Genomic DNA, 57,671 nt, shown 5'->3' on the forward strand with positions numbered 1-57,671 from the left:
CTCGATGAAATCCGAATACGAATGGACTCGCCGTAACCTGATCGGTATCGAGAATCTCACCCCGGAAGAGGTGACCTTCATCCTCGACACAGCGGTCTCATTCAAGAAAACGATGGGCCGGAGTGTGAAGAAGCTCCCATCCCTTCGCGGCAAAGTCGTGGCAAACCTGTTTTTGGAACCGAGCACCCGCACACGTGTCGCTTTCGAGGTTGCCGCGAACCGATTGAGTGCCGACGTCCTGACGGTTTCCGGATCCTCCAGTAGTATCACTAAAGGCGAAACTCTTCGTGATACTGCTCAAAACATCGAAGCCCTCAAGGCAGACATGATCGTGATTCGGCATTCAGCTCCCGGATCACCTCTCTATCTGAGCCAGTTGGTGGACATCCCTGTGGTCAACGCTGGAGATGGCGCTCATGAGCACCCTACCCAAGCGTTACTCGATTGTTTTACGCTTAGAGAAAAAATTGGATCACTGGAAGGGAAGAAGGTAGCGATCCTCGGCGACATTCTCTTTAGCCGTGTCGCACGATCTAACATCTGGGCGCTCCGCAAACTTGGAGCTCACGTGACATTGGTTGGTCCCTCTACCCTTGTTCCCGGCACCTTCGAATCGATGGGCGCAGAGGTGAGCCATGATCTTCGATCAGCCCTGACTGATGCTGATGCTGTCATGCTTTTACGGATACAGCACGAACGCCAATCGCAGATGCACTTCCCTTCTCTTGGAGAATATACCAGTCTCTTCGGCTTGAATCGCGAGCGCACTTCATGGCTAAAGCCCGAGGCTGTTATCATGCATCCGGGGCCCCTGAATCGAGGGGTAGAAATCGATTCCGATCTGGCGGATTCGTCCCGCTCGGTAATCCTGGATCAGGTAACCAACGGAATCGCCGTGAGAATGGCAGTCCTCTATCTGTGCGCAAGTGCCGACGAATGGCAGAAACGGGAGGCAGTTTTATGAGCGTGGAACCGCTCATTATCGAAGGGGGGAGAATCGTGGATCCCTCATCAAATCGTGACGAGGTCGGAGACCTTTTTTTGCGCGACGGAGTGGTTTCAACCCCGTTTGCCCGCGACAAGGCCCGCGTCATCGATGCGAAGGGCAAAGTAGTGTCCCCAGGACTCGTGGACATACATGTTCACTTTCGGGAACCTGGACAGACTCACAAGGAAGATGTGGGTTCGGGCACAAGAGCCGCTGCGGCAGGTGGATTTACTACTGTCGTGTGTATGCCCAATACCTCACCACCCTGCGACAATCCGGCGACGATTCGATACATCAATAACGCCATCGCCGAGAATGCTGTAGTTAAAGTCCACACTACCGGATGCCTGACCAAGGGAATGGAAGGAGATTCTCTCGCGCCAATCGGTTCACTGAAAAAGGCAGGGGTAGTCGCGGTCACTGATGACGGAAGATGCGTTCAGAACAATGCGTTGATGCGGCAAGTGGCGACCTACTCAGAAATGTTTGACCTACCGGTAATGGACCATTGCCAAGACACCTCACTCACCGAAGGGTCCGTGATGCACGAGGGTGACTGGTCCCTCCGACTCGGACTCAAAGGATGGCCAGCTGCTGCAGAGGATATTATTGTCTCCCGAAATATCATACTTTCTGAGCTTACTCGTGCTCACATTCACATGCAGCATGTTTCGTCTGCAGGTTCGGTTTCTCTTTTGCGCCGGGCGAAACAGAGAGGCGTTGCAGTAAGCGGCGAGGCGAGCCCCCATCATATCTCCCTGACCGACAAGTATCTCGGAGGCTACGATCCGGTCTTTAAAATGAATCCTCCTCTGCGATCAGAAGATCACCGGCTTGCTCTCATCGAGGGCCTTCGGGACGGGACTTTGGACTGTATTGCGACCGATCATGCACCCCACCGAAATTACGAGAAGGATGTCGAGTTGGACAGTGCGCCCTTTGGGATCACGGGTCTGGAAACTTCCCTTCCCGTCTGCCTCGAAACACTCCATCGCTCTTCCGGTTTTTCTCTTTCAGAAGTGATTGACCTGATGACCCGCAAACCAGCGGGCTTACTTGATCTACAGGCAGGCACACTATCCGAAGGGGCCGACGCTGATGTCACGATTTTTGATAGCGAGAAAGAATGGACGCCTACCATTGACGGTTTCCAAAGCCGGAGCGATAACTCGCCCTGGCTCGGGCAAACTCTCAGAGGCCAAGTAGAGACCACGATAGTTCAAGGACGCATCGTTTACGAAGACGGAAAGATCCTCTGAGGGCAGGAAATGATTTCCGAATCGTTTTCGACTATGTCTATCCTCTGTACTCGCAAACCGATTGTGAAAGGTAACACCGGATTCAGGAAGGTTTATGGAAGGTGAAGCTACGATCAGCCCAATAAACGCAATTCTCTTTCTCCTGATCTTTTTGGGTGCGATCATTGCCTATTTGCGCCCGGTCAAGAATCACTACCAAAACCAAAATGGCTGGGACAGGTGGGCCTTTTCGCTAGCCGACATCCTTCTCATCCTCTTCCTGGCAGTCGTTCTTCTAATTCTTGCTCCATTTGCAGGGATGACCTTGGTGGACCTGATCAAGGAAGAGGGGACCAATTATGATCAGTATGTTTCGATCGGCGCTACCTTTTTGATGCAAGTTGGCTTAGTGGCCATTATTCTTGGCTTTGTCCACAAACGTGGGTGGTCGATCATTGGTTTTTTTCGACAGGATGGATTGCCGTTCTGGCCCGCTTTTTGCCAGTCTATGCACCTGTTTCTGCGCTACTTGCCCCTTGTTTGGTTAACTGCAGTTTTTTGGGGGATGCTTCTTTGGGGAATCCAGCAGTTGGGAATCGGAATTCAACCGGCGCCACAGGTTGCAGCCGAGTGGATCGCAAATGCTGAATCTGTTGGATATATGTTCACTCTTGGACTCATGGTAGTCATTGGTGCACCGATTTCAGAGGAACTCGTCTTTCGCGGATTCCTTTACAGATTCCTCCGTGAAATTGGTCCTGCAAGATTGTCACTGATCGTCTCTTCAATCCTCTTTTCCCTGATTCACGCAAATTTGCAGAATTTCCTTCCGCTTTGTATGATCGGGCTGCTTCTAGCCAAAGTTTACGAAGACACTAAGGATATTCGGACCCCGATACTGTTCCACGCGTTTTTCAATCTCTTCTCGTTTCTGAACCTTATCGCCCTTCCGCAGGACCTATGAATCCTTTTGCTCAGACCCAGCTTGATCGTGTGGATAGATTCGGAGAGGAGCAACTTGTCCATTTCATCAAGGAGTGGTTGGCCGATGCTAGTCCGGAATCTCCTCAAGGTATTGGAGACGACACAGCAGTCCTTCAGGTGCCTTGTGGCCGAAGCCTTCTGCTGACCACTGACAGCCTAACCTACACAGTCCACTTCGACGATACCGCATCGCCTGCACAGGCGGGGGCTAAATTGCTCAAACGCAATTTAAGCGATATTGCCGCGATGGGTGGATCCCCATTGCATTCGGTGGTAGCGATCACTTGCGGGGCAGACCTTTCCGTTCAGTGGCTTGAAGGATTCTTTCACGGATTGAGAGATGCTGCGATTTTGACAAAGTGTGAAATAAACGGGGGCGACCTTTCCCAGGGTGCTGAAGGGACTTTCACCGCCACTTTGAGTCTAGTCGGTCAGGCTGAAAAGCCAATCTACCGCAAAGGAGGTTCCGCTGAATCTTGGGTTTGGGTGACTGGATCTCTCGGTGGAAGCATCCTTGGCCACCACCTCAGTTTTCAGCCCCGGCTTAAAGAAGGCCAGTGGCTCGGCAAAAACGAAGCCGTCACTGCGATGATGGACGTAACAGACGGCCTCGCCAGTGATCTTCCGAAAATGCTTCCAGAAGGACTGCGGGCAAAACTGGACCTCTCATGCATTCCAACCTCTGACGAAGCGCGGGCAGCCGCCCAGGATACAGGCAAACCAGCAGTTTGGCATGCGTTCACGGACGGTGAAGATTATGAACTTCTCTTCTTTACGAAACCGGGAATCGATCACGTGGCGTTTGAGGAGGCTTGGAAGGAAGATTTCAAGATACCCTTAGCTGCAATAGGAACACTTGAAGAGGCGACGAGCCAGAAAGGCTCTTCCTCAAACCTCATCGTTGACCTTGATGGAAGACCGGTGTTCTCGGAGGGTGGGTTTACCCACTTCGAGTAAAACCGTATGGCCCGGGCAGTATTTATCACCCTTTCCCTGTTCAAGATCGCTTCATCGGTAGTACGCAATTTTCATTCACCGCAAAGAACTTTGAAGTAAGGAAGACCAGTGAACCAGATTCAAAAACGTTTCTTTCTCCCCGCATTGCTCACCGTAGGAACGCACCTTTCCTCCTTTGGTCTTGAGATTGCCACCCTTCATCCCCTCTTGGCAGACATGGCCTCGCAAATTGGCGGAGAGAAAGTCCAAGTGATCGAGTTGATCGGAAGGTCGGATGATCCGCATGATTTCACGCCAAGCCCCAGCACTCTGGCGAAGGCAAGCTCTGCCAGATTAGTGGTCGCATCCGGTAAGGGAATGGAGTCCCATTACCTCGAGGAATTGAAGGACAACCTCTCACCCCAACAGATTGTCTTTGAAGCGGGAGGAAGAGTCTACTCCATCAGGACAGACCCGGTGGAGTTTGGGACCGACCATCACCACCATGATCACGAAGGAACCATCGATCCACACTGGTGGCACGACCCAGACAATATGAGGCAAGCTTCCCGTGAGCTCGCGAACGTGATGAGTTACATCGATCCTCAAAATCGCGACCTCTACATGGGAAATTTGCAAAGCTACCGAAATGAACTCTCTCTTCTCGATGACTGGATCGAAGAGCAGGTTGCCTTCATCCCCAAGGAGAGGAGAATTCTCGTCACCCCCCATTTAGCCTTCGGCTACTTCTGCCGAAAATATGATTTCACCCCGGTTGCCGCAAAAGGTTTTCAAAATGAACAAATGGTCTCCCAAAGAGAGCTGGGCGAAATCCTGAGATACCTGAAAGAAAATGATGTTGCCGCTATTTTTACGGAACGAGGGATGAATCCGAAGTTCATTCACTCGTTGGCAAAGGAAGCGGGACTCCCAGTAGGCGGAGCTCTCTATGCGGATGGCATCGGGCTTCCAGAGAGTTCAGGCTACGTCGATATGATGAGATCTAATGTTGAAACCATCGTCACTGCGTTGCGGAAAGGAATGTGAGGACCTCTAGCCACTTGCCCGGTCTCAGAGTAATTTGAAATCAGGCTAGCAGATCTTCGAGTGCTTCTTCCAAATCCGAGTCCTGAAATTCGAAACCGTCTGAAAGCAGGGCTGCAGGAGCTGCATCCACTCCTTCGATAACCGTCAAACGCCCCATCTCTCCAAAAGCAAGGCGGATTGCCATTTTGGGAACAGCAAGAGACGCAGGTTTTCCAAGCACCTTCGCCAGTGCTTTCGTGAAGCTCTCGTTGGTTGCAGCTTTGGGAGCAACCACATTAATCGGCCCAGTCAGTTCCGAGTCAAACAACAGGTAGCTGCATACCCTCTTGTAGTCCCCAATCGAGATCCAGGGGAAAGGCTGCTTACCCGTTCCGATTCGTCCGCCTAGCCCTTTCGAGAATACAGGCAACAGTTTGGCCAACGCACCGCCCAAAGGAGAAAGAACAACGGCCGTTCTCAAAAGGCACACGCGGCTGACCAGTGGATTTGCCTTTGAAGCTTCCGCTTCCCAATGCAGGCAAACCCGCGAGAGAAAATCATCGCCTACGTCTGCCTGTTCGTCGAGACGCGCACCCATCTCTGTCGAGGGGTAGTAATTGATTCCGGAAGCAGATAAGAAGACTCTTGGTGGTGTCTTGAGTTTCGCAAATGAACGCACTAGCAAACGCGTAGACTTCACCCGACTCGAGTAAATCCGCTCACGCACCTCGCCAGTCCATCGCTGGGCGATAGGCTCACCCGCTAGATGAACAACAGCGTCCAGCCCCTCCAAGGTAGCAATGTCGATCTTCTCGTTCTCCGGGTCCCAGAAAATTCCGTTTCCATCATCCTTTCGACTCACGGTCAGAACCTCGTGCCCTGCTTCCTCCCATTCCTTGCGCAACTCGCGTCCGATGAGACCTGTTCCTCCCGTTATCGCGATCCGCCAAGGCTTCTGGTCGACTTCTTTCATCTCGATCAATTCTCTAAAAAAATCCTTCGTCGCAAGTCGGAAGCGCCAGTCACGTGTCTTACACCTTCCACGAATCGATAGAACCAAACGCCCGCAGGCACAGACCCAAGGCCCTGACTCTGTTCTCAAGTTTCTGGCTACTCGGGGTCTCGATTGTGTAGCTCATAGCCGTGTGATGATTCATTAGATAAACTTGTTCCGGCCAGTATTCACGGAGTTGGGGATCGCTCGAAGGGTGAATGACTCCCGGGCAATAAGTCTCCCAACCGTCGATCGTATCGCCAGATTCAATTCCGACCGAACTGCTTAAGCCCTCCAGTAGATGGTTGCGAGGATTCGGGCGATTTTCTGTATTGTGCTCGTAAATGTAACCTGCAGAAGCCTCCCAGTCTTCATGCAATCCCAGTGCTGCCCAGAAGTGCCAACCAGAAGCACTGAGAAAGTGCCGGTGAGCCCGCGCTTCCTCGGACTCCAAGAGGAGGTAGTCACGGTTTAAATCAATACCGTCGTCCGTCTCCCGGGTTGCTTGGCTTAGGCCAGTCGGATTGATGACCGGAAAGATCACCCAACCGACTTCGCGGTTGAATCCGTCGTCGGACAACACTTCCTCGATCGCCAGTGGCCCTGCCGGCTCATCCCCGTGAACACCTGAGGAAACGTACAGTATCTTTTCTCTGGAAAGATCACGCGAAAGCACGGGAAGCCGAAAGCCCTTGATTTCGGCAAAAATAGAACTCTCAAATCCACACTTCTGCGCCAGCCGTTCGATCTGATGAAGATAGTCGGCTACGTCGATCCTTTCCTCCTCCGGCACATCCTTCCGGCCTGTGTTCCGACTCTCTGTCATTGACGCGCTGCGTCGAGGGCTTGAGCCAGGTCCGTCAGCAGATCTCCAATCGCCTCGATTCCAGGCGACAGGCGAACCAACTCAGGAACCAGTCCGGCAGACTTCTTCTCTTCCTCTTCAAGGGATTTGTGGCTCATCGAATAGGGAAGTTCGATCAAAGACTCGACACCGCCGAGACTGACTGCCAGCTGGAACACTCGAACCGCCTGAACAAAACGAACAGGGTCTACCAAGTTAGGATTTAGCGTGACCGAGAGCATTCCACCCGGTCCGGTTTGCTGCCTCTTTACGAGATTCTTCCAAGGAAAACCGGGCAAGCCGGGATAGAACACTTGATCCACTTCCTCTCTCTCCGAGAGAAAACGAGCAATCTCGCTGGCATTTTCCTGATGGGCCCTCATTCGAGCTCCCAGGGTCTTGATTCCCCTTAGCACAAGCCATGCGTCGAATGGCCCCTGCCCCAAGCCTGCCGAGGAAACGATAAACTCTAGCTCCTCAGCATAAGTTTCATCCCGACAAATGATCGCTCCCCCGACAACATCGCTGTGCCCGTTGAGATACTTGGTCGTCGAATGCACAATTATGTCTGCGCCTAACTCGAAAGGACGCTGGAAAACCGGCGTAAGAAACGTGTTGTCCACCACGGAAATCAACCCGTTCTCCTTTGCCAGAGCTGTCGTCGCAGCGATGTCGACCATCCTCATCATCGGATTGGTAGGAGTCTCAATCCAAATCATCCGCGTTTCCGGACGGACCGCAGCTCGGATTTCCTCATCGTCTTCCATCGGCACGAGAGAGAAATGGATCCCAAAGCGGTTCAGTAACCGCAAGAAAAGCCGCAAAGTTCCCGCGTAAGCATCACGCCCGCAAATCACATGATCTCCTGACCTCAGAAGATAAAGAACGGCCTGTATCGCCGCCATGCCACTTACGCAGGCCCAAGCTCGATGGCCACCCTCAAGGCTGGCAAGATTTTCCTGCAACGCGTCCCGTGTGGGGTGATTGCATCGCCCGTAATCAAAGTGCGGCGTTTCACCAGGAGTGGGAAAGGCAAATGTGGAAGAGGGATAGATGGGCGTGGTAACCGAACCGTGGGTCCCATCCTTATAGACCCCGGCATGAACCGCACGGGTGTCCAAACTGCCTTTATCCTTACTCATACCCCTTTCTAGGAGTAGCACCTGTCTCTGACCAGCCGAATCCTAACGATGGATCTGATAGGAAAATCGACCGAATCTAACAGATTCTACCGACCAGAGGCGGACACCGGAAGTTTTACGCCTCCCTGGTGACTGCAATAAGTTTTCGTCCCTTTTATATTCAAAGTAAACTGGTAAACAGTTGTCCCGCGCGATAACGACTGCACCTGCGGCAAGGAGACTCTGCACGAGGAGAAACTCCTATCTTAAGAGATCTTTCAAGGGTTGCCCAGACGTTGAATTCAAACCATAGTCAGGATCCCATGAAAAAGGTACTCCTCTGCGCCCTCCTCCTCTCGCCCAGTTTTTCCAATCCTGCAATAGGCACAACCGTTGAACTCGTCGGTTTTCATCTGGGAAGCGAATACTTCATCCTGACCGAAGAGATCAACTCGGACGATTTTCGTGCACGGCAGATTATTTTTGTCCTCAAATGCTCCTTCAACGAAGGCCAGATCAGCGGTATTGATGAAGATTCTGTCCGCCTTCGTGTGATTCCCAAAGGCTCCACTACCGGTATCTCCTATTCCGCAGGTGACCTTTCCGTTCTCGTTACCGAAGTTCTCGATGACCGAACTGCCCTCATCCAGATTGCTTGTCCTTACGATGTAAATGTTCTTGGGACCGAAGCGGAATTCAGCGGTCAGATCAGAGTCATTCTCGAAGAAGAGGAGAAACAATCCCGTCCGATTCCGCTGCGTCTCGAACCGGGATTTGAAGTGCAGCTAGACAGCTTTCCGATACTTCTTTCCGGAGTAGAAATTCCAAAGAACTCGCCTTACCCGCTCGCCATGACTTTCCGGATGTCTCAGGGGAACACCGACCGGAACTACTCCGTCCAGTTTTTCGATGAAAAAATGCGTCCAATTGTGTCCGACCGCAGCGACTATGTTGTCGACGATATCCACGAAGCCACCTACAACCTCCAGAAGAAACCAGCGGACGTCTTCGCGGTATTTACCTACGTCGGTGTATCCAAGAGTTCTATGGTCGAATTCAACATCGAATGCGACCTCGGGCTGGTCAACCTGACCATGGAGTAGGCTTTTTAGGGTCCAGTCCCCTGGGTTCTTTCGCGCACAGTGTAATCCCAAGCGGATCCCAGCATTAAATCGCTTGCAACAGTCTCAATTTTCCGTTGTCTACCCCTTTTTGGCAACGGGGTGTAGCGCAGTCTGGTAGCGCATCTGCTTTGGGAGCAGAGGGTCGCTGGTTCGAATCCAGTCTCCCCGACCAATCCTCATTCGCACTGATTGCGCCACGGTTTTCTTCGCATTTCGTTGGCACTTCGGCTGATCATTATCGCCGAGCTTCGTCTGCCAAAGCCTGAGCCTCTAGCGAAAGTCTCGCTGCCTGAAATGCGTGGTGCTGGGTCATCGCCTTTTCCGTTCGATTGAGGCAATCCAGGATCATCTCTCCAAAAAAGGGAAAACCGACTTTTCCTCCGACGTCGAGCACTTGCTCTCCCGATCCATCGACCAAAAAAATGAGGTCGCCCTGATCGCCTCGACCAAGGTCGAAATACTTTCGTATCTCCATCACGCCTTTTGTTCCTGTGATGAAGGTTCGCCCATCACCCCACCCTCTCATTCCATCGGGGGTATACCAGTTCACCCGTGAGAAGCACTGTACACCATTCGCCAAAATCAGCGAAGCCTGGCCAACGTCCTCGAATTCAGGTCGATCCGGATGGCTGCGATTGTCCACCACGGCATGGACAACCTCCCCTTCGTCGCAACGCGCATAATGAAGAAACTGGTCGAACTGGTGAGAGGCGATATCCGTCAAAATTCCTCCGTAGCGGGTCTTTTCAAAGAACCACACCGGCCGATTGTCCTTGCTCAGTCGGTGGGGACCAAAAATTTCCATGTGAACGATATCCCCAATCGCTCCTCCCTGAATCAACTCATCGGCGTACCAAGCGGATTCCACGTGAAGGCGCTCTGAATAGTAGACGAGGTACTTTTGACCTGTCTGCTCGACAGTTGCGCGTGCCGACTCCAACTGGTCAATAGAGGCAAACGGGCACTTATCGACAAAATAGTCTTTTCCAGCCTTCATCACCTCGATTCCAATCCGAGCCCGCTCCGACGGGATTGCAGCAGAGGCCACCATACTCACATCGCTTTGAAGAACCTCCTCAAAAGTCCTCGCTATCCGTACCTCTGGAAACTTTTCCTTGAGTGAACGCAGCCGTGTCTCGTCAGTATCATAAATCAGAGAGAGCTTGGCGCCGGCTTCCAGCAATCCATTGATTTGCCCGTAAAGGTGGCCGTGGTCAAAGAATGCCGCAGCAAACGGAAACTCTTCGCCATCGACCACTTTCTTCGTCTTGCGCGCTTCCGGCGCGTAAACCATACCGTCCTTTTTCTGCATGAGATGCTATACTCTGTAGGCTGCTACGCTTTTCTAAATCAATTGTTATGAGGCTTGGGCAACATCGCTGCGCACCTTTCAAACCTTGGATTAAGATTCTTCCGTTGCAAGGGGTATTCGAACCCCGATCAAAGTTGCACAACTCCAACCGTCGAGCACCCTCTGCTCTATGAACAAGCCCGTTCTCGTTGTAGGTGCCGGAATGGCAGGACTCTCCTGTGCTGTGCATTTGCAACGTGCTGGCATTCCCTCGCGGGTTTTCGAGGCGAGTGACGACGTTGGCGGGCGGGTTCGGACCGACTGCGTAAACGGCTTTCTTCTTGATCGCGGGTTTCAGGTCTACCTCGATGCCTATCCGGAAACCGGCAAGCTGCTCGATCTTGAGTCTCTTGATCTGCGTGGCTTCGCGCCGGGTGCCTTGGTTTACAAAGAAGGCAATCTCTATCGCCTGATGGACGTCTTCCGCCGCCCTAATTCAGCTATTGCTAGTCTTCGAGCTCCCATTGGGTCGTTCGCCGACAAACTTCGCGTAGGCCGAATGCGGTCCCGTCTCCTAAGAAGCTCACTGGCGGAAATCGCCTCACGACCCGACCAATCCACTGAAGATTACCTAGCCTCCAAGGGTTTCTCCGGACAAATGATCGATAGTTTTTTTCGGTCGTTCTACGGAGGAATTTTTCTCGAGCGTGAGCTTCGCACATCGAGTCGAATGTTCGAGTTTACCTTCAAAATGTTTGGACAAGGAAGCGCGACTATTCCTGCCCGCGGGATGGGGCAGATCCCCAAGCAACTTGCATCACAACTTCCAGGAGGAACCGTTTCGCTGAACACCTCTGTTGCGGAAGTAAGCGAACGTCGGGTCACTCTGGAAACAGGAGAACAAATAGATGCTTCAGTTGTGGTGCTTGCGACCGATTCCAGTCAGATCGGGAAACTTCTCCCGATCAGTATCCATCCCGAACCTCGATGGCGTTCAGTGACAAACGTGTATTTTTCGGCGAAGCAATCTCCAACCAGAGAGGCGATCATCTGCCTGAACGGCAGTGGCGAAGGCCGGGTGAATAACGTATGTACACTCACTGACGCAGCCCAGGACTACAGTCCGGATGGTCGGGCCCTACTATCCGTATCTGTTCTAGGGCTACCGAAAGAAGAGAACCTTCCTGAAAGGATTCAAGAAGAGCTCGTCGGGTGGTTTGGAACAGCGGTGAATGATTGGACTCATCTCCGCACGGATGTTATTCCAAGAGCCCTACCGGAGCAGCTACCCGGAGTTGAGCGAAACGGATTTCAGGTGGAACGGGGAGTCTACGTCTGCGGCGACCACACATTGAGCGCTTCGATCGAAGGTGCTGTCATCTCCGGTAAACTCGTCGCTGAGGAGATCGCAAAAAATGACCATGGCAAATAAACTCCCCTACGCAATTGGTTGTCCGGCATGGAGCATCCCGGAATGGAGAGGGAAATTCCTACCCCAATCGACTCCCCAGAGTAAGCTTCTTCGTGAGTACTCAAGAGTTTTCAACACGGTAGAAGGAAACTCGTTTTTTTATGCATTACCTCAAGAGGAAATTGTCCAACGCTGGGCGGATGAGAGTGCCGAGGGCTTTGAGTTTTGCATGAAAGTTCCTCGTGACCTGTCTCACACGAATCGACTCTCAGCATCCGGCCCTATTTTTGAGTCCCTCATCAGGAGACTCGATATTCTACGGGAAGCCATCCGACTCGGAACCACCTTCCTACAGCTCCATGCGAGCTTTGGTCCATCACGCTTGGAGGAGTTGGGAGAATTCCTCGATGGATGGCCTGACCGACTACCCATCGCCGTCGAAGTGAGGAACGAAGCGTTCTTTCAACCCGGTAGAAGCCGCAGTGACCTGTATGCACTTTTGCGGGGGCGCGAATGTGATCGGGTGACTTTCGATAGCCGCGCTCTTTTCAGCGCACCACCTAGCGATCCTGTGGAGGAGAAATCTCAAGAGCGCAAACCACGGTTGCCCGTTGAATGGACCGTCACCGGAAAACGGCCCTTGGTCCGGTTTGTGGGAAGGAACAACATAAACCTTGTGGACCCATGGCAAAGCGAAGTTGCCAGAGTGGTGGCGCATTGGATCCGCGAGGGAAGAAGGCCCTACGTGTTTATGCACACTCCAGACGACACCTTCGCACCCCAACTCTGTAGACGATTTCACTGCCTCCTTCAGGAGTGGATTCCCGATTTGCCCGACCTCCAGTTTCCCCAAGTGGAGTCGCAGCTCGGGCTCTTTGATCTTTTATAACGAAAAAGTACGAGGAGATATGAATCTACAATGGGCAAGAATGTAGCGTCGGTCGTGAGACCGATGACTCAGAGTCAAAACGGGTTCAAGGTGTAAGACTGTCATCCGCCTTACGGCGAGATGCTACAAATATCCCCTTGTACATGTTGGAGCGATTCGCCAGTCAGAAAGATCCTGTTTCTACTTCACCGCTCAGTCCAATCAGACCTGTCCCGACCCCAATCTCAGAAACAGCCACAAGATTTCAGGGTTGGTTTATCCCTATCTTCAGTGGTAAGTCTCTTTGATGCTACGAGTCGGTATAGTGGGAGCATCCGGATACTCCGGAGAAGTTCTGGTGGAGCTGTTGGCCAGCCATCCTGGGGTGGAGTTGGCTGCAGTCACCTCCCGAAGCCTTGGCGGCACTCAAGTTTCTACGGTTTTTCCCAAACTGGCCCACCGGTTGGGCGACCTTGCTTTTTCAGAATCCAACGCAGATGAGCTTGCCAAACGCGAGGATCTGGAGGTGGTCTTTTTAGCGCTTCCTCACGGGGTCGCTGCCGGCTATGCCCGACCGCTTTTCGAAGCTGGAAAGGCAATTTTTGATCTCAGTGCAGATTTCCGACTTGGATCCACCGCCCTTTACGAGGAGTTCTACGGCGCACCCCATCCGGACCCCGACCTGTTGAAGGCTGCAGCATACGTCATTCCTGAGTTTCCCCTTTTTGACTGGAAGAAGAGCAATCTCGTGGCGTGTCCCGGTTGCTATCCGACATCGGTTCTTGTCCCCCTTCTGCCGCTTCTCTCGGCCGGGCTAGTTGAGACCGAAGGGATCGTTGCTTGTAGCATGAGCGGCGTTAGCGGAGCGGGAAAGAAAGCTAACGAAGATTTTAGTTACTGTGAGAGAAACGAGAGTGCACGCCCTTACGGACAGCCCAAACATCGGCACCTTTCCGAGATTGAGGAACAGCTGGGAATAGCTGCCAACGACGAGGTGATTCTTCAATTTCTCCCCCATCTGATTCCGATGCGAAGGGGTATCATCACTACCATTTCTTTACCTTACGATGGTATAAGCACCGACGCTGTTGTCGCGGAGTGGAATCGGGTTTATGGCGACAAACCGTTTGTTCGCGTTTTAGACGGTGATTCGCTGCCTGAATCAAAGTATGTGGTCGGCACCAACCGGATTGATATAGCGGCGCGAATGGACGTGCGCACCCAACGTCTGCTGCTTACCTCATCTGAGGATAATTTGCTAAAAGGAGCGAGTGGGCAGGCCGTTCAATTGATGAACCTGAAATTCGGTCTGGATGAAACCGCTGGACTTCCCTAACCACACCCGATGAACCTTTCCGTCAAAGAACAGAGCCCGGGGATCACGGACGTTCCGGGATTTTCAGCATCGGGCGTTGCCTGCGATATCCGCGGAACGGGTGACGACCGGCTTGATCTTGGCCTTATCCTAAGTGAGAAACCATGCACAGGTGCTGGAGTCTTCACACTCAACGATGTTGTCGCAGCGCCGGTGGACTTCTGCAAGTCCCTGCTCTCTCCAACCCACGTCTTTCATGGAATTGTTGCCAACAGTGGAAATGCGAATGCCTGCACGGGGGAACAGGGTGAAAAAGACTGTGCGGAAATGGCCACCATCGCCCGCCAGGCACTCAGCCTTCCGCCGAATAGTGTTTTCGTAGCCTCGACCGGGAGAATTGGCCGAGAGCTCCCCATGGAAAAAGTCCGGGGTGGAATTCGCGAATCCGCACTCCGAGTGACCCGCGACTCTGCTGGCGGCCATGACTTTGCCAACTCAATTCTGACATCAGACACCCGGTCCAAAACGGTAACCGTCCGCATCGAGGAGGGTTCGAAGCGGTATACGGTTTCCGGAGTGGGAAAAGGAGCCGGCATGATTGAGCCAAATATGGCGACCATGCTCGCGTTTCTCGCAACAGATTTCGTCGTACCCCAGGCAACCCTTCAAGCAACGCTGACCCGAGCCGTGCACGGTTCTTTCAACCGCATTTCAGTGGACGGAGATATGAGCACCAACGATACGGTTCTCCTCCTCGCGAACGGTGCGTCCGGCACGCGTGTTGACGACAATGCCGATCTACTCGATGCGTTCCATCGTGCAGTGGGGGAAGTTTGTAACCGGCTTGCGCGGATGATCGTGGGTGATGGAGAGAGAATCAATCACGTGGTTACACTTTCCGTGACCGGAGCTCCCTCTGATGAAGAGGCCGAGAAAGTCGCTCGGTGTGTCGGCAATTCTCTCCTGGTGAAAACTTCATGGTTTGGAAATGACCCGAACTGGGGACGCATCGTCGACGCCGCAGGTTACGCACGTGTCGGTATTGACTACAACAAAGTAGATATGGACTACGGTCCGGTGCCCGTTATGAGAAGAGGCGCTCCGCAAACGGAGAACCTACCTCTCTGGAAAAAGGAGGTCGAACAAAGAGAGTTTACGGTCAATCTGAACCTGAATCTCGGCAAGGGGTCCTTCCAACTGCTCACAACGGACCTTTCAGAAGGGTACGTAGACTTCAACAAGAGTGAGTAATGGATCTTAGTCACATCGACGTCACATCGAAGGCGGCGGTGCTCATCGAAGCACTTCCGTACATTCAGCGTTTCAACGGTTCGGTCTTTGTCGTAAAATACGGCGGCGGCTTCATGGACGACCCCGACCCCAAGGTCCGTGCAAAAGTAGCTACCGACCTTTGCTTTCTTGCAGCCGTCGGAATCCACGTCGTAGTTGTTCACGGTGGGGGCAAAGCAATTACCCGCGCGATGGATGCCTCTGGGCTGGAAGCAAGATTTGAAAAAGGGCTTCGGGTTACCGATTCGGAGACCGTCGAGATTGTCCGCAAGACTCTTGACGAAGAAGTGAACCTCGAAATTTGCGAGATCATCCAGAGAAAGCTGGGTCGTCCGCTATCGATTCCTGGGAAGAAAGTGCTTCGAACCGAGAGGCTTGCCTTCTCTCCCTCTGGTGAGCCAATCGATATTGGATATGTAGGAGAGGTTCAGGAGGTGAAAACCCGTCCCATTCGGAAGGCGATCGCAGATGGTTACATGCCGATCATTTCCCCGGTTGGCGCTGATAAGACTGGACAGGCTTACAACACCAACGCAGATGTAGCCGCTTCAAGGGTTGCCTCTGCTCTTAGAGCGCGTCGCCTAGTCTATCTCTGCGATGTGCCAGGACTAATGAAGGACCCACAAGACCCGGAAACCCTGATATCAAGCCTAACTGCGACGAGCGCGAACGATCTGAAGGAGAAAGGCGTCATTGCGCATGGAATGATACCGAAAGTGGACAGTGCCGTTCATGCGCTGAAGAACGGCGTTCATCGCGTTCACTTTGTTGATGGAAGAATGCCACATTCACTTTTGCTCGAGGTCTTTACTGACGAAGGGATTGGAACCGAGATTGTTCACTGATGGATCCGCGAACCGAAGAACAGTACCAGCAGTTCCTGATTCGAAACTATGGAGCTCCACCTATCTCTCTGGTCAGCGGATCGGGTAGCCGGGTGACTGATGACGAGGGACGAACTTACCTGGACTTTACTACCGGTATAGCCGTCAATGCTCTTGGGCACTCACACCCCGACTGGGTGAAGGCTGTTCAGGAGCAGGCCACCCGTCTCACACACTGCAGCAACCTTTTCGCGAACCCACTTCAAGCGGAGCTTGCTGAACGTTTGAATCAAAACACACCCGCAGGAAAGGTTCTTTTCTGCAACAGTGGTGCCGAAGCCAATGAAGCACTGATTAAGCTCGCCCGGCTTCATGGTCGGAAAATTTCGGGTCGAGAGGGAAAGCGTTTTACTGTGTTAACGGCGGAAAATGCCTTTCACGGAAGGACCTTCGGGGGTATGGCAGCAACGCCTCAAGAGAAAATCCAAAGTGGATTCCGCCCAATGCTGAAAGGGTTTCGCCACGCCAAACTCAATGATATTGACTCTTTTAAAAAGGCAGTGGACCGCTCCGTTTGTGCGGTTCTTGTAGAGACTATTCAGGGAGAAGGGGGTATCTACCCAGCAGATGAGCAGTTCCTTCGTGATCTCCGGGAACTGTGCACCGAACGCGGAGTCATGCTTATGGTGGACGAAGTGCAGTGCGGAATCGGCCGTTCCGGTAAGTTCTTCGCCTACCACTATTCCGGGATCGAGCCGGACGCGATAGGAATGGCGAAAGGACTCGGAGGTGGTTTTCCCATCGGTGCGATTTGGACCGCAAACGCGTTCTCCGATCTATTCACACCCGGCTCTCATGGGACCACCTTCGGCGGAACTCCGCTGGCCTGCTCGGCAGCGTTAGCGGTCTTAAACGTTCTCGAGAGAGACAACCTCATCGAACAAGTCGCTCGGCAGGGAACACACCTCATGGAAGCCCTCCTCAATCTACAGAAGAAATTCCCTGAGCGGATTCGGGAAATTCGTGGCAAAGGATATTTGGTAGGGATCGCACTCAACGAAGATCACCTGCCCATCGTCGCCCGGCTACGCGACGAGGGACTCCTTACCGCTCCAGCGGGAGGGCAGACCGTCCGATTCATACCACCTCTCACGGCTTCGATGGAGGAGCTGGATGAGGCCGTAGGAATATTCGAGCGGGTGTTGAAGGATTAACGTTCCCTCAATCGCACCCCTTGTAGCGAAGCGACGGCAGTCGTTTCGAGTAACCGCACGACCCAAGGGCACTTGAAGAGAAATCGCTACTGCAGTTTTTCTACATTCTTGATTCCGCCCCCTACCCTCTTTACCACGTTTTCATGTTTGCGACACTTTCCCGCAGTTGGCAGTTCGCCAAGATCAGCTATCGGACTCTTTTTGAGAACAAGCAGCTCCTTGCTTTTCCGGCTATTTCTACCGTCGCCTCGATTCTGGTCTTCGCCAGTTTTCTCCTACCGCTTTGGCAGACCGGCCAGCTGGATGCATGGTTTGACGACGTCGAAGCGGGAACTTCGCAGCAGGATTACGGAATGTATGTGACCGCATTTCTTTTCTATTTCTGCAACTACTTCGTGATTATTTTCTTCAATACAGCCTTGGTGGCTTCAGTGATGAATATTTTTGAAGGAGGACAGGGGAAAGTAGGATTCGGTCTCTCCTTTGCCGCAAAGCGACTTCACTCCATTTTTGGATGGGCTTTGGTTTCCGCAGTGATCGGCACTATTCTCAGAGTCATCGAAAGGAACCAAAAGGCAGGAGCCTTCATTGCTGCAATCATCGGCTCAGCTTGGACCGCACTCTCCTATTTCGTTATTCCCGTTATCGCTTCGCAAGGTCTCGGACCGATTGGCGCCTTCAAGGAATCGGTGCGCACCCTGAAGTCGACGTGGGGAACCGCACTTGCCGGAAATTTCTCCATGGGGGGTATTGGATTTTTGATTTCCCTTCCCGTAATTCTATTGATTGTCGCCCTGTTCATAATCAACCAACCGGCTCTTGCTCTCGGTTTGGGCATACCTCTCCTCATTCTAGTTGCAGTCATCACCGCTACAGCGGACTACATTTTCAAAGCCTACCTTTTTACCTATGCGACTGGAAAGGCACTGCCGGACAATATCGATACTTCAATGATGGGCGAAGCGTTCCGGCAGACGAGGTAACAACCCACCATCCGTGAGTTGATCGAATAATGAAGAAATACTTCGCCGTTTTCGCCACACTCTCATCATCCTTACCGCTTTTTGGAGATATTTCGGACGCTTTTGGAAAGTGGATGACCAACGCTGATCGAATTCGGACGATCAACGAATCAGCATTCAATGAAATACCTGCCGGATTTTTTGAGCAGATAGAAGAGGAACCGGTCTTTCTTGAGATACGCGACGGATTCCTCTCAACGAGCACCAAGGCAAGAACTATCCGGGAGACATATCAGGTTCATGACGGTAGTAAGGCTAATGTTTTCGATCTCAATTATGTTGAGGAGAACGGCGAAGTTGGAGAGCGCGGCACTACGATTGAAATCCAGTCAAATAATGAAATTCTACTCAAAAACGAAGGAGTTCCTACCCTAGTCTTCTATCGGATTTTTCCTACTTCGCCTAGCCCCAGAGCAGAGCTTCTTAGTTCCTTCGAAACAAAGAACTTTCGACTAACCATGTTAAGCGACATGGGATACGCAAAAACAGTTGCAGCAATATCATGGATGAAACCTGATCGAAGAGCTATGGTTGTCTACGATCTCGATGACGGGTTTCCTGTGATGCTTGCAGTCGATGGAACGATTCTTTTCTACAACGTAGTCGGCGGCAATATCCTACAGATTCGGGCTGACCCAGAAGCCAAAGCGATTCGTTTAGAAGACATCGCCCGATTCCAAATTGGAATGCGTGGAGACTTTCCAGATTCAGATTCTAGAAATATTTTCGAGTTTGATTTAGGAGCTGTATTCAAAGCATATACTGCATCTAGCAGCAACGATTTGTTCTTCATCAAAGAAAACCAATCCTATCAGTTTCTTTCAGAAGAAGCCTTTGCGACTCTCAAGGTATCAGACTTGGGCGTTCCCGAACTCTTTTTCTTAAGAGTTCAACCCCAAGGTCTACCGTTTTTTTTCAGTATCAAGAATGTTGAAATGTCTACTGTTCTACCGAGTTGGCACAAACCGCTGAACATTAATCTATTCTCATCCCGACTAGAGGTAATTCCCGTTCGGCAGAAATGGAGACTCTCAGAAAATGATCGAAAAGTTCAAAGACTAATCCAGGGAGGTGCCATGTGGGTCATCAGAAGATCTCTGATCGACCCGGCTCTTGAAAACGGCCTCAAGACGAACAGCCCGATTCGTCTGGATTTTGAGCAGATGAGAGAGAATGACGAAGCGATGAGAGAGAAATGGCTGGAGGCTGTTCAAGAACAGGGACTTCTCTGGAACCAAGTCCTCGGATCAAGCGACCCTGACAATCCGGCGAAGGCAATTGATTCAGCACCATCAACCCCCTCGGAAGAGCCTACCGGCGCCAAACCCGAGGAACAATAGTTTGATGTGCCCTGCAGAATGTTCTAGAAGACCTCGTTTGGCCCGGGAATTGAAAGACCCTGATTTTGGGGATTTTCCCGGAATGATTCCCGGTCAAATCCTCTGGCCGGAGTGATTTCGAAAACACGATCAGGCACACCTTCCCCATCTACCGGGACAGAAACTCCCACATCGTTCAGCCATCGTGCATACTGACGCAACAAATCCCTGCGGCATGATTCCGGAGAGTCGACGCCTTCAGCATTCTTTACCGGGCTAAAATCCTCGTCGCGGGCAGTTTCGATCACGATCGGGTTCTTCGCCTCGGGAAGGGCATCAAATACAAACATCTCAAACTTTACCCCGTTTGGCTCTTCCGGCTTTCGGGTTACACCGTCTTCTCCGGCAACCCCTATTTTTTTGTCTGCGCGATGCGGAGGCAACCCACCCTCGCCAGAGCCCATTCGGTCGACGAACTCTCTCGATAGCATATGAATGGCAATGCTCCCCGCCAAAAACCGAAGCTGCCCATTCTCCATTTTCTGGCGTGCCATTTCCATGGGTAGGTCACTGTATTCCACCACCGCGAGCTTCCCGTTCAGCAAAGTAAAATTACCCACTTTCTCTTCCGCATAGGCTTTCGGAATCATCTTGCTCGACATCTCCGAACCTGTCTTGACGTGAAAACCGATAAAAGCGGGGTCGATCGCTCTCACCAACGGATTATCGACTTGAAAGTAGCTTATGATGTCGATCCCCCGCTTTTTCATCTCAGCCGTGGCACCGCTGCGGACCAAAGCCCTCAACGACCCTCCATGCCCGTCCGGGCTCAGGGCAAGCGAACCAGGGGACTCCAGCAAAAGCTTTCCGTCGTAATCAACCGCAGGCATCATCCCTTGTGAAAAGAAGATCACATCTGTTTCGGGAAGACCAAAGAAGCTGTTTTCTGCGAAAAACGATACCGTCGCCTCATGATTGATCCGGCTCGTCATAATGAACCACGGTATACTCACATCGAAACTAGAGCTGGCTGCACGGATTTTCTCTGCAAACACTTGGAAGAGTGTCGCTCCTCGCACAGGGGTTACCGGAAAAGTTCCCTTGGGTCCATCATAGCCAAGACGGGTTCCTTGCCCACCAGCTACGGTAAACGCGGCAACCCGTCCTGCCCGAAGAGCATTCTCGCCCAAAGAGCGGGCCTCGGCCCATTCTGAAGCACTCCCTCCCGCCTCGGGAAGTGCGATGAAGGGCGCCGGCTCGAGCTGTGTAAAGTCAGTGGACGCCTCCCCATCCCCGAGAACGAGAGTATCAACCAATCGTTGAATTTCATCGAGGTCGACTGCCTCTAGCTGCGAAACAAGACCCTCCTTTTGCTCTTCGCTCAAACCATCCCAAAAACGGAACACTTGCCCCTGGCCAGCCCGCTCAAATTCTTCCTTCAGTGTCTGATGATCCATCGCGCGAGAGTATTCCTCCCTGCAACACAGTTTTCGAGGAGAAACTTGGCATTACATCAACAAGCCTCACTTTCAGGTTTGCGCCTTCTCTTGACCGAATTCAGCCTTCTATCCTCCCGGGACAGCATCATGTCTGACGAAGAGAACCATCTACAACTGCTCTCCATCTTCCACTACATCCTTGGAGGTATTGGATGTGTGACTTCTTTTTTCCCGATCATACACCTGATTATCGGAATTGCATTGGCCGTCTCGCCCACGACTTTCGAAGGAGGAGATGAAGTCCCGACCATGATCGGATTAGCCTTCGCTTTGATCGCGGGATTATTCATCGTCGTTGGACTTGCCGGATCCATTTGTGTGATCCTCACTGGACGGTTTATCGCTCAAAGGAAGCATTACACGTTTTGTATCGTGATCGCCGCTATTGAGTGCCTTTTCATGCCCTTTGGAACGATTCTTGGGGTCTTTACCCTCGTCGTTCTCATGAAAGACTCGGTCAAACAGAGATTCGAAAACCACCCGACACCTCCAGAAGCTTCATCATGAAATCCTTTCTCTTTACCCTCTCAGGTCTCCTCATCGCCTTAGCTCACGTAGCCCACTCCGACACCCTTCATTTCCGGGAGCAAGGCTACTCGATTGATGCCCTTATCGGCGTCTCGACCGACGAGACTTTTCAATCGATGTCGATGTTTTTGCCCGTAACCGATGGATTTGCTCCCAACGTCAACGTGCAGATCCAGAGTTTCGTCGGAGACGTTGATGACTACGAACGCATCTCTCTGAAACAGATCAAACAAATGGGGATGTCTCTCCGGCAGGAAGTGAACAAGAGCGGAGACGAATTGGTGTTCTTCTACGAAGGGACCGCGAATGGCCGCGACCTTCGATTCTACAGCAAAGCCATTCGAAAAAACGGTAGTTACTATCTGGCGACAGCAACTGCCCTGCAATCCCAGTGGCCGATCGTGGGCAAACGCTTGATGGATAGCGTTGGTAGCTTTTCACTCGACGACTGAATGCCGCCCAGCGGCGCTTTTCCCCTAGTGAGTATCTGGGTTTTGCCGCCTACTCCTCTTCGAAACGGAAGATCACTTCCCCCTCGCGCACATAGCCAAGCCTCTCCCGAACGACTGCCTCGAGGAATACCGGATCATTCATAAGTTTACGGTAATACTTTCGCTGGCGCTCATACTCCGCCCTCTCGGTTTCAATTCTCTCTCGCAATTGGATCTCCCGCTCACGAAACTGACTATACTCCTTAAAACTCTGGCGCCCCACTACTGCGAAAATCACGAGTAACGTGAGGATCGAAGCGAGCAGAATCCATCGGACTACCTTTTCCACAAACCTCAAACTTTAGCTGAGAAAGCGCTCGGTTGAAAAGCCTGAAAACGGCGGAAGCAGAGAAGACTGGAGCCCATTTCTCATTAACCTTAAGCAGCATAGTTCAACCGTCGGTGAAGCGGACTCAAAAACACTCTATTGAACAGGAAACGGCTCTAGGACTCCACCGGACTCCGAAAAAGGAGGCGCACCGCTCCAAAGTTTGGAACGATCTCCAAACTAGAAAGGAGGAACAATCGATCGCCGTCCTGCCGGACCTCAATTTCTCTCGGATGCTGTACTCCTAGAATATCGGCGTGATCTCCGTAGACGACCTCCAGCTCCTCACCACCTTCGGATTCGAATTCGTGACGGAGTATTCGAAGATCCTGCTGGCTCAGATCAACTAATTCCTCCTTACCCCCTTCCCTTCGGAGAAAGATAATCCGAATGTAATCCTCCGACGTCCCATCGACATCCTCAACCGAAACAATCCTCCCTTCCTGGTTGAGAAGAATAGATATCAGCGGGCTATGAACCGAATCGAACACGTCCAAAACAAGCTGATCAATCTGATCCAAAGCCATTCGAGAACGGACGCCATTGGGTCCCCGTTCAAACTTCCAGAATCCGATACCGTCGAAACCAATTCCTATCTGGCCTGATTCATCCTCACGGCCAACCCGGACTAGATTCGGAGCCATATTGAGAATTTCGATAGAACCCTCTAGATCGTCCGTAGCGAATTGGCCAACGCGCCTCAACGAATTGAGAGCCGTCAAATTCACCCTTCCTCCACGCTCATTCATCAGTGCGTCCCGCAAAGCACTTTCACGTTGGAGTTGAGCCGCAGAATACCCGTTGCGATTTCGAGTTGGGTGGACAACATCCTCGACTCTCTCTTTCTCAACCATTTTAGCCCCATCATTCTCCGTCAAATCACGCTGCCCAAAAACGACCAAAAACAGCGCAACTAAAAGACAAACTCCCACGAAAACTATTCGCGACAAGGGATGGAGAATCTTAAAGAGTCGCTCAGCTCGCGAAACCGGCACCTCGGTTTCCTCATCAGGTGTCTCCGAATACTCGGCAAAAGTCTTCTCCCGCAAGACCAACGGGGGCTTGTCGTTTCTCTTTATGTTCATTCCAGCCGTCGCAAAAAGCTTACCATATTCACTCCTGCAAAGAAGAATTTTCGCTGCTACTCAAAAGGGCCTCAATCTCTTCGCAAAAGTCGTTTGAGCCGGCGACAAAGGGAGTCGAGCGGGCTTTCAAATCGAACAGTTGCAGTGGAAACGCAGGATCCCGAAGAAAACGATAGGGAACATCAAACTCACGAAAGAACGCCACAAAGGCAGCGATATCCCAGACTTTAACCTTAAAGTCCACCGCACCCTTGAGATGACCCAGGGCGACGTATACCCCTTCCATCGTGCTCGACCCAAGGGACCTCACTCGCTCGCGGTTCAAGACGGAGAGCAACTTTTCCAATATTCCTTTCGAGAGGGGAAACTGAATTCCGATCGGAGTCTGCTCTCCCAGATCCGCCACCCGCCTTTCCACTTGCTGGTCGCCGACAAAGATGCCTCGCCCGGCACCACCATGAATGAGTTGTCGTCCTGCAAAGTCGTAGACCCATCCGTAAACAGGCATACCATTTTCCAACAATGCCAAAGAAATGGCGCAGTTCGGCATTCCGATCGCAAAATTGTTCGTTCCATCCACTGGATCAAGAATCCAGCAAAAACGACTGACCAGGGGTTTGGGGGAGTCGAGATCCAACTCCTCGCTACAACAATCATCTTCTGAGAATTCACGTGCGATCCCACTCATGATCGAGTCCGAAATGATCCGGTCGGTTTCCGTGACCCGGCTTGCATCACTTTTCCATTCGCTCTCAACGGCACCAAAAGAATTGTGAAAGGGGAGAATCTGGGAACGCATCAAGTCGAGGCCAACGGTGATCCTCCTGTCGATTTCTGAGCCCTGGGGCATTATCCGGGAATCACGACCGGGTGAGATTCCACCATTTCCTCAAGACATTCCGACGCAATGGAAATCGCTTCGTCTACCGATTCATCATCATGGGCTGCACTCAGAAACCAATTGTGGTGGGGATGAAAAAACGCGCCCTTACGAACCGCCCGGGTGCAAAAATCCTGAATCTTTCTCAAATCTCGATCGTCTTCAAAAAATGGATACGGTGCGGCCCTTGGACCCGTGCACCGAAGCGAATAGCCAAACCGGCTGGCTGCATCGCTCAACCCCCGGCAGAGTCGATCCCCTACTCTCTCGATTTTCTCTGGTATATCGTCCCGCTCAATCACCATCAAGCAGGTCCTAGCAGCCGCCATAGCATCTGCATTATTCCAGTAACTTCCGGTGAGAAAGACCTTAGCTGCGGCCGATTTCAACGAGTCCCGACCGACCGCGGCCGAAATCGGAAAGCCGTTGCCCAAAGCCTTGCAGTAGCAGGCGATGTCCGGCTGAAAGCCGAATCGCTGATGCGAGCCACCGGTATGCAAGCGAAAGCCCGTCCGAATATCATCCAGAACCAAGACCACTCCCTGTCGATTACATTCCTTCTGCACTTCCAAAAGAAATCCATCTTCCGGCATTTCGGAGGGAGCGAACGAAGGGTGGTGGTAGGGAGTAACGAAGATTGCGGCAACTTGGCCTGAGAACGCATTCAGCATTCCGCGAAAGGATCCCAAGTCGTTCCACGTAAAACGGTGTATGTGTTGCCGGTCTTCTTCAATAATTCCACCGAAGCCGGGAGCGCACCATGCGTCGACCCCATGGTAAGCACCTTTAAGCATCAGGATCTTCTTGCGACCAGTTGCCTCACGAGCCACCTGAAGCGCCCAAGTCGTCACGTCGGAGCCATTCTTTCCAAAAACCGCCCAATCGGCGAAGTCCACCCGGTCTACGAGAAGCTCTGCAAGCTCCACAAACCCTCGGGACGGTTGGTTATACAAATTTCCTTTGCTCTTGGCTTCGGAGGCCGCTTCTTCTACCTCTGGATGGTGATAGCCAAGGACAATCGGTCCAAATCCGCACATGAAATCCAGGTAGACATTGCCGTCTACATCGGTGAACCGACAACCCTCAGCAGATTCAGCAAAGTAGGGAAAGACTCCCGGCAAACCGGCAGCGGGGCTAGTGTGCCCATACACGCCACCTGGCACCACCCGCACAGCCCGTTCAAAAAGAGAACGGGATTCGGCGAGACGACTATCGGAAAAAGCTGACATTCTTGGCCTATTACAGAAAAGTTATCTTCACGGTTTATCAGGAAGTCAATTTTCCGGCACTTTACGCTTTTACCGACTGCAAGTCACGGATTCGAGCGGTCCCCGGGAAGCAGTCTACGAACTCCTGTGGAATCGCGGATCCCACCTTCATGACCCGGCCACCTTCTTTCCACTGCAAACGAGAGGCGTGCAGAAAAAGCCGGGAACCCCGACTCTTCTGCCGAAATAACCGATTTGCCCTAAAATCACCATATTGACGATCACCCAGAATCGGCAGTCGATGGGCAGCGGCTTGGACCCGGAGTTGATGGGTCCGACCCGTCCTCGGCTGAAGCTGGAGCAAAGTCAACGGAAGAGCATTTCGCGAGAATGTGATCTCACGACCTCTCGTTTCAGCGGCTATCCCACTTGCTCCAACCTCAACCCTGATCTTGCCACTCACCCGCTTCTTTACCAACCGATCCGTCCAGGAAAACTCCCTGTCGCGGGGTCGTCCGACGACGATTGCCCAATAGTCCTTTTTCACGCGACCTTCCTCCCAAGCGCGACGAAACCAATTCGCCTTTTCGCCGGTCGCTAACGTCAACAGCCCCGAAGTCGGACCATCCAGGCGATGACAAAGCCGCAGCGAAAGTTCCGACGTGACGGTAAATTCCTCTTTGTCGGGTTGATAGGGAAGACAGAGAACCGATCGCGATCGATCTCCTTCCTCATTGGGATGAGACAATACCCCTTCCGGCTTCTCAACCACAACCCAATCGACGCCCGACGAGGCCACCCTGACTCCACGGCACCAGGGAAGCGCCCTCCACTCTGACGGAATCATCGGTAGTTGAACGTGATCTCCATTCTCGTGCGCTCACCCAAGGTGCGCACCATGTTCTCAGTCCAGATTCCGTAGGGTGCCCTCGCGTATATCGAATCAAGCGTAATCAGTGTACCAAGCTCGCCCGCAGTCGTCTCCACGATGCGGGCCTCATCAATAGACCCGTAACGATCGATGTAAAACTCCACCTTTACCGACGAAAAAGTAGAGTTCGCGCCCACGGAAACTTCTCGAATCAATCGATGCCATTCCGCCTGAATCGCTTCCAATGCTCGCTGGGTATAATCCCCAAAATCCGTGAGCCTCGAGTTGACCGCCAACTCACCACGGCGAGCTGCCCGCGCTTCCGAGCGGTTCAACGGGGCAAGCAAGACCTCCGCTCCCACTTTCTTTCGCGGCAACGGACGAGCTGCAGGATTATTGAGCGAAGGCGATTGCTGCTCATTTGCCGAGTCCAAAGGTCCGTCATCGAGCACGATGGAACCCGGCCGACGGTCGGGTTCATCCACCCTGTTTTGCTCCCCCTCTTCTTGAGTGGGTATTCGGGTGCCTTCTCCTTCTTCGACCGGTTTTACCCAATCCGGTGTTTCACGTTCGGCACGGGGAGCGAGATCTCCAAGAGTTCCTCCACCCGCTTCGACTGGGGGCTGCTCTGTAGCAGCCTCACTGTAGACCCCCGGCTGAAACTGTTCTCTCGTATCCCCTCTTTCGAGGAAAGTCTGGGATAGATCATCGGAATCCCGAGAAGGGAAGTCCGACTCCGAATCCGCAACGGGTTCTGGCTCTGCGGCCTGCTGATCACGGGCCCCAAAGTTAACCGTTTCATCCGGAGGGTTCGAGGGAACGTTCGGATTGGGCTCCACGAAACGCTCGTTGAATGGCTGTACATAGACCTCAATCTGTCGGTTTTGATTTTCTTCCGCCTTGCGGACCGAACTATCAGAAAAAGCAGAGTCGAGCTGCCAAGCACCCGTCCAATTGACTGCCACTGATATCCCAATTGCCAGTAGCCACACTGCAAGACGACCAGACCAAGTGGTCTTCCGAACCTCTCCAAACCAATTTGTCATCCTTAAACCCCAACCACGCTAGGTCGGCTTATCCTCAAACTCAACAAGGTTCCTGGACTCTCCAAAAGCACTATGCTGCGACCTTTTACTCCCTGTCGGTGCCTTGGTAGGTGATACCCGGGTGCCAAACAAAGCTTCCCGCCTATCAAGTTTCGTTCAACACCTACTACATTTTTTCCTAGCGGTTCTCCCGCCCAACGGACACCTTACCACCTGTGCTACGATATTTCCTGAAACGATTGTTGATTTCGATTCCGGTCCTTTTCGCAGTAGCGACCATCACTTTCTTCCTTGTTCGAGCTGCACCAGGGGATCCGTTTTCCGACGAGAAAAAAATCCCCGAAACGAGTCGCGAAGAAATCGTAGCCTTCTACGGACTCGATAAACCCATCTACAAACAGTATTTTCAATTCCTTGGAAATATCGCGCGGCTTGACCCCGGATACTCCTACTCGCACTCCGGTTACACGGTACTTGAGATCGTCTCCCACCACTTCCCCATAACGCTCGCCTACGCTTTACCCGGATTTCTCCTCGCGCTGCTTCTTGGCATTCCTCTCGGATCGATCGCGGCACTTCATCATGGTAAAGCGGGCGATGGTCTTGCCTCCAGTCTCGCAATGATAGGAATCTGCTTACCGACTTTTGTCATTGGTCCCCTGCTCGCACTCTTTTTTGGAGGAATTCTAGGTATCCTACCCTCGGTCGGATGGGTTTCAGCCGCTCAGTTTGGAGGGACGTTTCTACCCTGGACCTATCTAGTTCTGCCTACATTGACTCTTGCCATTCTCTACGCCGCTTTCATCACTCGGCTCTCAAGGTCAGGCTTAATTGAAACCCTGCAAAGCGATTTCATTCGTACTGCGCGAGCAAAAGGTCTTTCTTCCCGCCGAATTCTCTGGAGACATGCGCTTCCGGTGAGCGTGCTTCCCGTGGTCAATTTTCTCGGGCCTGCCCTTGCGGGAATTCTGACCGGGTCTTTCATAATAGAAACAATCTTCAATATCCCCGGCCTCGGCCAGTTTTTCGTAGAGGCGGCTATTGATCGCGACTACCCTCTTCTCCTCGGCTTGGTGGTGTTTTACGCGGCCCTAATCCTCGTCTTCAATCTCTTGGTCGATCTGGCTCAAGGAGCCTTAAATCCAAGAATCCGGGAAGGTATCGGAAAGTGAACACTCCAGCCGATTTTTCCGCTTCCGCCACGTCAGGACTCTTTCGCAAGCTGATTCATCGACCCATTGCCGCTGGGTCTCTCGCGGTATTCTTATTGATCACAATCGCCTGTTGGATTCTCCCGGTCCTTTGGATTTACGACGCAAACGAGACTCGATTGTCACTCGGTGCCAGCGCCCCATTTGCAAAGATTTTTTCGCTACAACCGACTGGCGAAAACACCGTACCGAGGTTGATCGACGAAACGAGGGCCCAACATTTGATCCGTGGCGGAGCTCTCCAGTTAGGAGGGAAAAGTCAGCTTGCTCTCGAGCCTGGAAACCAAATTGCGTGGGTTTCCATCCCTCCGGTCGTCAAAACGGAGAAGGGTGCCAGTGTTCGACCCGTCTGGTTAGCACCTCAAGACATAGAGGTCTATCTCCAGCACCTGGAGAATGGCCTTCCCGATGGATTCAATTCATTGCCCGGACCTCTGGAAGATTACGTTGAGGAATTTATCATCGAACCCTCAGGTCTCACCTTCCCTTTTGGAACCGACCCGCTGGGTAGGGACCTTTTCTCTCGCAGTCTTGAAGGGGGTCGCATTTCGCTCGCGGTAGGTCTCGTAGCAACAGTGGTCTCTGTCTTGATCGGAGTGTTCTACGGAGGAATTGCCGGATACTTTGGAGGTTGGATCGATTCGGCAATGATGCGGCTGGTAGATATCCTCTACGCACTTCCGTTTCTCATTTTCGTAATTCTTTTGATGGTCGTCTTTCCGCAGTCCCTTTTACTCCTTTTCCTCGCGATCGGAGCCGTCGAGTGGCTGACTACAGCACGAATTGTTCGAGGAGAGGTGCTGGCCCTGCGGAAGCTTCCGTTTGTCGAGGCAGCGCAATGCCTCGGGCTCAGGCATACAACAATTCTCGGTCGCCATATTCTTCCGAACACCCTTCCACCCGTAATCGTCTACGCCACTCTCACGGTGCCCACGGTAATCCTCCTAGAATCTGTTCTCAGTTTTCTCGGACTTGGAATCCAACCGCCGAATAGCTCCTGGGGGGTTCTTCTCAACGAAGGAGCGGAACGCATGCAAACCTACCCTTGGATGCTTGTCTTTCCTGCGATTCTCTTTGCCCTCACTCTCCTGAGCCTCAATCTCCTTGGAGATCACTTACGGGATATACTCGATCCAAAGTCGAGAAAACGAGGATAGGGTTTCTATCGAATTCTGCACCGCGCCAGAGACCGCACCCGCAGGGATTCTCCTAAAACACTAAAGGGATCTAGTGTGGTGTCAGCGAAGTTCGTTTCTAAACAATTCGCTGTTTCAGCCAAAGAGTCGCTGGAGGGTCCGCGTCTCGCGGACCGTTTGATTTTCTGCATTGCCAAGGATTACGGACACCGAGACGGCGTCCCTCCATGGTTGGGGATGTTAATCTGTAGATTAATTCCCGGACTCCAAACTAGATCGCAGCTAGTTTGCTACGTTCTACTGCCAACGGTAAAAGTTGTGCGGATCGTGCATGAAGTAAAAGTCATAGGGCTGTGGACGAGGCAGGATCACATGATCGGGAACGTCTTGCCTCGCCCTAACCAAGTCCTCGGCACCCGCCTCGCCAGAAAAGAAAAACCAATAAAAGGGCTGCGGGGCGCTATCTGTCGGCTTCTTCAATATGCCTTCCTCACGAACCTCGGTAACGATATGATCCACCCAACTGAGCTCCTGCGCAACATCTGCGAACTCCTCCCAATCCCCGCGTGAATTCTCCTCATACATACGCTCGTAAAATTCCTCGAGCGAAATCCCCATCTTATCGACAACCTGTCCGTGCAGCCGCCGCGCCCACTCTTCAAACACATCCACCTGCTCGTTCTGCTCAGTCAGGTTTCCAAAACTCACTCCAAAAGGCTGATGGTGCAGAAGAATTGCATTCGGGTAGGCGTATGATTGCTCTGCGATAGTCGTGATCACCGCTGCCATACTAGCTGCGAAAGACTTAACGACGACGTGAATCGGAGCATCGGACGACTCGATACTCTTCATGATACGGTAGCCCTCCATCACAGATCCTCCAGGCGAGCTGTTAATCACGATAAAAATCGGAGCTTCTGGGTCCTGGTTGTTGAAGAAGTCGATCCGGCGACTAACGAAATCAGCTGTGCCCGTCATGATGGGGCCATCGAGAGGAATACGACGATCCGAAATTGAAAGGACTCCGTCCTGAAAAGGTTGATCTGGATACTCGGGGGCTACCCCGATTTGGACACGGAGCGATTCCTCTTTCTGACGCCTTTGAAGTTCGGTGTTCAATTCCGAGAGCTCGATGTCCCACTTGATTTTCTCCAGACTCAGGCGCTTGGATTCCAAGTCAATCTCCTGCATGGCCGCTTGGGCTTGAAGTTGTACCCCTTTCAACTCCTCAGCCCGCTTTTGGTTCTCCAGTGCCAATCGCTGCTTTACCAGCTCCAGCTCTGCCATTTCAGACTTAAATTGTTCGGTCTCGAAAGAACGCTCAGCAGACATACGCATTTTCTCTGCTTCTTTTTCAGCCAACTCGTTTTTCAGCTTTTGCTCCGCGAGCTGTAACTTCGCCTGAAGACTTTCCCGCTCCACAGCCAACTCCGCAGTCTCCCTCTCGCTCCTTGCCTTCAATACAGCAAGTTCGTTCTGCAGCCGATTTACCTCGAGCTCCGTCTCCTGTAAGTCGTTCTTCAATCGCTGTTGGCGGAGTTCGTACTCGATCTTGAGGCGTTCAAGTATCGCCCTTTCTTCCTGCAACTCCTGCTTTAGTTTTTCATCGAAAAGCCTGTTCGAGGCAGCGATATCATCGGCGATACTCTCATTCGCATCCTTTGTAGACGGATTCTCAGCAACGTCTTTCCCGGAAGCGATCGGCTCGCTACCTACGGATGCAGACTCCTCACCAAAGAGGGTAGTCAGAGTAAATGCAAAAACTGCGAAAGTGGTTAGATACGGACGCATAGGGCAAGTGATTTGGTGTTGATGATGGTTCTGTCCGATTACAGGACCCTGAGGACCTAAACTTTTATCTCCGACGCACAAATCTTGTCAATCTTAAGGCCCCGGTCGGGACTAGGTTTAGTAACCCTCCGTCCAAAGTGTAGACCAAACCTACAGATACCTCCGGGACTCTCTCGATCCGAAGGCAAGAAAGCGAAATTGAGCATTACTTTCCTGTGGATGGATTAAACTTCGAACTAATCGTTTAGCTCGACACCCTATCCCATAAGATATTTGTTCTTTCCTTAAATGTGTCTGGTTAAAGCACTCGTTTTCGGACTTTTAGTGTTTAAGGCACTGCCAGCTAACGAAACTCGATTGTGGACTTCTGTTGAGGGTTACAGCTTTCGCGGCACACTTATGAAAGTTGAGCCAGACAGAGTACTCATAAAACGAGAGTCTGATGACCAAGAGTTTTGGGTGTATCGCACTCGTCTCTCACCGTCCGACCTTCTCGTAGTTAAAGGTTTTGAAGAGCTACGGCAAGAACGCGAAGATTCAGCACGGCGTATGTATTCTAGTATGGCTAGAAATGGAGACTTTGAAAGAAGACTACTGCACTGGGAAACGCCAAACGAGAGAGCGACAGTAGAGGTCGTATCGTCCAATAAGTGTCCGGTTCAGCCTGATTATTTCTACTCGGGGGAGTGGATGATTAGATTCGGCCACCGCCCAGATCTAAGCACGGGCCCGCCCTTTATAACTCAATTGATCACCCTACCTTCAGCCGGACAAAAAGTAAGGATCGAGGTGAATCTTCTACCAATCCAAGGTTCTGATAAATCGGATAATTCTGGGTTTTTCCGGCTTAGTTTAACGGATCCAGATCTCCTTTACTATTCTAGGGATGGAGAGCCTGCTCCGAAATTTCCTTTTAGATCAAAAAGATTATCGGTAAACGGAGAGTGGAAAAAAATAGTGTGGGAGGTGGAAGAAAACTTCATCGAAAATCGGGACGTGAAGGTTGGGATCATGGGCGACCACAGTCACACCTATTACATCGACTATGTCAGTGTAACCCCTTTGGACGGGGGTTAAGAACTAAAGACGCACCTTCATCCGGTAAACATCACTCGCGCCGCATCCTTTCGAGAGTCCTTGCCCGGAAATTTCACGGCCAAACGACCCCCAAGTTCAGATCAAGAGACCTTGTCTCTGTGGCAGAAACGGATCAGCCTCGTTTTGGCTCCGGAGGGCTTCTTCTCGGGACCGCGTCCTCCTAGAAGAACAAGTTCGTCTGTTTACGAAAGCCGCTTCTTCAGGTCGTCCTTGGAAGTGAGACCGACAACTTGGTCGACCTTGTTTCCGTCTTTATCGAAAAAGAGAAGGGTGGGAATTGCCCGCACCCCGTGCTTCTGCGCGATTTCTTGGTTGTCATCTACATTCACCTTGAAGACCGCAGCTTCTTCTCCCAGCTCGGTAGCCACCTCCTCGAGGATCGGTGTAAGAGCTTTACAAGGTCCACACCATGGAGCCCAAAAATCTACGACGGCAGGTTTCCCGGCGCCACCAATGGAAGCGTCAAAGTCTGCGCTGGTAAGTTCTGTGATGTTTTCTGCCATAAATGTAATCCTTAAAGGACAGTAAAAAAGTCATTGAGAATTAAGTAGCCTACGGCAAGAGCCCCCACACACGCCAAGATGTCGAGTGCTAATGCCACCGAGCTCACACCGGAATGCCTTTTCTTCCCTGTGTCAACTGACACTGCCGCACCACCTTGAGTCGGCTGAGACTTAACACGAGCTGCACCAGGCTGCACAACGTGCGGTTTGGGTGGAGGAGTTTTCACCGGAGGCTTGGGTGGCATTGGTCTTACCGGTGCCGGGGCGGGAGAAGCGTTCTCAACCGTTTTTTCCTCAACTGGCTCGGGCTTCGATGGAATCTTTGGCGTGAGTTTCGGCTTCTCTGTCTTCGGTGCCAACTTGGGTAGGCCATCTGAAGCCACAGGCTCCGGATCTCCTTCAGCATCTCCAGCGTCCGATTTGGCCGGTAGGGGCGCAGGAGGCTTCTTGGCTTTGAGGTCACCAAGATTGGGGAGCGCCGAACCAGGCTTTTTCGGGGGGAGCTTAGGGGTAAGAGCGGGTGCTTTCACCGCTGGTTTAGGAGTTTCTTCGGTAGTTTTTTCGTCGTCCGCCATAGTTTGGGGTGGGTTCTCGTTGGAATCTTCCGTCTCCTTTGAGCGGGTCATACGAATAGACGCGCCCGGGGACTTGGATGCTTTCAGGGGTATTCCGCTTCCAGCGGAACTGGCTTCTAAATCAGATTCTTGGGCCATTAAAAAAATTGAAGTTAGAAAGGCGTATTGCGCTCAAGCAGCTCTGACAATTCCTTTTTGTCTGTTTCTTCGAGTGCTTTTCCTTTCCGCGAGAGGTCTTCAAACGTTTTTACCAGAGTCTCGGTCATGCGGCCATGAGTCTCCTCCGACCCTCCAACAATGGAGAACTTTTCAGCACGAGTCACTCGGCGGTGACCATCGTCGTTATCGAGACCTACTCCAAATAGGTGCGCTTTGCGTTCCTGTTCCACCCCGCAACTATCGGTCCATTCCAAGAATTTTCAAGGAGTTTCCCCAATACCGTAGGCTCACGGTTCAACAGCGCTGCAGGCGATATCGCTAAAGGCGACATCCTGTTCTACTTTCAATTGGCCCACTCTTGCCAACTCAAGGACAGCAAGAAAAGTTGCCGCGAGCGTATTCAATGAATAGCTCCCAACAAAAAGATCGCTGAAGGCAAACTTCCTACGGGTTTTTAACTGATCGATGATATACTCCATCCGTTCGGCAACGGTAATAGGGTCGTCCTCAATCTCGCCGACAACGATTCGATCCGCGAGCCTCCGAAGCACGCTGTTGAATGCATTCCATACCTCGATCTCGTCACTGGATTTCAGCGGAATGATCTCCTCTGGATCCCTCTGACCCACTTCTCGGGGAAGCCTGTTCGTATTCGCCTCAATCAGATCTTCAATCTGCGCCGATACTTCTTTGAATGCCCGATATTCGATCAATTGCTGCACCAGCTCCCAGCGTGGATCCTCTCCCTCTTCCTCAACGAGGTCCTCACTGTCCCGTTTTTCCTTGGGAAGGAGGAAACGGCTTTTGATATACATGAGTGTAGAAGCCATCACGAAAAACTCTCCGGCTACTTCCAGATCCAGCTCCTCCATGTTTTTCAAAATCCCCAGATACTGTTGGGTCACCTCCTGGATCGGGATGTCGTAGATATTGATTTCGTTTCGCCTGATCAGGAACAGTAGAAGATCCAAAGGCCCCTCAAATACAGGCAACCTCACCGCGGGATCGTCGGCAGACAATAGCTGGTCGTCGGTCAACACTTTAAAGAACTACGAGTTGTTTTTGATCGAAGGGTAGGTTTTCCATCTTCCCAAAGGAAAAACGAATCCCGGTGAGTAAGCCAACGCATTTCTGATACTCCCAAAGGCTCAATTGCCTTCTTGCTTCCCCAAGCCAGTCCACTCATCCTCACCCATCGACCATGGCGAATCGCTCCGACATCATTGCAGTCCCCCGGCTCTCGGGCACCGGCGGCTCTCTCGCAAACGAAGATTTGTCGGTGATTCGGGCTTCATTGGTCGAGGCCCAGCCACAGTCTTTGGTTCAACATTGGTCGAAAACGCCCGAACGGGGGTTTCAGCGAGGAGATGCCTGTGCTGCCTGGTGCCCCGAATTCCTCCACATTTTTGCCAGGCTTGAAGACGAAGACATCATCATGGCAGGTAACCTGACCGCCGGGGCTGCACTCGTTGTTGCTGATATTTTTCAGTTTTTCGTGCAGAGGGAGGGTGTGGGTGACTACCTCGAGTGGCATGTGACGCCTGACAACAGAAATCAGGTTCTCTCTTGGACTCCTTCCCGTTTTTCAGCGTTCCGTGAGGGTGGAATATCTATCGACGAGATTCTTTTAGCTGAAACCTCAGGCTTCTCTTCGCAGGCATGGATTGACGAAAGTGAAGCAGTTTGGAGTGCCTATCTTGCGATTCCAGTCCGTCTCTTGGTTCCCAATGCGGCCAAACTCAGGGAAGGACTAGAACTGTGCGGATCGTTCTGTCGGTTCGATTCCGCTCCAGACTCAAACTCCCCCGTCATTTCTTCGAATAGCCTATTTCCCAGTGGACCTCATCTCCACGAAAGTAGGCATTGGAGCCACTTCCGGCTGGTGTAAGATCACTTCAGTTATCAGTAACTTCTCCCCGTTCTCGCTTCGTAAAAGTTGAGATAGGCTTGGTTAAGCGCCCTGTAGCCTCCTGGTGTTGGGAACTTTCCTGTAAAATACCAATCCCCGCCGTTGTTGGGAAGTGCTTTGTGAAGGGCTTGGATACTCTGGAAAACGATTTGAACCTCACCGTTCCAATCCGGGGTGATCGGCGTAACCAATTCGGAGATCTTGCGCGACAACTTCTCCGCTGAGAAACAATCATAGAGGGTCGACACGTGATTTTTCATCTCTTCAGGATTTTTGTCCCTCTGCTCAAGACACGCGTGATAGACCTCTTCCAGCATTCCATTACGCCCTTCCTCCTTGAGCAACTCAACCATAGCCTGAAAAGCAATGAAGTTTCCAAGCTCTGACATATCGATCCCGTAGCAATCCGGGTAGCGAATCTGCGGAGCAGTGGAAACGATAATGATCCGGGAGGGGTGAAGGCGGGAGAGAATCTTGATAATCGAGCGTCTGAGAGTAGTTCCCCGAACGATCGAGTCGTCGAGACAAACCAAAGTCTCCCCGGGGCTCACCGACCCGTAGCTGATATCGTAGACGTGAGAAACCATCTCGCCACGACCCTTTTCCTGACTGATGAACGTCCTCAGTTTTATGTCTTTGTTCGCGACTTTCTCCGACCTTGGCCAGTTGGCCATGATGAGCTCATCGAGCGAACTCTCATCCAGCGTGCCCTCTTTCATCCGTTTAAGGATCGCAGCCTTCACCTCGTCCCGGCGATGCCGCCGCAGACCCTGCATCATCCCATAGTAGGCAACTTCGGAAGTATTGGGAATATAGCTGAAGACTGTTTTTTCTAAATCCCCTTCGATCAAGTCCAAGACCTTTGGCACGAGAGCCGCTCCGAGTTTTTTTCGCTCCTCGTAAATCTCGAAATCATTTCCGCGCGAGAAGTAAATCCGCTCAAACGAGCACGAGGAACGCGATTTTTGCTCCCGTATCCGCTCCACTGAGTGGACCCCGTCAAACTTTACCACCTCAATCGAACCCGGCTCCACCTCACGCACCCCGTCCGCGTCAGTCTGGAAGACAGTCATCAACGGCGCCCTCTCAGAGGCATAAGCAATCACCTCATCATTGACCAACGCATAGAGAGGCCGGATGCCCCATGGATCCCTAAGCACAAAGAGATCCCCGTTTCCAATTAACCCAGAAATTGAGTATCCTCCGTCCCATTCGTGACTCGCATCCCGAAGGACCCGTGCCGGATCGAGGGAGCGGGAAATCTTGTCACTGTTTTCCAGTCCACCGAGACCTTCGTCGTCGCGGAAGTGACGATACAATCGATTGTGTTCCTCATCAAGGTGGTAACCGACCTCCTCGAGGATGGTCTGTGTATCTGTGTTGAAGACCGGATGCTGACCCCGCGAAACAAGACGTTCGTTGAGATCAGTCGTATTCGTCATGTTGAAATTTCCTGCCAAGAGCAGGTTGCGCATCGGCCAGTTGCTTTTGCGAAAGTAGGGGTGACACACTTTCTGGCTGTATCCACCAGAGGTGCCGTAACGGAGGTGCCCCAGCAAAAGTTCTGCCCCAAAGTTGAATCCATTTTTGACGCTGCCGGGAATCTCCGGATGAATCTCGCCCGACTTTACACGACTGTCGTACTCCTTCATCAACCCTCTAAAGATTCGGTCAAGCGAGTTGGACTTCACACTTCGCTCCCGATACACATACGGAGATCCTGCGGGCATGTCCAACTTCACCGCTCCGACCCCCGCGCCATCCTGACCACGATTGTGCTGCTTCTCCATGAGAAGAAAAAGCCGATAAAATCCCCACAGCGGAGTGCCATATTTCTCGCCGTAGTATTCCAGGGGCTTCCGAAGCCGCACGACCGCCAGGCCGCACTCATGCTGAATCGCATCACTCACCGGAGAAGACCCTTCCGTTTGTCCTTATACGCATTCCCTTCAGAAAAACCGCGAGGTTCACGAATTCTCATTGGTGAAGCAATTCATTTTGACTTCCGACTTTTGTGCTTGCCCCGAACGCTCTCCACTCACTTACTCCCCACCAGCGTTAGGGGCCAGTTGGAGACAGCCAGCCCCCTCGGCTTTCCCTCATTGCAATAGGGATTCAACGGCACTTACGGCGCCGCGCTGTGGTGCGGGGTTTCCTCCGAAACTCCCAAAGTCGTGAAAATCACTAAAATCTATGTCCGAAACATCCATCGATAAAGAAAAGATCATCTCAGAGTATAAGACCCACGACGGCGACACCGGTTCAGCCGAGGTGCAGATTGCGTTGCTTACGGCACGCGTCTCTCATCTCACCGAACACCTTCGCGCACACCGCAAGGATTTCCATTCTCGCCGTGGCCTGCTAAAGATGACCGCCCGCCGCCGTAAACTGCTCGACTACGTGAAACGTCACGATCTCGACAAATACAACGAGCTGCTGCAGCGCCTGAACATCCGTCGCTAGCCGACCCAAAGGTTTCAGGCAAAACCGTGTCTTCCCCGGATGCGTGAGAAGTGGGAAGACCAGATGCACGACTGAAGAGCGGTCGTGCGCCCCCCACCCTCTTACAAGCAACGAAAAAGATATGGAACAAAAGCATACTGTCCGAGTTGAAGAACTTGGGCTCGAAATCGGAACCGGAAGTCTTGCCAACCTGGCAAACGGTTCAGTCACCCTTACCCTCGGCGAGACTACTCTATTTGCGAGTGCCTGCGCTGCTAAATCGCTCCGCCCCGGACAGGATTTTTTCCCTCTTACGGTCGACTACCGTGAGAAGTTTGCCGCTGCCGGACGCTTCCCAGGAGGATACTTCAAGCGGGAAGCGCGTCCAACCGAGAAGGAAATCCTGACGTCCAGACTCTGCGACCGTCCTCTGAGGCCGCTCTTTCCGAAGGGCTTTATGAACGAGGTTCAGGTAATCGGAATGGCCCTCTCGATCGACGGAATCCACGAGCCAGACATCCTCATGGTCAACGCTGCATCGGCCGCTCTGATGGTGTCGGATATTCCTTGGAATGGCCCTGTTGGTTGTGTTCGAGTGGCAGAAATCGATGGAGAATTCGTCGCCAACCCGACTCAGGATCAGATGTTCGACTCGACCTTGGACCTCATTTACGTGGGGAACGAAAAAGAGATGATGATGATCGAGGGAAGCGCTGACTTCATCTCCAAGGAACGCTTTCAAGAAGCACTCCGTTTCGGTCAGGAAAAGATCCAACCAATCGTAGCCGCACAGAAGGAACTCGCTGCGAAAGTTACCAAGGCGAAGAGTGAGTTTGAACTCTACGTTCCTAGACCGGAAATCCTGGCCCTTTGTCGGGAGCTCTCTGGCAGCAAGCTGGAAGAGGCCATCTTCATCGCGGACAAACAGTCCCGAGGTGAGGCAGTAGGCAAGATCAAGGAGGAAGTCTCAGAAGCCGTAAAAGAAAAGGTCGGCGAGGAAGACTTCGATCCGGATCAGATCTCCCTCTCTTTCGAAGTGCTTCAGGAAGAAGTCTACCGCTCGAACATTTTAGAGAAGGGCAAGCGAGCCGACGGTCGCGCTCCGGGTGACCTTCGCGAAATTTCAGCCACTACTGGCGTTTTGCCGAAGGTGCATGGCACGTCCATCTTCAATCGTGGAGAGACCCAGGCACTCGTCTACGCAACTCTTGGTACCAGCAAGGACACCCAAGAGCTAGACGCCCTCACCGGCGGCGCCAGTGCGAAGTCCTTTTACCTTCATTACAATTTCCCTCCTTATTCGGTAGGAGAAACTGGTAGGTTTGGTTTCACCGGTCGGCGCGAGATTGGACATGGCGCACTCGCTGAACGCTCCCTTCTTCCCATTATTCCCACCGAAGAAGAGTTCCCCTATGCAATCCGAGTGGTTTCGGAGATTATGGGATCGAACGGATCGACTTCCATGGCCAGTATCTGTGGCGGCTGTCTTGCGCTGATGGATGCAGGTGTGCCGATAACAGGGATGGTTGCAGGTATCTCCGCGGGACTCGTCACCGACATGGACGAAAGCGGTGCGATCAAGAGCCACAAAGTCCTCACTGATATTATCGGTGCAGAAGATCACTTTGGAGATATGGACTTCAAGATCGCCGGAACAAAGGACGGTATCACCGGTTTCCAGCTGGACCTGAAGATTCAAGGCCTGCCTTTCGACATTGCTGATGAAGCCATTGAGGCTGCGACCGAAGCGCGTTTGAAGATCCTCGACAAAATGGCTGAGGCGATGCCTGCGCCGCGTTCGGAGATCAATCCGAACGCTCCGCGAATCCATTCGATGAAGATCGATCCGGATAAAATCGGCGCCTTGATCGGTCCGGGCGGAAAGAACATCCGTCGGATTCAAGAGCTCACCGGTGCCGACATCGACATCAACGAAGACAACAGCGGACGCCTCCTCGTCTTCGCCCAAGGCGCAGATACTCTGAAGCGCGCGATTGAAGAAATCGATCTCTGCACGGCCGAGATCGAAGTCGGACGCATCTACAAAGGAATCGTGCGTGGAGTGAAAGACTTTGGTGCTTTCGTTGAATGCCTGCCCGGAAAGGAAGGCCTCTGCCACATTTCCGAACTCGCTGATTTCCGGGTCGCGAAGACGGAAGACGTAGCCAAACTCGGCGATGAACTGGTCGTGAAGTGCATTGGCATCGACGACAAAGGCCGGGTCAAGCTCAGCCGCAAAGCGGCCATGGCCGAAGCCGAAGGCGGCGACGAAGACGAGTCCTAAGCCCTCCTCGCAAGGATCTCATTTTGCAGAGCCCGGCGAACTTTCGCCGGGCTTTTTTATGATCATTGAAGATAGCTGGAGGGACGCCGGCCTCGGCGTCCGCTGTTTCGTCCAGAAGGAAAAAGCGGACATCGGAGCCTGCCCGCCGAAGCCTCGGCGAAGGAGGAGACGATGTCCCTTCATGGATACCGGTTTTCTCCCAAAATCCGATCCGATCCGATTTGCACCCAGTCTAAAATTCGCCAGCCTTCTACAGTCATGGATCATTCCTCTCATCCGTTTACCAAACCAATCGGCCTACTTCTCCTCACGATGTCAGCGTTTCTTCTGTCCGCTTGCGCCCCTGCTTCGGACAGTGAGAACGAGGCCGCTGTAGCCGAAGACGTGGTCTCACCCGAAGAATACTACGCCGCGAATCCCGAGTTTTTCCGCTTTTCCACACTCGAGGAACTACCCTCCGACCTGAATTGGCAGGATGGAATGGATCAGCCAGTGTTTTCATCTCCCGATGCCATTCGTGGAGGAACGCTACGTGCCTTTATGCTCAATTTCCCACCAACCGTTCGGCTGGTGGGTCCCGACGCCAACCACTCCATGCGGAGCGTCTTTTTGGACGATAATTCTGTCAGACTCACAACCCGCCACCCTGTAACTGGAAAGTTCTTCGCGGCTCTGGCCGAAGAATGGGCAGAGTCCGATGACAAGCAAACCGTCTATTATCGCCTCCGGCCGGAAGCGACTTTTTCTGACGGGGAACCGGTCACTACCGACGACTACTTCTATCTTTTTTACTTCATGCAGTCTCCCTACATCAGAGACTTGTGGTACAACAACTGGTACACGGAACAGTTTGATGGGATCACCCGATACGACGATCGGACCTTTGCAATTCATCTTTCCGGTCCGAAGCCGGAGCCACTCCAAGTGATCGATCTCAAACCCGTTCCAGCGCACTTTCACGGAACGATGGGTCCCGACTGGGTAACAACCAACCAATGGAGGTTTGAACCTACTACAGGACCCTACGAGCTGAGACCGGAGAACAGACGCCAGCGGTCGATCCGAATGACGCGGGTCGAGAACTGGTGGGCTGACGACCACAAGTTTTACCGCAACCGTTATAACCCAACCGCGAAACTCTACGAAGTAGTTCCGGACTTCAACCTTGCCTATGAACGATTCAAGAAAGGCGACTTTGACCTATTTGGTTTGTCTCTACCTGAGTTCTGGTATGAGCGTTCCGAAGGAGTTCCTGAGTTCGAAAGAGGCCTCATTCGAAAGGCCGTCTTTTACAACGATATTCCTCAACCGAGCGTTGGGCTATGGATCAACTCAGCCAAACCTCTTCTAAGTGACCTTAACATCCGAAAGGGAATTCAGCATGCGACCAACTATGATCGCGTCATCAACCGACATTTTCGGGGTGACTTCTCTCGACTCAACACGAGTGCCGATGGATTCGGGGAGTTTACCCATCCGGAACTCCGTGCCCGTGAGTTCTCACCAGAGAAGGCCCGCCAATACTTTGCGGAAGCGGGGTTCACTGAACAAGGACCCGACGGCATCCTTCGAAACAGTGAAGGCCAAAGACTTGGTTTCAGCCTTCTCGTCTCAGAAGGTCCACGTGTCGACGTCGCTCAAATTCTCAAAGAAGAAGCCAGAAAAGCAGGCCTTGATCTCACGATATTGGCCCTAGAGCCTACTTCAGCATTTAAGCAGGTACTCGAAAAACAGCACGATATTGTTTTGAGCGGATGGAACAGCACACTTCCCTATCCTCGCTACTGGGAGGGATTTCACTCCTCCAACGCGAATGTTCCTCAAACCAACAACATCTCCAACACGGCGATTCCAGAAATGGACGTCTTAATCGATCAATATCGTGAATCTACTAACCTTGAAGAGAAAATCGCCCTTGCCCATCGCCTGGAAGAGTTTGTTCATGAGGACGCTGCTTTCGTTCCAGGAACAAAGGTTCCCTTTTACAGAGTGGCCTTCTGGGCATGGATTCGCTTTCCGGAACACTTCGATGTTCGCCTGAGCGAGTCCGCTGGACACCACGGCCTTTTCTGGATCGATCCAGAATTAAAAGAGGAGATTTTGGACGAACGGAGAGGCAACTCGCAGCGGCCCAACGACATTCTAGTGTTCGACGAATGGAAAGACCCAGAGATCTGAAATGATCGTTTATCTCGAAGGAGAACTGCTCCACTCCACTCCGTTACACGCGGTCATTCTTGCCAACGGCGTTGGCTACGGAGTTCACATTCCCTTGCGGGTCTCAGAGGGTCTTCCGGCGAAAGGCGGATCGGTAAAGCTACACATCCGTCAGGTTTTCCGCGAGGACTCTGCCGATCTTTTCGGTTTCTTCGATGCAACGGAGCGGGATTTCTTCGACCTCCTTACCAAGGTTTCCGGGATTGGACCCAAAACTGCGCTCACGCTGTTGAGCCGCGTTCCTGCAGAATCACTCGCCTCAGGAATCGCTTCCAGCGATACGATAATGCTTTCGCAATGCCCGGGCATTGGGAAAAAGACCGCCGAACGAATCGTTGTCGAACTTCGGGATAAAGTCCCCTCCTTCGGTATTCCATCGAGTCCTGCTGGAGTCCCCGAAGATACAAACGGCCAGGCAATGATCGAGGAAGCCGCCGCTGCTCTGGTCACTCTCGGTTTCAAACCAGTCGATGCGAAGAAAGCCGTGGAGCGGAGCCTGAGAACAGTCGGCGACAGTCCGACTACTGAGAAATTGGTCAAGCTTTCCTTGCGATAGACGCGGAAAGACGAAGAGGAGTGCCCTCTGCTCCTTGACTGCCTCGTACGGGAATGAGCGACTCGTTCACGCAATCATCTTTGTCCGATTGCACTGGGATCGTTCTTGTCAGCCCCATCGTAGCGTTTTTATTCTACTTTTCGATGCGAGTCGCTTTCCCAGTAGCCTTTTTCCTGCTTCCCTTTGTTCTCATCGCTGACGACGATTGGTTGACCGAGCTACCCATCTTCGATGTCGAGTACTATTCGGAGGCACATCCCGACCTACAACGCGCTTTCCGCGGGGACGAACGGGAACTCAAGAAACACTGGTTGCGTTTTGGAATCGAAGAAGGCCGTTCCAGCTCACCCGTGATGGACGTGAAATGGTATGTCGCAATGAATCCGGATCTTCAGAGAGCTTTCGGACCACGGAACTATCGGGACTCTTTGAAACATTGGATCGATAACGGGTTGCCCGAGGGGAGAGCCGCACATCCCCAGTTCGACCCCCGCTGGTACATCCAGTCGAATCCGGATGTAGCTGCTGCCTTCGGAGCGCGAAACTACGAGCGAGCTGTGCGCCACTATCTATTCGATGGGCGTAAGGAAGGACGACTGGGTGCGTTGCCCTAATAACGAATTTGGCAAGTAGAGTCGCAACCTTCAGTTCTTTTTCGCCCGATCACTCTTTAGGGCTTCGCCAGCTACTTTCGTGTAGGGTGGTTTGTAACGCTCAATGACAATCTTGTAAATCCAGCAGGAGATAAACCCGGCCACCAGCCCAACGAGGAGCCCACCTAGAAAGGTGCCGCCGACCAACCTTCCAACAATATCGGTCACGACGCTGGACCCGGTCTCACGGGTGCGTTCGATGATGAAGCCAAAGGTCTCTTTAAAATTAAGACCCTTGTTCGACGCTTCTGCAATTAACTCGCCGTAACGCACCGGCGATTCGCCAAAAAAAATCCTCAGGAAAAAGTTCCCAACCAGAAAATTAAAGTACCAAAGAGGAAGAACTGTGACAGGATTGGATACGAGTTGCAGAGCCACCATAATCATCAGGTTTGCTCGAAACGAGAGAGCCAGCAGAAACGCGAGGAGGATCTGAAGTCCATAGAGAGGGACAAGCGTCAAGACCCAGCCGACATAAAACGCCGGATACACTTCGCTCCTTCGAAACGACCACAAGTAAGCCTTTTTTCGAGCGGTGTTCGCAAACCAACTCAACACAGGGTAACGGTGAAGGGTCGCGCGACGAGGAAGAGGTCGTAGAAGACGTTTGACCCGTCGAATTCGGGAAAACCGTTCTTCGCGAAGTCTCTTCTCCTCTTCGTTCATTCGACTCTTTACCGTGTCGTCCAGTCACGAACAACCTCTTCCAGTCGGCCTTTCGCCCTCTCAAACGCTTCCGATAGACTCCATTCAGGATTGGAAAGTTGGTAACAGGAACAATCACCCAGCTCGTCTGACAAAGCGTCTGCGATTCCGTCCTCAATAATCCCGGCAATCACAACCGAACGAAGATCGGATCGTGCAGCGGACCGCAGGAGGGCTACCGGGCCTTTACCACTCAGCGAACCCTTATCCAGTTTACCCTCGCCAGTAAAGAGCCAGTCCGCCGCCTCAAGCTTCGCGGGCAATCCCATCCACTCGGAAACCAAGGAAAATCCCGGCACAATCCTTGTCTGCGTCAGGGCAGAAAGGCCAAAAGCAATACCACCGGCGGCCCCCATTCCCGGAGAGGAAGGATCAGGAGAGAGCCTGGAGCTACTAGCGAGAAGCAATGCCAATCGCTCTACCGCCGACTCCATCTCAGCAACAGCCTTTAGGCCCTTCTGCGGTCCGAAAACGTGGGTCGCACCTGCCTCTCCAAGTAGTGGACTCTCTACATCCGAAGCGATCAACACCGGCGGGAGAGACTGGGCCGAAGAGAATTCAATCGCATCAATCTCAGAGAATTGGGCCGGAGTGATTCCAAACGATTTCCGCAGAAGAGGGTTGATCTCTCGATCCGCATCACCCAAATCCTCTGGTCGAGGGGTAAACCCTCTCCTACTCGTAAACTCAACCCCCAATGCTTCCAAAACTCCTGCCCCACAGTCGTTGGTCGCACTTCCTCCGACTCCAAGAAGAATCAGATCCGCCCCGTCGTCTGCTGCGATGCGAATGAGCTCACCCGTACCGTAAGTGCTCGTCTTCCAAGGATCTCGTTCGGACGGATCGAGCAGCAACAAACCACTGGCTGAAGCCATTTCGACAACCGCAATCCGCTTCCCGTCTTCGAGACCGACCAGACCGCGGGCAGTCTCGGTGAGATCCGAGGAGTCGACCCAGCCAATCGGAGCCGACAGCGGACGGCCAAGAGGATCTACGATCTCGTGCCACTCAAGGTATCCACCAGCTCCTTCCGTAAGTATGGAGCAAAAGCCTTCGCCTCCGTCAGTCAGAGGTGCCTCATCAATCACCGCTTCCGGCAAGGCTGACCGTAACGTAGCGGATGTCACAGTGCAGGCCTCCCCCGCAGTCATGGCACCTTTGAATTTGTCGAAGGCAAGGAGGATTCTCATGACTCCCTCTAGTGCAGCTCCCGTCCTGTCTTTCCATCGAGAATCTTGAAATTCTCAACGTGATAGGACGGATCTGCACGGAACGAAAGGTTCACATTATAACTACGCTCCAATTCAATCAGATGCGCCTCGTCCTCAGCCCGAAGCCTCTCCAGATTCACCGGATGAAGAAGAATCCGCAGGAAGAGAGGATCCTCGACTGAATTTGAGGCTCGAGCATGCCGCGAAACGCTCACGAGCCTTCTTTGAATTTCTACGCTGATCGTGCGAGCAGACTTTACAATACCACGACCGTTGCAGTAGGGGCACGAAGTGTAGATTCCGCTGGAATGACTTTCCTTGTGGCGCTGGCGACTCATCTGAAGAAGCCCTAGTTGAGAGATGGGAAGGACATGGCTCTTCGCCGCGTCACGGGCCATCTCTTGCCTCATCTTCTGGTAAACGGCGTTGCGATCCCGCTTTTGCTTCATGTCAATAAAGTCGATCACAATCAGGCCACCAATGTTCCTCAGGCGGATTTGGCGCGCCACCTCTGCGGCCGCTTCGAGGTTTGCCCGAACGATGAAGTCTTTCCCGTCCTTTGAACCACCCTTGTGACCTCCAGTGTTCACATCGACGGAGACCATGGCCTCCGTTTCCTCGATCACAATTTCTCCACCACTGGGAAGCGGCACCTTCCGCATAAAGGTCTGCTCGATTTGGCGTTCTACATTGAACCGCTCGAAGATCGGAATGTTCTCCTTGAAAATCGCAATCTTTGCTTTCGAACGACTGGAGATCTGACCCACTAAATCCAACATCCGGGAGTGGTCGTCAGGATTGTCAATGATCACCCGATCAATGTCCTCCGTCAAAAAGTCACGCACCGTTCTTTCCACCAAATCAGGCTCCCGATAGAGACAAACCGGCTTATTCGAAGAGTTCATCTTCTCTTGGATCTCCTCCCACTTCTTCAGCAGTAAGTGGAGGTCGCGAACGAAGTAACGATCCTTCTTTCCTTCCCCGGCCGTTCGGATAATCACCCCCATACCTTCTGGGATGGTAAGGTCACGCAGGATTCGCTTCAGGCGTCCGCGCTCCTCCTTATCCGCTATTTTTCGTGAGATTCCACATTGCCCGGAAAAAGGCATAAGAACAATGAAACGGCCCGGAAGAGCGATGTTAGTCGTAGTGCGCGGTCCCTTGCTTCCTATCGTTGCTTTGGTGATCTGGACAACGATATCAGAGCCGACCGGATACTTCTTGGGTATATCTTTAACGGTGATCTTTTCGCCGGCTTTGTCGTTGTTCTTCGTATTCTTATTGTCACGGACGATCTCAATCGAATTGTCGTTCGCCGCCGGAAGAATATCCCAATAGTGAAGGAAAGCATTCTTGGGCTCGCCGATGTCAACGAAGGCCGCCTTCAAACCCGGCTCAAGGTTCTGAATCTTACCTTTGTAGATCGTTCCGACCATCCGATCGTCCCCCTGACGCTCGACTTCAAATTTCTCGAGCACCCCGTTTCGCAAAAGGGCTACCCGCGTCTCGAGCGGTTCGGAATTGATGACCAACTCTGCAAAGTCCTTCTTTTCCTTGCGTAAAGCCCGGACAATCCGGGTAACCATTGGTTGTTTCTTTGAACGCTTGTCGGCGTCTCCCTTCAGCTTTTCCTCCGGTATGACCTCGATAGGCTTTTCTACCGGAGGCTTTTCCAACTCATCCAGATGGGTTGTATCTTCCTTGTTCTCGGCTGCTGGTGAGGTTGGGGATTCTGGTGATGATTCCATGATGTTTTCCTTTTTTTGGGTGTGTTGTCATGGAGAACCCTTTCCGGCTGTCTTGTCCGCAAGCTTCTGGATATGGTGCCAGTCGTCTCATCATGAAAAATCCTTTCGGAATCGATAGACGGACTGGATCAGTCCCTGGAGAACGCAACAGCTCAAAAGAAATGAGCCTCCGTAAGTCATGAACGGAAGCGGTAAGCCTGTGACCGGCGTTAAGCCCATGGTCATGCCAACATTGATGAAGACATGAACCAGTAGAAGGACGCTAACCCCGACAGCGAGTAACATTCCAAAGCGGTCGCGGGACAAACCCGCAATTCGGAACCCGTTTAGAATGATTACTGCATAAAGCACAAGCGCCACCGCGCTTCCTGTAAAACCAATTTCCTCCGCAAGAACCGCGAAGATAAAATCATTGTGGGCTACCGCCGGCGGCAGGTAGCCGAGAAGGGCCTGGGTTCCTTCTCCCAATCCCTTGCCAAAAACACCTCCTGAACCAATTGAAATCTTCGATTGCTTCACATTCCAGCTGTCTCCGATGCCACGCGGATCCACCAGATCCGGGACAACGAAAGACAAAATTCGGTCTCTCTGGTAGTCGTGTAGCGGCAAAAGGGAAAGATCTTCATAGTCGGGCCGCTCGGCAACGGCCGCCACATCCGGGTCGGCCCCGTAGGTGTGTTGGTAATACCGATAAGAGTCGAAGGCTACTATCGCGAGAAGGAGGGCAAAGATTCCAAAAGAAACGTAAAAGAAACGATCCGACAGGTTGGACACGTAAAGAAGCCCGAAAACCAAAGGAGGAAAAACGAGAGTCGAGCCAAGATCCGGCTGGAGAAAAATCAAGCCCATGGGAATCGCGGCGACTGCGGCGACCTTGAGAAGAACATTCAGCGAATCCTTGAAACCACCAACCCGTGATCGCGCCAACACGCTGGCGATCATGACAATTACTGCGATTTTCGCCAGCTCAGAGGGCTGCAAATTCAAGAGACCCAAGTCGATCCAACGTCGGGAACCATAGATCTCTACCCCCAAAGGAGTCTCTACAAGCAAGAGGAGTACAATGCTACCGGCGTAAATCCAATGGGCTTTCTCCAGAAGGATCTTGTAATTCACGAGTGAAACGAAAGCATACACGCCAATACCAAGAATGATCCAAACGATCTGCATTCTCCAAAGCGCACCGCCGGTATACGCTTGGGCCGAATGGATAAAACACACACCGGCGATCGCAAGGAGCAGCATGGCGGCGGGTGTCCACCAGTCGAAACGCCGATCAGACGGGGCACCCTCCCACTCTGAATGGCGGGTTGTTGTACTTTCGCTTACCACAAAAACAATAAAGCACTAAAGTAGTACAGGAAAAAGACGGATGAACAAGGAAGAAGAATTCGCGAACCCGGAAACCCCAAGCCCCAAACCGGAAAAAGCATACAACAATCACAGTTTTATCGCCAGCAGGTTTGCTCGGCCGATTCGAGTGCTTTGCGAGTTAACCGAGCCGGGTTATCGCCTCAGCAACGAAAATGTTCACAACTCGATCGTCTTTTTTGGATCCGCCCGGAATCCAGCTCCTGAACGAGCTGAGGAACTTCTGGAAGAGATGGAAGCAACCCATGGCGGTCCTTCATTGTCCAAGGAGGCGATGGATCAGCTGACTGCCCGCAAGAAACAGATTGAACGAGCAGCAAAATACTATCACTTGGCAAGGGAATTATCTGAACGCCTCACCCGCTGGTCTCTCGAGCAAAAAGATCCTCATCGTCAGTTTCACATTTGCTCCGGCGGCGGCCCAGGAATTATGGAAGCAGCCAACCGGGGAGCGCGGGAGGCCGGAGGCAAATCCATCGCTTTGGGGATTAGTCTTCCGTTCGAGCAAAAACTGAATCCCTACTGCGATGAAGAACTTAGTTTTGATTTCCATTACTTCTTCCTCCGAAAGTACTGGTTCCTCTACCACGCAAAGGCCCTTGTCGTATTTCCCGGCGGATTCGGCACTTTCGACGAGCTTTTCGAAATGCTCACTCTTGTCCAGACAAGGAAGACCTCCAAGCGAATCGAAATCCTCCTCATCGGAAGAGAGTTTTGGGAGAACACCATGAATTTTTCCAGTCTCGTTGAGTGGGGTACCATTTTACCTGAAGACATTAGTCTTTTCCGAATCCTCGACTCGCTGGACGAAGCCTTCGAAATCCTCATCCACCCCTTTGAGAGTGGCCGGTTCGCCCCCTCAGATGATGCCGGACTCGTCGAAGATTGAGACCCAATCGCTTCTGAGACTTTTTTGCGACTGACTATCATTCACAAGTGCTGAATCGTCGTCTGCAGCACTTGCGGAAAACTTCGAACAGGCCCACTGTGTATCCTGATTTATAATACAAGACACAGTCACACCCAAGGAGTAATCATGAGCACAACCAAAACCGAGACCAAGACCTGTGCGGCTTGCAAGTACTGGAATGCCAAGAAGGAAAACGAAGGCGAATGCCGCGTTCGCGCTCCCCAGACGATGGTATTTCGTGTTGACGAGGAAACCCAGTTTGAAACCAGGTTCCCAGTCACCCGTTCCGAAGACTGGTGCGGAGAATTCCAAGAGCGGTAAAGCACGGTCTTTTCAACGCCGTTGGCGTAAACACCCCTTCCGACGTGGGAGGGGTGTTTTTTTGCTACCATCCTGCTTTACCATTGCGATTCGTTCTCAGATCTGAAATTCTCAGAAAATGTCAATCAAGCCACTTGAGTCGTCGAACTGCCCGGCTCTACCACGGCAAATCATCACACCGCTTTGCCAACCTTTCTCCCGCCAAGCCAATCAAATACTGGATCTTTATGAAATGACTCGGGTGCCGGCACGCCACCCTGGCCATTGCCTCCGCTGTTTTTACGATCTTCTCTCCGCGGCCTCTCCGCAGAAAAAAAAGGCCTTGGCACCTCTTCGTGAGTGGATTGAAGAGAACCTCGAAATCGCGATCAGCGGATGCGGCGGGTACGACAATGGGAGCTTGCCCATTCGTCTTGAAGAGCCCGATTTGGAGAGCTTCTGCGAGTCTGCCATGGCCCGTGCGCGGGACGACTCATTGTCTTCCGCAGGAAATGTGCTCTTTGAGATTAGGTATAAGCTGGAGGCGGCGTGACCGAAGGCGATCCGTCGCCCTCAGAGAACGAAGCCATAAGCGAAGCATGGTCCTCACACCTACGGGCTCAAGGCCAGCGTTTGACGACTCCCCGGCGTGTCGTGCTTCAAGCGTCACAGCGTGTTTCCTCTCCATTTAGCGCCGAGGACCTGCTGGATGAGGCACGCAAGATTGACGGGTTGATCTCCCTCCCCACGATTTATCGCAACCTCCCACTCCTCATAGGAGCAGGGATTCTCCGAAAAATCGTTCGGGACGATCCCACACAACTCTACGCGAACGATCCGCCAGGCTCTGTCGAGATGAAGTTAGTCTGCCGGAAGACTAAAGAAGAGAAAGTCATTCACGACGACTGCCTTCGTTTACGAATGCTCCTGCTAGCCCGCCAAAACAACTTTCGGGTCGAGAGGATCGAGGTGAGGATCGAAGGCGTCGCGGAACCGTAACTAGAACGTCGAGGAAGATCAGAATTACGAGTGACCATCCTCTCCATCCATGGCTATCCATGCCAAACTTCTCTCTCAATAAACCACCTTATTCAGCGGATACTCGATAATGCCCTCAGCGCCTTTGGCTTTGAGTTGAGGGATGATCTCACGGACCACCTTCTCATCCATAATCGTCTCTACGGCGACCCAATCTTCAGCCGTAAGAGGAGAAATAGTAGGCTCGCGTAGCGAAGGCAACAGATCCAGTAGGTCGTCCAACTTTTCACGCGGAACGTTCAGCTTCAGCCCGACTTTATTCTGAGCCTCCAGTGCCGAGGTGAGGAGAAGCGCAATATCCTCAATCTTCTTTCGCTTGATCGGATCCTCCCAAGCCTCCTTATTCGCGATCAACTTTGTGTTTGTGTAAAGAATTGTTTCAACAATTCGAAGCTTGTTCGCCCGAAGCGAACTACCCGTCTCGGTGAGGTCGACTATCGCATCGACGAGATCAGGGACTTTGACCTCGGTAGCTCCCCAGGAGAATTCGATTTCGGCTGATACACCGTATTTCTCCAAGAACCGCCTCGTCATTCCCACGACCTCAGTAGCGACACGTTTTCCCTCCAAGTCCTTTACTTCCCGGATATCGGAGTCCTCGGGAACGGCCAGGACCCATCGCGACCTCGCAGTGGAGGCCTTGCTGTAAATCAGGTCACAAACTTCCACGACCTGCGAATCGTTTTCCTCAACCCAGTCGAGACCTGTTAAACCGCAATCGAAGAATCCGTGCTCCACATACCGACTAACCTCCTGCGCTCGAACAAAACTCGCTTCCAGCTCGGGGTCGTCAATCAACGGCCGATAGGACCGGGAGCTCACTTGAATCCGGAATCCCGCCATCCCAAAAAGACGGATAGTCGCGTCTTGCAGACTACCCTTCGGGAGGCCTAAGTTCAGAATTGGAGGATACTCGCTCATTCACCCAGCATATGACTAAGCAGGCAGGTTCAAGAGAAAATGCGTATTGTTATTGTAAAAAACCAGCAGAGGAGTTACACCGCTTGCTAGGCAAGAGCCTAGTTCAGCCACCATCACAAAGGTCTCTCCTCTCTCTATGGATACCACTTCCAAGCCCCTGATTCTTATTGTAGAAGACGACGAAGCCATCGCCACTGTCACTGCCGAGCACCTTTCGGAAGCCGGGATGCATGGGCAGATTTTTGACCGAGTGAATCGCGCTGAGGAGTATCTCAGCAAAAATCACGTGAATCTTGTCCTCTTGGACATCTCTTTACCCGACGGGAGTGGTTTCGAGTTACTAGAGTATATCCAAAAAAGCCAGACCAAGGTCCCCGTAATTTTTTTAACGGGTGAGAATTCAGAGTCTGCAAAGGTTAAAGGACTGGATGTTGGTGCGGACGATTACATTACGAAACCCTTTAGTGCCGGGGAACTCATCGCGCGCATCCGCTCAGTACTGCGGCGAACCGATTCCCGCAATGACATGAACCTGACTCCTAACTTAACCGTTGCCGACGGACCGTTTGAATTTTTAGGCGCAACCGTGAATGGCGCGCGGATGGAAATCGGTTTCTCTGACGGTTCTGTAGAGACTTTGGGTCGGAAAGAACTTGGGATTCTCGCTCATCTGGTAGGTAACCAGGGGAAAGTCATCCCTCGAAAGAGTTTGATTCATGCGGTCTGGGGTCCACACGCAAATCTGAAAAGTCGATCCCTAGACCAATATGTGGTCAAAGTTCGGGATCTCTTTAAGCGGCACAACTGTGACGACGCCGCCTTCCGCACCGTTCACGGTGTCGGCTTTATCTACGATCCGGGAGAGTAAGGTTTTATTCGAAGACAAAAAATAACTGAAGGAATTAGCAAATGGCGGCTTGGCTGGAGTGTTCTATTTCGAGCTCTTGCCTTCTATCTCGTCTTAGTTGTTCTATCGTTCCTGCTCATTCCCACGAAAGCTCTTCTAGAATTTAGTGTTTCTTGGCCTTCGTGGGCTCGGTTTTTAGCGATTTCTGCCAGCTTGGCTTTTGCAGTTTATTTGCTTCCGCTAATTTTTTATTGGACTGCTCGAATAACTGGCGATCTTCAAGGGTCGGACAAAGATCACTTTGCTAGAATCGAGTTCCTCGAAAGAGAAAAGAATGAATTCGGAGAGAAAGACCCTTGGGAGAAAGAAAACACGCCGCAGGTCGAGCAAGGCGGATCAGGTCAACCCGATTACAATCCAGAAAATCCTAAAAATCAGCTGGACTAGGAAACCAACCGGCGGGTTGCCTGTCCTCTCCGTTAACGCCGACGCTGAAGGGCGAGTCCGACTACCGAAAGACCGACGAGAAGCACTGCCGAACCGGGCTCCGGAATTACGCTAACAGGGTCTCCGAATCCCACCACCCATTCATCAATGTCATAGTCGGTGCCATTAAGGTTGAACTGAACACTGTTGACCAATGGCCCGGTTCCCAAGCGGTCAGAGAACGGAATACTGTAGGCTCCGTTTGCTGAGGCATCGTAAATGACATCCGCCCACTGGTTGTAGTTATCCGGATCCGACTGGATCTGGTCAAAGGCCAAAAGGGGATCCAGTTTCCACCAGTCTTCGCTCGGCAAGGTATTCAAGGGACTCCCATCTACCACCATTACGTTCCCGAGAAAACCCATTAGAATCGCCGTGGTGATCTCACCGATCGCCGTTCGCGTAAGAGTGAGGTTATCCAAGGCCACACCCTCCGGAAAACTATCCGTCAAATTGTTCGCAGGATTCTGCACAAAAGCAGCCCAGTCCGTCCAGCCTTGGCCGTAAGTGACGTCGTCTGCAAGAGCAGCCGGAACAGCCGTCTGACCGTAGATGATCTGATCCACGGCGGATTGATCCGTTCCTGAAATCGTGATGTCGGCATTCGCGTAGGTAGCACCTGAGGTCGTCACGCCCGTTGCATTGTCTTTCACTTCGGTCGTAATCTCACCCGTCAATTCGATGGTGTTGTCGGACTGGACCACCGAGGTCAGTGTAAAGGTAAAGTTGTAGTTCGTTCCCGTCGTCGAAGTGGCTCCATTCGTCTGAAACGCATTGCTGTTCTGAATGGTATTGGTGACTCCGGAGGCGTGGACCGAGGCTAGGTAATTCGAGAAGCTCGGATAGGGAGGGTTGCTCGCATAGGTCGATGGCCCGACGTAGCGGCGAAGCGTTCCCCCGGTAGAGACCGAATTCGATGAGGATAGTGCGGCCAGTCGGTTTGCAATTTGCACAGTTGATTGGGAAAATCCCGTACTTTGCACTGGTGTAGTGCCACTCATGTAGCCCTGCGAGAAGCTACGGATACTCATCGGAGCAGTAAAGTAATTGATGTTGGTCAAATTTCCCTGATCACCTAAACCACCTGTTCGTGTGAGTTCGAAGTTCTGATAAGTGACATCAGCCCCCGGAGCCCCACTGAAAAACGAAGGAGACGCCTGCAAGTTGGAAAAGCCGGAGCCGTAACTGACGAAAACCGCCACGCTGCTCACTGAGTTCACGGTGAAACGATTCCCCGTCACCTCCGAAAGGCGGATGGAAGAACTTAAATGGTTCGTCAGGGTAGACCCGCCCGAGTTGTACGTGCCGAAAGTGATCGGTGTGCTGGAGCCGCCCGTTGGCGTGTACGTGACGTCGAACGGAGTCGCACTTCCCCCGTTATCAAAAGTGATCCAGACATCGCTCGCGTCGAAAGCTGAAGACTGATCTTCAAAGACCAAATCGAGCTGAGCGGATAGTCTCACCGAGCCAAGGGCCAGACCCAAAACCCCAACAAAGAGAATCTGCAGGCTTGATCTTGTAACGTAAGAGAGGGTCATCCGTGCGGAATCCCACTTCAAATCACCCAGTTGGTCAAGACTCTCCGGCGGTGACTGCGACAGGGACGGCTGCTTAAGCTGCCGATCTTACGGTTCGCAATACACTACTCATCGTTGGTAAATCGAGGACTCAGCCTCCATATCGTTTCTCCACCTCCGAAGCGGTCGCTTTCATTTCCATCTCCTCGAGAAACGCGCGCAGCTCTGAAGTCTGTGGTGAAACTGCTTCGAGAGAAACACTGTGCCCTCGGTCCAACCGCGTCAGCTCCTGATTACGCAGTAGATTCTCTCTTTCCTCACTCACCTTCGTTTGAAAACGCGGCGGTTTGAGCCGACCCGAGTTTTGAATGATTGCCTCTATGGTCCCGTAAGAGCGCAGCCAGTTCGAGGCCGTCTTCGGTCCTACCCCGGAAAGACCCGGAATGTTATCGGAAGTATCCCCGACCAACGCGAGGTAATCCGCAATCTGGTCCGGACGAACGCCAAACTTTTCCTGCACCCCTGATTCATCGAGGGTGCGCCAGCCCAATCGCGGGTTTGCCGTGGGTGGGGGCAAAAGTTGCGTAACCGGGCCACCAATACATTGGGCCATATCCTTATCCGCACTAACGATCACCGCTTCTCCCCCGCTCTCTCCAATCAACTTTGCCGCGGAAGCAATTAGATCATCCGCTTCAACCCCACTCTGTTCGACTACCCGGATTCCCATCAGCTCAGTCACCTTCCGAATCTCAGGAATTTGTTTCCGGAGCTCGTCCGGCATCTCCGAACGGTTGGCCTTGTAGTCAGGTAACAACTCCTCCCGCTTCCGATCGCCATCAAGGTCAAAAAAGGCAATGATCCGGGCGTCGGGATACATGTCGTTCAATCGCCAAACCGTCTTTACCCAACCATGGAGAGCATTCGTGGGAAAACCATCGGATCGAGTCAGTTCTGGAACTGCATAAAAACTGCGAAAGGTCAGGTTATATCCATCGAGAAGAAGGGTTTGAGCCATCATCGAAGGATGGAGGAGAACCAAAAGAAAGCGCGAGACCGAAAAAACACTGGAGGGAGATCGGCCTCCCCGGCCTGAGGCTGCCGAACGGCGATGTCCGCGGACCGGCTTAACCGGGTTTCGGGTTTCAGAAGGACAAAAAGCGCGAATGTGGAACTTTAAATCGTAACTCTGGAGGGACATCGTCTCGATGTCCGGGAGCCGACTGGATGGAACAGACATCGAGGACGATGTCCCTCCAATCACCCCCACCTTTTCCGTCGCAAAACCACTAACGCCGCACCCAACGCAATCAACCACGTCGTCGCCGCCTCGGGAACTGCGGTAATGTCGAGAGTTCCGCTTGGTGCATCAAAGGTCCCTTCGAATCCGCTCTGCTGGAACCTTACATCCGTAAACGTCATTCCTCCGATTACGTTCGGCGAATCGAAGATTTGGAACGAATCCCCGATCACCGGAATGTAGCCTCCGAGAAAGCCGATCAGAAGCTCCCCGCCATACGTGATATTTCCGTCCACCTCAATCTGATCGAAGCTCGTCAGGCTTTCCAGCTCGATAAAGGTTGTCGAGGTGGACTGAAGGACAAGGTCGGAAGCAAAACGAAGCGTCCCTGCTGAGTTACCGGGGGAAAGCGTGCCGGAGACCTCGGTTACACCTATCACCGTTCCTTCACCGGCCAGAGTCCCTCCCGACTCGACCGTCACCGTTCCGCGACCCAGTGCTCCGGAGGTTGTTCCGTTGCCAACATCCGTAATGCGCAGGATGCCATCCAAGATGGTTGTGCCACCCGTGTAATTGCTGGCGGCGGTAAGAATCGTTTCACCGGAACCCTGGTGGACGAGGGCCGTCGATCTGTTGATTTCCACACCGGCACCATCGGAGGCGCCGTCTCGGGAGAACGTATACCCGCTATCGCTGTGATTGAAGATTACGGTGCCTGTGCCATTCTCAGTAAATACCTGCGGGGCGTTAACGATACCAGACGCCCCGCCTTCACCAATCCGAAGTATTCCGATACTCTCGGAAGACCGGAGTCCGATACGGATACCCTGGTCGTTCACCATGTTGATTCGCCCTCCGTCCGCAACCAACAGTTGTCCGGTCCCGTTATTCCCAAGATTAAGCAAGCCCCCCAGATTCAGGCGCGAGCCCGCTCCAACAATTCGTACGTTCCCCACACCGCCACTCTGACCAATGAATGAGGGTTCGCTTTCGTTTGTTACCTCACCGCCCGCTTCCACGTCGAGGCTGCCCTCACCTCTGTCGCCAACGGTGATCCCTTCGCTGACGAGCCAGATGGATGCGTTTCCGGTCTCGGTT

Annotated in this window: 54 protein-coding genes, 1 tRNA gene and 1 pseudogene (2 of these 56 running past the window's edge); 31 read left to right on the plus strand and 25 right to left on the minus strand. The window is 52.4% G+C overall.

Going from position 1 to position 57,671, the window contains the following annotated elements; translation table 11 throughout:
• The 6 genes from pyrR to AAGJ81_05570 all read left to right on the plus strand — a co-directional run.
• Nucleotides 1-8 carry the final stretch of a bifunctional pyr operon transcriptional regulator/uracil phosphoribosyltransferase PyrR gene (pyrR, locus tag AAGJ81_05545; GenBank protein MEM0965594.1) on the plus strand. The gene continues 556 nt to the left of window position 1, outside the view, so only the last 8 of its 564 coding nucleotides appear in the window; the start codon falls outside the window, past its left edge; its stop codon occupies nt 6-8.
• Nucleotides 5-964 (plus strand): aspartate carbamoyltransferase catalytic subunit, encoded by a 960-nt coding sequence (locus AAGJ81_05550; GenBank protein MEM0965595.1) that lies wholly within the window; start codon nt 5-7, stop codon nt 962-964. The genes pyrR and AAGJ81_05550 overlap by 4 nt, the downstream gene beginning before the upstream one ends.
• Complete coding sequence (locus AAGJ81_05555; GenBank protein ID MEM0965596.1) at nt 961-2,247, plus strand: dihydroorotase; 1,287 nt, start codon at nt 961-963, stop codon at nt 2,245-2,247. The genes AAGJ81_05550 and AAGJ81_05555 overlap by 4 nt, the downstream gene beginning before the upstream one ends.
• A gap of 94 nt (nt 2,248-2,341) precedes the next feature.
• Nucleotides 2,342-3,190: a CPBP family intramembrane glutamic endopeptidase gene (locus AAGJ81_05560; GenBank protein MEM0965597.1), complete on the plus strand. Its 849-nt coding sequence runs from the start codon at nt 2,342-2,344 to the stop codon at nt 3,188-3,190.
• A complete protein-coding gene (locus tag AAGJ81_05565; GenBank protein ID MEM0965598.1) occupies nt 3,187-4,167 on the plus strand; it encodes a thiamine-phosphate kinase in 981 nt (326 codons plus the stop codon). The genes AAGJ81_05560 and AAGJ81_05565 overlap by 4 nt, the downstream gene beginning before the upstream one ends.
• Before the next feature lie 108 nt (nt 4,168-4,275).
• Nucleotides 4,276-5,193: a metal ABC transporter substrate-binding protein gene (locus AAGJ81_05570; GenBank protein MEM0965599.1), complete on the plus strand. Its 918-nt coding sequence runs from the start codon at nt 4,276-4,278 to the stop codon at nt 5,191-5,193.
• A 40-nt stretch (nt 5,194-5,233) separates the two neighbouring features.
• Here the strand turns inward: AAGJ81_05570 and AAGJ81_05575 are convergent, their stop codons facing one another.
• From AAGJ81_05575 to AAGJ81_05585, 3 genes are read right to left on the minus strand one after another with little or no spacing between them, the layout of a single operon-like run.
• Entirely contained in the window at nt 5,234-6,145 is a 912-nt protein-coding gene (locus AAGJ81_05575; protein MEM0965600.1) for a TIGR01777 family oxidoreductase, read from the minus strand.
• 58 nt (nt 6,146-6,203) lie between these two features.
• Nucleotides 6,204-6,992: a DUF2817 domain-containing protein gene (locus tag AAGJ81_05580; protein MEM0965601.1), complete on the minus strand. Its 789-nt coding sequence runs from the start codon at nt 6,990-6,992 to the stop codon at nt 6,204-6,206.
• Nucleotides 6,989-8,152, minus strand: a complete 1,164-nt coding sequence (locus AAGJ81_05585; protein MEM0965602.1) for a PLP-dependent aspartate aminotransferase family protein — start codon at nt 8,150-8,152, stop codon at nt 6,989-6,991. Before AAGJ81_05585 ends, AAGJ81_05580 begins: the two co-directional genes overlap by 4 nt.
• Nucleotides 8,153-8,454: 302 nt before the next feature.
• Between AAGJ81_05585 and AAGJ81_05590 the strand changes: the two genes are divergently transcribed.
• On the plus strand, nt 8,455-9,234 hold the full coding sequence (locus AAGJ81_05590) for a hypothetical protein (protein MEM0965603.1): 780 nt from the start codon (nt 8,455-8,457) through the stop codon (nt 9,232-9,234).
• A gap of 116 nt (nt 9,235-9,350) precedes the next feature.
• Nucleotides 9,351-9,427: transfer RNA gene (locus tag AAGJ81_05595), tRNA-Pro, on the plus strand.
• Between the two features lie 63 nt (nt 9,428-9,490).
• Here AAGJ81_05595 and AAGJ81_05600 read toward each other — a convergent pair.
• Nucleotides 9,491-10,567, minus strand: coding sequence for a Gfo/Idh/MocA family oxidoreductase (locus AAGJ81_05600; GenBank protein ID MEM0965604.1), 1,077 nt, complete (start codon nt 10,565-10,567; stop codon nt 9,491-9,493).
• Nucleotides 10,568-10,736: 169 nt separating this feature from the next.
• Between AAGJ81_05600 and AAGJ81_05605 the strand changes: the two genes are divergently transcribed.
• The 8 genes from AAGJ81_05605 (at nt 10,737) to AAGJ81_05640 (ending at nt 19,830) form a co-directional block, all read left to right on the plus strand.
• Nucleotides 10,737-11,978 carry an NAD(P)/FAD-dependent oxidoreductase gene (locus AAGJ81_05605; GenBank protein MEM0965605.1) on the plus strand — a complete coding sequence of 414 codons (1,242 nt, stop codon included), beginning with the start codon at nt 10,737-10,739 and terminating at the stop codon, nt 11,976-11,978.
• The gene (locus AAGJ81_05610; protein MEM0965606.1) at nt 11,968-12,846 is read left to right on the plus strand and encodes a DUF72 domain-containing protein; all 879 of its coding nucleotides are present in this window, start codon (nt 11,968-11,970) and stop codon (nt 12,844-12,846) included. The genes AAGJ81_05605 and AAGJ81_05610 overlap by 11 nt, the downstream gene beginning before the upstream one ends.
• A gap of 304 nt (nt 12,847-13,150) precedes the next feature.
• Nucleotides 13,151-14,161, plus strand: coding sequence for an N-acetyl-gamma-glutamyl-phosphate reductase (gene argC, locus AAGJ81_05615; GenBank protein MEM0965607.1), 1,011 nt, complete (start codon nt 13,151-13,153; stop codon nt 14,159-14,161).
• A gap of 9 nt (nt 14,162-14,170) precedes the next feature.
• Nucleotides 14,171-15,391 (plus strand): bifunctional glutamate N-acetyltransferase/amino-acid acetyltransferase ArgJ, encoded by a 1,221-nt coding sequence (argJ, locus tag AAGJ81_05620; protein ID MEM0965608.1) that lies wholly within the window; start codon nt 14,171-14,173, stop codon nt 15,389-15,391.
• Nucleotides 15,391-16,275 (plus strand): acetylglutamate kinase, encoded by an 885-nt coding sequence (gene argB, locus AAGJ81_05625; GenBank protein ID MEM0965609.1) that lies wholly within the window; start codon nt 15,391-15,393, stop codon nt 16,273-16,275. Before argJ ends, argB begins: the two co-directional genes overlap by 1 nt.
• Nucleotides 16,275-17,468, plus strand: coding sequence for an aspartate aminotransferase family protein (locus AAGJ81_05630; protein ID MEM0965610.1), 1,194 nt, complete (start codon nt 16,275-16,277; stop codon nt 17,466-17,468). Before argB ends, AAGJ81_05630 begins: the two co-directional genes overlap by 1 nt.
• Nucleotides 17,469-17,611: 143 nt before the next feature.
• Complete coding sequence (locus tag AAGJ81_05635) at nt 17,612-18,451, plus strand: DUF6159 family protein (GenBank protein ID MEM0965611.1); 840 nt, start codon at nt 17,612-17,614, stop codon at nt 18,449-18,451.
• Between the two features lie 29 nt (nt 18,452-18,480).
• Nucleotides 18,481-19,830, plus strand: a complete 1,350-nt coding sequence (locus AAGJ81_05640) for a hypothetical protein (GenBank protein MEM0965612.1) — start codon at nt 18,481-18,483, stop codon at nt 19,828-19,830.
• A 23-nt stretch (nt 19,831-19,853) separates the two neighbouring features.
• Here the strand turns inward: AAGJ81_05640 and AAGJ81_05645 are convergent, their stop codons facing one another.
• Entirely contained in the window at nt 19,854-21,266 is a 1,413-nt protein-coding gene (locus AAGJ81_05645) for a UDPGP type 1 family protein (GenBank protein MEM0965613.1), read from the minus strand.
• A gap of 129 nt (nt 21,267-21,395) precedes the next feature.
• Here AAGJ81_05645 and AAGJ81_05650 point away from each other — a divergent pair, with 129 nt between their 5' ends.
• On the plus strand, nt 21,396-21,815 hold the full coding sequence (locus AAGJ81_05650; GenBank protein ID MEM0965614.1) for a hypothetical protein: 420 nt from the start codon (nt 21,396-21,398) through the stop codon (nt 21,813-21,815).
• Nucleotides 21,812-22,288, plus strand: coding sequence for a hypothetical protein (locus AAGJ81_05655; protein MEM0965615.1), 477 nt, complete (start codon nt 21,812-21,814; stop codon nt 22,286-22,288). Before AAGJ81_05650 ends, AAGJ81_05655 begins: the two co-directional genes overlap by 4 nt.
• A gap of 49 nt (nt 22,289-22,337) precedes the next feature.
• Here the strand turns inward: AAGJ81_05655 and AAGJ81_05660 are convergent, their stop codons facing one another.
• From AAGJ81_05660 to AAGJ81_05685, 6 genes are all read right to left on the minus strand, one after another.
• Nucleotides 22,338-22,616 (minus strand): septum formation initiator family protein, encoded by a 279-nt coding sequence (locus AAGJ81_05660; protein ID MEM0965616.1) that lies wholly within the window; start codon nt 22,614-22,616, stop codon nt 22,338-22,340.
• Between the two features lie 155 nt (nt 22,617-22,771).
• Nucleotides 22,772-23,740: a hypothetical protein gene (locus AAGJ81_05665; protein ID MEM0965617.1), complete on the minus strand. Its 969-nt coding sequence runs from the start codon at nt 23,738-23,740 to the stop codon at nt 22,772-22,774.
• A gap of 28 nt (nt 23,741-23,768) precedes the next feature.
• Entirely contained in the window at nt 23,769-24,590 is an 822-nt protein-coding gene (locus tag AAGJ81_05670) for an inositol monophosphatase (protein ID MEM0965618.1), read from the minus strand.
• Nucleotides 24,590-25,849 carry an aminotransferase class III-fold pyridoxal phosphate-dependent enzyme gene (locus tag AAGJ81_05675; GenBank protein ID MEM0965619.1) on the minus strand — a complete coding sequence of 420 codons (1,260 nt, stop codon included), beginning with the start codon at nt 25,847-25,849 and terminating at the stop codon, nt 24,590-24,592. The genes AAGJ81_05670 and AAGJ81_05675 overlap by 1 nt, the downstream gene beginning before the upstream one ends.
• A gap of 61 nt (nt 25,850-25,910) precedes the next feature.
• Entirely contained in the window at nt 25,911-26,675 is a 765-nt protein-coding gene (locus AAGJ81_05680) for an RNA pseudouridine synthase (protein MEM0965620.1), read from the minus strand.
• A complete protein-coding gene (locus AAGJ81_05685; protein ID MEM0965621.1) occupies nt 26,672-27,745 on the minus strand; it encodes a hypothetical protein in 1,074 nt (357 codons plus the stop codon). Before AAGJ81_05685 ends, AAGJ81_05680 begins: the two co-directional genes overlap by 4 nt.
• A 215-nt stretch (nt 27,746-27,960) precedes the next feature.
• On the opposite strand from AAGJ81_05685, the gene AAGJ81_05690 reads away from it, so the two are divergent.
• Nucleotides 27,961-28,917 (plus strand): ABC transporter permease, encoded by a 957-nt coding sequence (locus AAGJ81_05690; protein MEM0965622.1) that lies wholly within the window; start codon nt 27,961-27,963, stop codon nt 28,915-28,917.
• Between the two features lie 530 nt (nt 28,918-29,447).
• Nucleotides 29,448-30,113: pseudogene (locus tag AAGJ81_05695) on the plus strand (ABC transporter permease).
• Nucleotides 30,114-30,389: 276 nt separating this feature from the next.
• On the opposite strand, the gene AAGJ81_05700 reads toward AAGJ81_05695, so the two are convergent.
• The 5 genes from AAGJ81_05700 to AAGJ81_05720 all read right to left on the minus strand — a co-directional run bounded on the left by AAGJ81_05700 (nt 30,390) and on the right by AAGJ81_05720 (nt 35,258).
• On the minus strand, nt 30,390-31,883 hold the full coding sequence (locus tag AAGJ81_05700) for an ATP-dependent Clp protease proteolytic subunit (protein ID MEM0965623.1): 1,494 nt from the start codon (nt 31,881-31,883) through the stop codon (nt 30,390-30,392).
• Nucleotides 31,884-33,163: 1,280 nt separating this feature from the next.
• Nucleotides 33,164-33,484: a thioredoxin gene (trxA, locus tag AAGJ81_05705; GenBank protein MEM0965624.1), complete on the minus strand. Its 321-nt coding sequence runs from the start codon at nt 33,482-33,484 to the stop codon at nt 33,164-33,166.
• Nucleotides 33,485-33,495: 11 nt separating this feature from the next.
• On the minus strand, nt 33,496-34,059 hold the full coding sequence (locus AAGJ81_05710; protein ID MEM0965625.1) for a hypothetical protein: 564 nt from the start codon (nt 34,057-34,059) through the stop codon (nt 33,496-33,498).
• A gap of 152 nt (nt 34,060-34,211) precedes the next feature.
• Complete coding sequence (locus AAGJ81_05715; GenBank protein MEM0965626.1) at nt 34,212-34,448, minus strand: hypothetical protein; 237 nt, start codon at nt 34,446-34,448, stop codon at nt 34,212-34,214.
• 57 nt (nt 34,449-34,505) lie between these two features.
• Nucleotides 34,506-35,258: a segregation/condensation protein A gene (locus AAGJ81_05720; GenBank protein ID MEM0965627.1), complete on the minus strand. Its 753-nt coding sequence runs from the start codon at nt 35,256-35,258 to the stop codon at nt 34,506-34,508.
• Between the two features lie 161 nt (nt 35,259-35,419).
• Between AAGJ81_05720 and AAGJ81_05725 the strand changes: the two genes are divergently transcribed.
• Nucleotides 35,420-36,106 (plus strand): hypothetical protein, encoded by a 687-nt coding sequence (locus AAGJ81_05725; protein MEM0965628.1) that lies wholly within the window; start codon nt 35,420-35,422, stop codon nt 36,104-36,106.
• Between the two features lie 14 nt (nt 36,107-36,120).
• Here the strand turns inward: AAGJ81_05725 and AAGJ81_05730 are convergent, their stop codons facing one another.
• Nucleotides 36,121-38,037 (minus strand): amidophosphoribosyltransferase, encoded by a 1,917-nt coding sequence (locus AAGJ81_05730; protein MEM0965629.1) that lies wholly within the window; start codon nt 38,035-38,037, stop codon nt 36,121-36,123.
• 283 nt (nt 38,038-38,320) lie between these two features.
• Between AAGJ81_05730 and rpsO the strand changes: the two genes are divergently transcribed.
• The 5 genes from rpsO to AAGJ81_05755 all read left to right on the plus strand — a co-directional run bounded on the left by rpsO (nt 38,321) and on the right by AAGJ81_05755 (nt 44,240).
• Nucleotides 38,321-38,590: a 30S ribosomal protein S15 gene (rpsO, locus tag AAGJ81_05735; GenBank protein MEM0965630.1), complete on the plus strand. Its 270-nt coding sequence runs from the start codon at nt 38,321-38,323 to the stop codon at nt 38,588-38,590.
• 121 nt (nt 38,591-38,711) lie between these two features.
• The gene (locus tag AAGJ81_05740) at nt 38,712-40,853 is read left to right on the plus strand and encodes a polyribonucleotide nucleotidyltransferase (GenBank protein MEM0965631.1); all 2,142 of its coding nucleotides are present in this window, start codon (nt 38,712-38,714) and stop codon (nt 40,851-40,853) included.
• A 258-nt stretch (nt 40,854-41,111) separates the two neighbouring features.
• Entirely contained in the window at nt 41,112-43,031 is a 1,920-nt protein-coding gene (locus AAGJ81_05745; protein MEM0965632.1) for an extracellular solute-binding protein, read from the plus strand.
• Nucleotide 43,032: 1 nt separating this feature from the next.
• Nucleotides 43,033-43,626, plus strand: coding sequence for a Holliday junction branch migration protein RuvA (gene ruvA, locus AAGJ81_05750; GenBank protein ID MEM0965633.1), 594 nt, complete (start codon nt 43,033-43,035; stop codon nt 43,624-43,626).
• 53 nt (nt 43,627-43,679) lie between these two features.
• Nucleotides 43,680-44,240, plus strand: a complete 561-nt coding sequence (locus AAGJ81_05755) for a hypothetical protein (GenBank protein MEM0965634.1) — start codon at nt 43,680-43,682, stop codon at nt 44,238-44,240.
• Between the two features lie 30 nt (nt 44,241-44,270).
• Here the strand turns inward: AAGJ81_05755 and AAGJ81_05760 are convergent, their stop codons facing one another.
• From AAGJ81_05760 to AAGJ81_05775, 4 genes are all read right to left on the minus strand, one after another.
• Nucleotides 44,271-44,945 carry a DUF2062 domain-containing protein gene (locus AAGJ81_05760; protein ID MEM0965635.1) on the minus strand — a complete coding sequence of 225 codons (675 nt, stop codon included), beginning with the start codon at nt 44,943-44,945 and terminating at the stop codon, nt 44,271-44,273.
• A gap of 8 nt (nt 44,946-44,953) precedes the next feature.
• Entirely contained in the window at nt 44,954-46,174 is a 1,221-nt protein-coding gene (locus AAGJ81_05765) for a glycerate kinase (protein MEM0965636.1), read from the minus strand.
• An 8-nt stretch (nt 46,175-46,182) separates the two neighbouring features.
• Nucleotides 46,183-47,943, minus strand: a complete 1,761-nt coding sequence (locus tag AAGJ81_05770; protein MEM0965637.1) for an Rne/Rng family ribonuclease — start codon at nt 47,941-47,943, stop codon at nt 46,183-46,185.
• 90 nt (nt 47,944-48,033) lie between these two features.
• Complete coding sequence (locus tag AAGJ81_05775) at nt 48,034-49,275, minus strand: FtsW/RodA/SpoVE family cell cycle protein (protein MEM0965638.1); 1,242 nt, start codon at nt 49,273-49,275, stop codon at nt 48,034-48,036.
• A gap of 40 nt (nt 49,276-49,315) precedes the next feature.
• Here AAGJ81_05775 and AAGJ81_05780 point away from each other — a divergent pair, with 40 nt between their 5' ends.
• From AAGJ81_05780 to AAGJ81_05795, 4 genes are all read left to right on the plus strand, one after another.
• Nucleotides 49,316-50,203, plus strand: a complete 888-nt coding sequence (locus AAGJ81_05780) for an LOG family protein (GenBank protein MEM0965639.1) — start codon at nt 49,316-49,318, stop codon at nt 50,201-50,203.
• Between the two features lie 147 nt (nt 50,204-50,350).
• On the plus strand, nt 50,351-50,545 hold the full coding sequence (locus AAGJ81_05785) for a hypothetical protein (GenBank protein ID MEM0965640.1): 195 nt from the start codon (nt 50,351-50,353) through the stop codon (nt 50,543-50,545).
• A 118-nt stretch (nt 50,546-50,663) separates the two neighbouring features.
• Nucleotides 50,664-51,077, plus strand: a complete 414-nt coding sequence (locus AAGJ81_05790; protein MEM0965641.1) for a hypothetical protein — start codon at nt 50,664-50,666, stop codon at nt 51,075-51,077.
• A complete protein-coding gene (locus AAGJ81_05795; protein MEM0965642.1) occupies nt 51,074-51,523 on the plus strand; it encodes a transcriptional repressor in 450 nt (149 codons plus the stop codon). Before AAGJ81_05790 ends, AAGJ81_05795 begins: the two co-directional genes overlap by 4 nt.
• A gap of 75 nt (nt 51,524-51,598) precedes the next feature.
• On the opposite strand, the gene hisG is transcribed toward AAGJ81_05795, so the two are convergent.
• Entirely contained in the window at nt 51,599-52,483 is an 885-nt protein-coding gene (gene hisG, locus AAGJ81_05800; GenBank protein MEM0965643.1) for an ATP phosphoribosyltransferase, read from the minus strand.
• Nucleotides 52,484-52,619: 136 nt separating this feature from the next.
• On the opposite strand from hisG, the gene AAGJ81_05805 reads away from it, so the two are divergent.
• Nucleotides 52,620-53,351: a response regulator transcription factor gene (locus tag AAGJ81_05805; GenBank protein MEM0965644.1), complete on the plus strand. Its 732-nt coding sequence runs from the start codon at nt 52,620-52,622 to the stop codon at nt 53,349-53,351.
• A gap of 458 nt (nt 53,352-53,809) precedes the next feature.
• Here AAGJ81_05805 and AAGJ81_05810 read toward each other — a convergent pair whose 3' ends face one another.
• From AAGJ81_05810 to AAGJ81_05820, 3 genes are all read right to left on the minus strand, one after another.
• Nucleotides 53,810-55,354 carry a hypothetical protein gene (locus AAGJ81_05810; GenBank protein ID MEM0965645.1) on the minus strand — a complete coding sequence of 515 codons (1,545 nt, stop codon included), beginning with the start codon at nt 55,352-55,354 and terminating at the stop codon, nt 53,810-53,812.
• Between the two features lie 130 nt (nt 55,355-55,484).
• Complete coding sequence (locus AAGJ81_05815) at nt 55,485-56,573, minus strand: 5'-3' exonuclease H3TH domain-containing protein (GenBank protein ID MEM0965646.1); 1,089 nt, start codon at nt 56,571-56,573, stop codon at nt 55,485-55,487.
• Nucleotides 56,574-56,593: 20 nt separating this feature from the next.
• Nucleotides 56,594-57,671 carry the end of an autotransporter-associated beta strand repeat-containing protein gene (locus AAGJ81_05820; protein MEM0965647.1) on the minus strand. The gene runs 1,622 nt beyond the window's last position, so only the last 1,078 of its 2,700 coding nucleotides appear in the window; the start codon falls outside the window, past its right edge; its stop codon occupies nt 56,594-56,596.

This window comes from Verrucomicrobiota bacterium (assembly GCA_038744685.1).
In the GTDB taxonomy this organism is placed as follows: domain Bacteria; phylum Verrucomicrobiota; class Verrucomicrobiia; order Opitutales; family Puniceicoccaceae; genus Puniceicoccus.

Excerpts from the sequence above, each read along its gene's own strand:
- AAGJ81_05550 (MEM0965595.1), top strand. The coding sequence starts at position 5 with ATGAAATCCGAATACGAATGGACTCGCCGTAACCTGATCGGTATCGAG.
- AAGJ81_05555 (MEM0965596.1), top strand. The coding sequence starts at position 961 with ATGAGCGTGGAACCGCTCATTATCGAAGGGGGGAGAATCGTGGATCCC.
- AAGJ81_05560 (MEM0965597.1), top strand. The coding sequence starts at position 2,342 with ATGGAAGGTGAAGCTACGATCAGCCCAATAAACGCAATTCTCTTTCTC.
- AAGJ81_05565 (MEM0965598.1), top strand. The coding sequence starts at position 3,187 with ATGAATCCTTTTGCTCAGACCCAGCTTGATCGTGTGGATAGATTCGGA.
- AAGJ81_05575 (MEM0965600.1), bottom strand. The coding sequence starts at position 6,145 with ATGAAAGAAGTCGACCAGAAGCCTTGGCGGATCGCGATAACGGGAGGA.
- AAGJ81_05580 (MEM0965601.1), bottom strand. The coding sequence starts at position 6,992 with ATGACAGAGAGTCGGAACACAGGCCGGAAGGATGTGCCGGAGGAGGAA.
- AAGJ81_05585 (MEM0965602.1), bottom strand. The coding sequence starts at position 8,152 with ATGAGTAAGGATAAAGGCAGTTTGGACACCCGTGCGGTTCATGCCGGG.
- AAGJ81_05590 (MEM0965603.1), top strand. The coding sequence starts at position 8,455 with ATGAAAAAGGTACTCCTCTGCGCCCTCCTCCTCTCGCCCAGTTTTTCC.
- AAGJ81_05600 (MEM0965604.1), bottom strand. The coding sequence starts at position 10,567 with ATGCAGAAAAAGGACGGTATGGTTTACGCGCCGGAAGCGCGCAAGACG.
- AAGJ81_05605 (MEM0965605.1), top strand. The coding sequence starts at position 10,737 with ATGAACAAGCCCGTTCTCGTTGTAGGTGCCGGAATGGCAGGACTCTCC.
- AAGJ81_05610 (MEM0965606.1), top strand. The coding sequence starts at position 11,968 with ATGGCAAATAAACTCCCCTACGCAATTGGTTGTCCGGCATGGAGCATC.
- argJ (MEM0965608.1), top strand. The coding sequence starts at position 14,171 with ATGAACCTTTCCGTCAAAGAACAGAGCCCGGGGATCACGGACGTTCCG.
- argB (MEM0965609.1), top strand. The coding sequence starts at position 15,391 with ATGGATCTTAGTCACATCGACGTCACATCGAAGGCGGCGGTGCTCATC.
- AAGJ81_05630 (MEM0965610.1), top strand. The coding sequence starts at position 16,275 with ATGGATCCGCGAACCGAAGAACAGTACCAGCAGTTCCTGATTCGAAAC.
- AAGJ81_05635 (MEM0965611.1), top strand. The coding sequence starts at position 17,612 with ATGTTTGCGACACTTTCCCGCAGTTGGCAGTTCGCCAAGATCAGCTAT.
- AAGJ81_05640 (MEM0965612.1), top strand. The coding sequence starts at position 18,481 with ATGAAGAAATACTTCGCCGTTTTCGCCACACTCTCATCATCCTTACCG.
- AAGJ81_05645 (MEM0965613.1), bottom strand. The coding sequence starts at position 21,266 with ATGGATCATCAGACACTGAAGGAAGAATTTGAGCGGGCTGGCCAGGGG.
- AAGJ81_05650 (MEM0965614.1), top strand. The coding sequence starts at position 21,396 with ATGTCTGACGAAGAGAACCATCTACAACTGCTCTCCATCTTCCACTAC.
- AAGJ81_05655 (MEM0965615.1), top strand. The coding sequence starts at position 21,812 with ATGAAATCCTTTCTCTTTACCCTCTCAGGTCTCCTCATCGCCTTAGCT.
- AAGJ81_05665 (MEM0965617.1), bottom strand. The coding sequence starts at position 23,740 with ATGAACATAAAGAGAAACGACAAGCCCCCGTTGGTCTTGCGGGAGAAG.
- AAGJ81_05670 (MEM0965618.1), bottom strand. The coding sequence starts at position 24,590 with ATGCCCCAGGGCTCAGAAATCGACAGGAGGATCACCGTTGGCCTCGAC.
- AAGJ81_05675 (MEM0965619.1), bottom strand. The coding sequence starts at position 25,849 with ATGTCAGCTTTTTCCGATAGTCGTCTCGCCGAATCCCGTTCTCTTTTT.
- AAGJ81_05680 (MEM0965620.1), bottom strand. The coding sequence starts at position 26,675 with ATGATTCCGTCAGAGTGGAGGGCGCTTCCCTGGTGCCGTGGAGTCAGG.
- AAGJ81_05685 (MEM0965621.1), bottom strand. The coding sequence starts at position 27,745 with ATGACAAATTGGTTTGGAGAGGTTCGGAAGACCACTTGGTCTGGTCGT.
- AAGJ81_05700 (MEM0965623.1), bottom strand. The coding sequence starts at position 31,883 with ATGCGTCCGTATCTAACCACTTTCGCAGTTTTTGCATTTACTCTGACT.
- trxA (MEM0965624.1), bottom strand. The coding sequence starts at position 33,484 with ATGGCAGAAAACATCACAGAACTTACCAGCGCAGACTTTGACGCTTCC.
- AAGJ81_05710 (MEM0965625.1), bottom strand. The coding sequence starts at position 34,059 with ATGGCGGACGACGAAAAAACTACCGAAGAAACTCCTAAACCAGCGGTG.
- AAGJ81_05725 (MEM0965628.1), top strand. The coding sequence starts at position 35,420 with ATGGCGAATCGCTCCGACATCATTGCAGTCCCCCGGCTCTCGGGCACC.
- rpsO (MEM0965630.1), top strand. The coding sequence starts at position 38,321 with ATGTCCGAAACATCCATCGATAAAGAAAAGATCATCTCAGAGTATAAG.
- AAGJ81_05740 (MEM0965631.1), top strand. The coding sequence starts at position 38,712 with ATGGAACAAAAGCATACTGTCCGAGTTGAAGAACTTGGGCTCGAAATC.
- AAGJ81_05745 (MEM0965632.1), top strand. The coding sequence starts at position 41,112 with ATGGATCATTCCTCTCATCCGTTTACCAAACCAATCGGCCTACTTCTC.
- ruvA (MEM0965633.1), top strand. The coding sequence starts at position 43,033 with ATGATCGTTTATCTCGAAGGAGAACTGCTCCACTCCACTCCGTTACAC.
- AAGJ81_05755 (MEM0965634.1), top strand. The coding sequence starts at position 43,680 with ATGAGCGACTCGTTCACGCAATCATCTTTGTCCGATTGCACTGGGATC.
- AAGJ81_05760 (MEM0965635.1), bottom strand. The coding sequence starts at position 44,945 with ATGAACGAAGAGGAGAAGAGACTTCGCGAAGAACGGTTTTCCCGAATT.
- AAGJ81_05765 (MEM0965636.1), bottom strand. The coding sequence starts at position 46,174 with ATGAGAATCCTCCTTGCCTTCGACAAATTCAAAGGTGCCATGACTGCG.
- AAGJ81_05770 (MEM0965637.1), bottom strand. The coding sequence starts at position 47,943 with ATGGAATCATCACCAGAATCCCCAACCTCACCAGCAGCCGAGAACAAG.
- AAGJ81_05780 (MEM0965639.1), top strand. The coding sequence starts at position 49,316 with ATGAACAAGGAAGAAGAATTCGCGAACCCGGAAACCCCAAGCCCCAAA.
- AAGJ81_05785 (MEM0965640.1), top strand. The coding sequence starts at position 50,351 with ATGAGCACAACCAAAACCGAGACCAAGACCTGTGCGGCTTGCAAGTAC.
- AAGJ81_05790 (MEM0965641.1), top strand. The coding sequence starts at position 50,664 with ATGTCAATCAAGCCACTTGAGTCGTCGAACTGCCCGGCTCTACCACGG.
- hisG (MEM0965643.1), bottom strand. The coding sequence starts at position 52,483 with ATGAGCGAGTATCCTCCAATTCTGAACTTAGGCCTCCCGAAGGGTAGT.
- AAGJ81_05805 (MEM0965644.1), top strand. The coding sequence starts at position 52,620 with ATGGATACCACTTCCAAGCCCCTGATTCTTATTGTAGAAGACGACGAA.
- AAGJ81_05810 (MEM0965645.1), bottom strand. The coding sequence starts at position 55,354 with ATGACCCTCTCTTACGTTACAAGATCAAGCCTGCAGATTCTCTTTGTT.
- AAGJ81_05815 (MEM0965646.1), bottom strand. The coding sequence starts at position 56,573 with ATGTCTGTTCCATCCAGTCGGCTCCCGGACATCGAGACGATGTCCCTC.